Below are 55318 nucleotides of genomic sequence, written 5' to 3' on the forward strand. Positions count from 1 at the left end.
GATGACCCAGAAAATCAAAACCTTCCTGATGTTCGAGGGCAACTGCGAACAGGCGATGAACTTCTACGTCTCGCTGTTCCCGGACGGCGCGATCACCGGCATCACCCGTTACGGCAGCGAAGGGCCCGGTAAGGAAGGCACGGTGAAGCAGGCGACGTTCGCGCTCGCCGGCCAGACCTTCATGGGCATCGACAGCCCCGCCAGGCACGGCTTCACTTTCACGCCTTCGATGTCGCTGTTCGTCGATTGCGCTGACGAGGCGGAGATCGATGCGCTGTTCGCCAGCTCGGCGATGGCGGGCAGACGATGATGCCGCTTGGCCCATATCCGTTCGCGCGCAAGTTCGGCTGGGTGGCCGACAGGTTCGGCGTGTCGTGGCAGCTCAGGCTGTCCTGATCCTTCACTCGTAAGACGGCGTTACCAGCGTCGGCTGCCGCTCGGCGAGCATCCGCGCGCCAGCCATTCCAATCAGCATCGCGATCACGAACAGCACGGACGCGCTTGTGCCATAGCCGAGCGCGACGAAGGCCGGCCCCGGACAGAAGCCGGCAAGGCCCCAGCCGATGCCGAAGATCGCAGGGCCTGCGATGATGCGCTGGTCGAGATCGCTTTTGGTCGGCAGCTGAAAGCTCTCGGCCAGCAGTGGCCGCGGCCGCTTCAGCACCAGGCGATAGCCGATGAACGCGGTCGCGACGGCGCCCAGCATCACGAACATCAGGCTCGGATCCCAGCTGCCGGTGCGGATCGCGGCGAGGTCGAGGAAGTTCAAAACCTTGGCCGGATTCGACATGCCGGAGACCAGCAGCCCGCCGCCGAACACGAGGCCAATGGTGAACTGGAAGAGCATCGACATGGCGTGCCTCAGAGCAGGTGGCGGACGACGAAGGTGGTCGCAACGCCCGTGACCATGAAGGCGAGCGTGGCGACGATCGAGCGCACGGACAGCCGCGAGATGCCGCAGACGCCGTGGCCGGAGGTGCAGCCATTGCCCCAGACCGAGCCGAAGCCGACCAGCACGCCTGCGACGGCGAGCATTGTGCCGTCGGTGGCTATCGTCTGCGGCGGCCACTCGCCGTTCGCCAGCCGCCAAAGCAGGGGCGCGGCGACGAGACCGGCGAGGAAGGCGAGGCGGCCGGGCCAGTCGCGGTCGATCACCGGCGGCAACAGGCGCGCGGCGATGCCGCTGACGCCGGCGATCCGGCCGCTGATCGCCATCAGCATGACGGCGGAAAAGCCGATCAGGACGCCGCCGATCACCGCGGTGATCGGCTCGAAGGTGGTGGACATTGCTGTTGCTCCATCCTCGGCCGCGCCAGGCATGGCACGCGCCGCGGCGGCACTCTACCGTGCGAACCGTCCGAAGCCGCTAGAAAAATTCGCAACGCGGTGCGAACCGTGTCCGCAGCAAGGAAACAATCCAGAGCTATTCGCTCTGGATTGCTTCGGAAAGCCCATCGTCCGGCCGCTCGGCAGCAGTCGGTGCGGGCGACGTTTACTGAGCCGACAGACCCACTGTCGTCTGCGCTCGCTCGACCGGTGGGGGATTCCACTTTCCGGTCAGCGCCTCCGTTTTCGGGCCGTAGAGCCGCATGGTCAGGTTGAAGGCTCCCTTCGGTGCCGGAAGCCAGTTGGCTTCCTTGTCCGCGCCCGGACTCTCGTTCTGGAAGTAAATCTCGAGCGAGCCGTCGGGGTTGTGTTTGAACGGCATCCAGCTGCTCACCGCGAAGCGGTTCAGCGGGTTGCCGACCTGGAAGCCATCCTGGTCGTAGAGCGTGATCGACCAGAAGGCATTGACCGGCGGAGCGGCGCCCTTCTCGAACGTGATCGTGTATTTGTTGGCCCCGTCGAGCGGCTTGCCGGTGTTGTCGGCGAGATTGAGCGGATAGATCGCATCCTCCGGCAGGTTGGCGCCAAGCCCGACCTGCGCGACGATGGCACGCTTCAAATAGTAGTTGCCGTAAACACCCATCGTGTCGGTGTTCATCGACCAGCCGTTCACGACACGCGCCAGCGTCGGCACCTTCCATGCCATCAGCTTCTGGCCGTCCTGCGGCGCGGTATCCAGCGCCCGCTGCAGGACCGGATCGAGCTTGCCGATGTCGAAGCTCTTGCCGGGCTCGATGCCGATCCTCTTCATCTGCGCGATGATCGGCTCATCGGTGATATGCGGCGGATGAAGCTTGAGCAACTCGGCCGCGCGCGCGAAGTAGACGCCGGCCGACATCGTATCGACCTGCACTTTCGGCGCCGTCTTCATGTCGACGCTGGGATCGATCTTGACCTCGATCGGCTTCGGCGTCTTGCCGAACTCCGACAGCGGCGAGACCTTGTAGCCGGCCTGGATCTTGCGAACCACATCATAGTCCGGCGGGCCATCCGTCTTGGTACGCCCGATGATCCAGACATAGGGCGTCGGCGCGTCGATCCGCTGGGTGTCGGCCGGGAGCCTGAATTCCTCGGCAAACCGCTCGCGCAGATCGGGCCGCCAGCCAGGCGGCGTCACCAGGAACGTGCCCGCCTTGGTGCCGGTCGTGCGCCAGCCGGGTGACGCAAACACATCCGTCCACATGTCGAGCATCGGCATCAGGTAGAAGCGTCCGTTGGTGTCGGGGACCGAGATGACGACCGGCTCCCTGGTCATGTCCAGCCACGAAGAGGAATAGAGTGTGTCGAAGTTGGACCGCACCACGCCCTTGAAATCCGCCGGCGGGTATTCGGGCACATTGACGAATGTGTTCATCGGGCCCTTGAAGTTGTCCTTGCCGGGCTCGGCATTGGTGAACTGCTTTCGCGTGATGTCCATCGACAGGAGCGGATAGAAATAGACATAGGCGTCCACCGCGATGGCGTGCGCCTCTTGCTCGGTGATGGCCGGTGCCGTCTGGGCCAGGGCCGCAGGCGCGGCCGCTGCGGCGAGACAGAGAGATAATGTCAGCGTCGGAATTCCTCGAAGCATGTCGAATTCTCCTCTTCTGGTGTCCGTTGTGGTTGCTCGTGACCTTCACGTGGCTTGAAGATTCGCAGGCGTGCGGCAGTGGACGCGGAAAGCCTGTCTCACCCGGAGAGAGGAGCCCGCCTCTTGAACGCTGTCATCGGGGCGCAAAAAGCCGCGGCGCGCCCTGACATAGATCAAGGTTTTTTCGTGGCGATCGTGATTGGAGCCGAACGGTCAGCGGCGCTTCAACGGCCGTGGCAGGCCCACAGCACCGTGCGCGTTATCGGACGCCGGCCGTCCACAGCCGGACCAGCGGCCCGTTCGCGCCCATCACCGGATCGGTCCTGGGCACCGCAACCAGCGGGATCGTCTTCAGCGCCTTCGCGTGGGCCTCCGGCGTCGGCCGCACCAGATCCATCGGCGGGCCCGGCGGATAGGCGCCGACCACGCAGAAATCGTCGCTCGCCGCTATCAGTTGATGGCCGGTACCGGCCGGCAGGATCGCGACGTCGCCGGCCGAGATGTCCAGCGCGCGGCCGCGTTCGCCGCCGAACTGCACCCGCGCGCTGCCCCTGCTGACGCCGAGCACCTCATGCACCGTCGCGTGGTAGTGCAGGAAGTCATAGACGCCGTTCCGCCACATCGCGCCCCAGCCATTGCCGCCGAACAGGCGCTCGATGGTTTCCTCGGGGCGGCTGCTGATGTCGACCGCAGCCTTGTAGACCAGGAATGGCAGGGGATTGTTCGGCACGAGGCCGTCGTCTTCGAAGACGATGGCGATTGGTTCGGCGCCTGCTTTCACAACCGACATGGCTTCCTCCGCGCGCGCTGAATTTTACGCGTAGATCAACCCGAAGTCAGCGCCTCACGTTCCTAAGTTGTAGGGTGGGCAAAGGAGCGAAGCGACGTGCCCACCATCTTCGGCGTGCTCGTGATGGTGGGCACGCTGTCGCTTTGCCCACCCTGCAAATTCACAGAAATTTGCCGCGCCTCACGTTCCTTTCGGCAGCTCGAACACCAGGCACGTCGTCGTGGCATGCGCGACGAGCTTGCCCTTGTCGTCGGTGATGCGCGCTTCCGCGGTCGCGACGCGGCGGCCTGCGTTGAGCACTTTGCCTTCGGTGCGGACGGTGCCGGTGTCCTTGCTCATGCCGCGGACGAAGGAGATCTTGAACTCCAGCGTGGTGTAGCCAAAGCCCTTCGGCAGCGTGGTCTGCACCGCAAGGCCCATCGCGGAGTCGAGCAGGATCGCGGCGTAGCCGCCATGCACCGAGCCGATCGGGTTGTAATGCCGCAAGCCCGGCACGCTGTGGATGACCACGACACCCTGCTCGGCCGTGCAGTCGAACGGCGCGACGTTCTCCATGATCGGCGGCTCGGGCAGGGTGCGGGCGAAAATCGCGCGGACGAAGTCGAGCCCCGACATCGACGCCATCACCTCGATCGGCGTCACGCCATACTGGACCTGCGGGGCGGGGCTGTCGGTCATGTCGGCTGGTCCTGCGATGCAATGAACACAAGCATCTTGTCCCGGACGCGGTGCAGCGTGCAACGCTGCTCCGCAGAGCCGGGACCCATGTCAGCCAAAAAATCGGGAGCGGTGGATGGGCCCCGGATCAGCGGCGCACCACGCCGCATCCGGGGCACGAGGGTTACGCCGCGCTCTTTTTCTGCTGCCGCATCAAATCGGCAAAGCGCTGGAACAGATAATGCGAGTCGCGCGGACCCGGTGAGGCTTCGGGATGGTACTGCACCGAGAACACCGGCTTGCCGTCGAGCTGGATGCCGCAATTGGAGCCGTCGAACAGCGAGATGTGGGTCTGCGTCGCGCCATCAGGCAGCGTCTTTTCGTCCACCGCAAAGCCGTGGTTCATCGAGGTGATCTCGACCTTGCCGGTGGTCTCGTCCTTGACGGGGTGATTGGCGCCGTGATGACCCTGATGCATCTTCTTGGTTTTCGCACCGACCGCGAGGCCGAGCATCTGGTGGCCGAGGCAGATGCCGAAGGTCGGCGTGCCGGACTTGATCACCTGCTGGATCACAGGCACGGCGTATTTGCCGGTCGCAGCGGGATCGCCGGGGCCGTTCGACAGGAACACGCCATCGGGCTTCATCGCGAGAATGTCTTCGGCCGAGGTCGTCGCCGGCACAACGGTCACATTGCAGCCGACGCCGGCGAGCAGGCGCAGGATGTTGCGCTTGATGCCGTAGTCGATCGCGACCACGTTGAATTCAGGTTTGTCCTGCCGGCCAAAGCCCTGATTCCATTCCCAGGGCGTCTCGTCCCAGGTGAAACGCTGGCCGGAGGTGACCATCGGCACCAGGTCCATGCCTTCGAGGCCGGGCCATTCGCGCGCCTCTTCCTTCAGGCCATGCAGGTCGAACTCGCCGCTCTTCGAATGGGCGATCACCGCGTTCGGCATGCCCTTGCTGCGGATCAGCGCGGTGAGCGCGCGGGTGTCGATGCCCGAGAGGCCGATGATGCCGCGCGCCTTCAGCCACTGGTCGAGATGCTTGGTGGCGCGGTAGTTCGAGGGATCCGTGATCGCGGTGCGCAGGATCACGCCGCGCGCGCCCGGCGTCGCGGCCATGTTCACCGTCTCGATATCCTCGTCGTTGGTGCCGACGTTGCCGATATGCGGAAAGGTGAAGGTGATGAGCTGCCCGGCATAGGAGGGATCGGTGAGGATCTCCTCATAGCCGGTCATCGCGGTGTTGAAGCAGACTTCACCAACGGCGTGGCCTTCCGCGCCGAGGCCAAAGCCTTCCAGCACGGTGCCATCGGCGAGCACGAGGAGCGCGGTCGGTTTGTGGTCCGGCCAGGCCAAGGCGTTTTCAGGGGTTGTCATGAGCCCCTTCAATAGTGGCCGCGCCCTGCCGCGTCAAAGCGAAAGGGGGCGGATTCACACGGCATTTCCGCCTGGTCGGGCCTGCAGGTGCGGCCTTTTGTTCGAAAGTTCCCCGCTGGGGGCGGTTTGTTGCCAAAAATGACCCGTTGGCCCCGGGTCGTCCGGGCCGGGCGGCCGGGGAATCGGTTGTTCTGGCGGACCGAACCGCCTAGATGGTGGGTTCGTTCATTTGAGGGTGCAAGGCCATGCTGCGCGACGACATCAACACTGCGGTCAAGGAGGCGATGAAGGCGAAGGACGAGCGCAAGCTCTCCACGCTGCGCATGGTCAATTCGACCCTCAAGAACGCCGACATCGAGGCGCGCGGGCAGGGCAAGCCGCCGCTGTCCGATGCCGACGTGCTCGGCGTGCTGCAGAAGATGATCAAGCAGCGCCAGGAATCGGTCGAGCTCTACGACAAGGGCGGGCGCGCCGAGCTCGCAGCCCAGGAGCGCGAGGAGATCGCCGTGATCTCCGCCTATCTGCCGAAGCAGATGTCCGACGACGAGGTGAAGGCCGCGATCTCGGCGGCGATCGCCGAGACAGGTGCCGCCGGCATGAAGGACATGGGCAAGGTGATCGGCGTGCTGCGCGGCAAATATGCCGGCCAGATGGATTTCGGCAAGGCGAGCGGCCTGGTGAAGGCCGCGCTGTCGGGATAGTCGGAGCGGCCTTCCGATGTTTCGTGTCACTGCGGACAGTCTGGAGGCCTATCTCGCGTTCGATCCCGATCGCACGGCCGATCTCGGACAGCTGCATGCGCTGATGCGCCAGACCGCGCCGTCGCTGCAGCGGCATTTCCATGCGGGCACGCCGGCCGGTGAGGCCGGTATGCGCATGAGCATGATTGGCTACGGCCGGTTTCGCTACGCCATCAAGTCCGGCAAGACGGCGTCATGGCCGGTGATCGGCGTCGCGCTGCAGAAGAACTACATCAGCGTCTATGTCGCAGTGACGCGGGACGGCAAGCCGCTGGTTCCCTGCTATGCCGGCCGGCTCGGCGAGCTGCGGATGGGCGGCAACAATTTCAGCTTTGCAGCATTCGACGATTTGAAAACCGCAGCGGTGGCCGAGCTGTTTGCGGAGGCCGCCGCCATCGTCAGGGCGGACGGCGAGAATCCCGTCCGCTATATGCAAGGTAACTGATGATTGACATGAGCTGCGCCGCACGGCCGCAGAGCAGCTTGTCTATTTCGTGTAGAACAACCTTAAGTAAGGTGTTATCATCGCGCATATTTTGAAGGTATTTGGAGAATGCCATGGCCGCTTTTTCCGGCGCGGGACGGACCTATCGGGTCGACTTCGCCGCCTTCAAGGTCATCCTGAGCTTCACCTCCGACACCTCGCTCACCTATACGGTCGAGAATCCCGACGGTTCGCCGGGCGACAGTGAGACCGTGACGATCAGGACGGAGGAGATCGGGCTCGACCTGTTCCTGGTGACCTGGCAGGAATCCGACAAGACCACAGTCGTGCATGTCGAGGACTACGCCCGCGGCACCATCATCACCAACATCACCAATCCCGATCTCGGCTTTCAGCAGTTTCACGGTACCTTCAAGGAAGTATCGGCCCATGCGGCCTGAGGCGGCGCTTTTGTCGTCGCGCGCTTTTCGCTAACGTCCCTCACTGCACCCTTCGCAAGATGGGGTGGACGACGAGGGACGGAATGCTCACCGAAGCCAGTACCTACGACGAGCTCTATCGCAATTTCCGTTGGGACGTGCCTGCGCGGTTCAACATCGCGACCGCCTGCTGCGATCGCCATGCCGACGGCACGGGCCGGCTTGCGCTGGTCTATGTCGACGAGGACGGCGGCATCACGCGGACCTCGTTCGATGAGGTCGCCGAGCACTCGCGGCGTTTCGCCAATGTGCTGAAGGCCGATGGTCTGGCGCGCGGCGACCGTGTCGCGGTGTTCCTGTCGCAATCGCTGGAGCTGCCGATCGCGCATCTCGCCGCGTTCCGCTCGGCGATGATCTCGATCCCGCTGTTCGCGCTGTTCGGCGAGGACGCGCTGGAATTCCGCCTGTCGAATTCGGAGGCGAAAGCCATCATCACCGATGCGGCCGGCTGGGAGAAGCTGAGCAAGATCCGCGACCGGCTGCCGTCGCTCAGGAATGTCTATGTGATCGGTGAGCGCGTGCCCGCGGGCACGAAACCGTTCTGGGCTTCCCTCAAGGCGGCCTCGCCGGAGTTCGCGACCGTCGACACGTCAGCCGACGATCCCGGCCTGATCATCTACACCTCGGGCACGACGGGAAATCCCAAGGGCGCGCTGCATGCGCATCGTGTCGTGCTCGGCCATCTGCCCAATGTCGAGATGTGCCACAATTTTCTGCCGAAGCCCGGCGACCTGATGTGGACGCCGGCGGACTGGGCCTGGATCGGCGGCCTCATCAACGGCGTGTTCGCATTCTGGTACCACGGCATTCCCCTGGTCGGTCACCGCGCGCGAAAATTCGAGCCGCAGGCGGCGATGCAGATGATGGCGGATCTCTCCATCCGCAACGTGTTCCTGCCGCCGACCGCGCTGAAGCTGATGCGGCAGGCGGGCGTCAAGAATCCCGGCGTGAAGCTGCGCAGCATCTTCACCGGTGGCGAGTCGCTCGGCGGCGAACTTTTGGGCTGGGTGCGCGACACCTTCGGCATCGACGCCCATGAGGTGTTCGGCCAGACCGAATGCAATCTGGTGATCGGCAGCAACTCCAACCTGTTTCCGATCCGCCCGGGTTCGATGGGCCGCGCCACGCCGGGCTTCGACGTCCGAATCGTCAACGACAAGGGCGAGGAATTGCCGCGGGGCACGCGCGGCATCATTGGCGTGCGCCAGCCCTGTCCCTGCACCATGATCGAATACTGGCGCAATCCGGAGGCGACCGCGAAAAAATACGCCGGCGAATTCCTGCTCACCGGCGATCTCGGCGTGCAGGATGAGGACGGCTATTTCTGGTACGTCAGCCGCGAGGACGACGTCATCACCACCGCCGGCTACCGCGTCGGCCCTTCCGAGATCGAGCACACGTTGATGAAGCATCCGGCGGTCGCGATGTCGGCGGTGGTCGGCATTCCCGATCCGATCCGCACCGAATCGATCAAGGCCTGGATCGTGCTGCGCCCGGGCTTCACCGCAAGCGACACGCTGGCGCGCGAGATCCAGGAGTTCGTCAAGGTGCAGCTTGCCGCGCATGAATATCCGCGCTTCGTGCGATTCGCCGACAGCCTGCCGATGACCGCGACCGGCAAGGTGCTGCGTCGCGAATTGCGCGCGCTGGGCTAGGTTTTGGGGATAACATGAAGAAGACTGCCAAGCGCGCTGCGGGCCTGCATCGCGCCTCGCTCACCAAGCTGCACGATCTCGATGCGGCGCTCGAGCTGATGTATTACGGCTGGCGCGGCATGACGCTCGCGGCCGATGCGTATCTTGAATCGCTCGGCCTGTCGCGGCCGCATCACCGCATTCTCTATGTCGTCGCACGGCAGCCCGACATTTCGATCGGTGCGCTGATCGAGGTGCTCGGTATTTCCAAGCAGGCGCTGAACCGGCCGCTCAACCTGTTGCTGGAGCGCGGCCTCCTGACGTCGACGCGCTCGGCCGAGCAGCATCGCACCAAATTGCTGCGTCTGACGGCGGAGGGACAGCGGATCGAGGCGCGCGCGTCGGGTCATGAACGCAAGGTGTTGCGCGCGGCATTCGACCATGTTGGCGAGAGCAGTGCTGCATCATGGATGGCCGTCATGGGAGCCATCGCCGACAACAATTGATCTCTTAAAGTCAACTTTGTTGACGTTAGAGATTTGCCGTGCCATTGTCCCGGTCAATTCACGGGGAGAGACGCGGCGTGGACGGGCAGGTCATGGACAGGGCGGCAGCCGGCCGCTTCGTCGAGGCGTGGCGCGCGAGCTGGTGCAAGGTCGATATCGACGCCGTGGTCGCGCATTTTGCCGAGCAGGCCGAGATGCGCAGCCCGCTCGCGCTCACCTTGACCGGCTCGCCGGTCGTTGCGGGCGCCGGGAACATCCGCGCCTATTGGCGCAAGGCATACGGCCACATCCCGAGCGCGGATTTGAAGATCATCAACTGGAGCTGGGACGCCGCGATTGCGCGCCTGACGGTGTGGTGGCAGCTCGGCGATACCAGGGCGAGCGAATTCATGGATTTTGATGCTGCCGGCCGCGTCGTGCGCAGCGAAGCCTTCTACGGAAAATAACCATGCGCCTTGCGGACTTCATCCTGCTGCTCAATGCGCTCTGGTTCGGCGGCGCCTTCATCCAGTTCAGCATCGCGCAGGGCAATACGCTGAAGATCTTGGTGCCGCGCGAGGAGCGCGGCAATCCGATCGCGCCGACCTTGCAGGCGAGCGTTGCCTTTCTCGGCGGCATGAACCTGCCGATCGGCCTGCTGTCGCTCTATCTGCTGGCGGTGCGGCCGGCCTTCTTCGCTGCCGTCGAAGCGCAGCTCGCATTGTTCCTGTTCTTCGCCGCCTGTCACTTCAGCCAATTCGTCTACAACGTGCCGATCCTGCTGCGCGGAGGCCGCGTCGGCGTGGCCTATTGGCCGGTGCTGAAGGGGCCGATGCTGCGGATCTTCGTCATCGATGCGACGCTGTTCGTGGCCAATTTCGCCGTGGCGGTGCTGTTGACATTCTGATGGCGGAGCCGGTCAGCTCGGCTGCAGCACCGCGCGCAGCATCACCGCCATATCATGCCGGTGATAGGGCTTGTTCAGGATCCTGATCTCCCGGCCGAGCCCGTCGCGCGCCTCGACCGGTTGCTCGCTGTAGCCGGACGTCAGCAGTATCTTCAGCTCCGGCCGCAGCCGGGACGCTTCGCGCGCGAGCTCCGGGCCGAACATGCCGCCGGGCATCACGACGTCCGAAAACAGCAGATGCACGGTCTCGCCGCTGCGCAGGATTTCGAGTGCTGCGGGCGCGTTGCGCGCCGCGACGACGCGATAGCCGAGCGCCTTCAACTCGCCTTCGACATAGGCCCGCAGCATGTCGTCGTCTTCCACGACGAGGATGGTCTCAACGCCGGCCGGTGCGGCCGGCCGGCGCGGCGCGGGCGCTAGGGTCGCGTGGGGAAGGTCCGCGCGCGGGAAGAACAGCTTGATCGTCGTGCCTTGGCCGGGTTCGGACTGGATCTGGATCGATCCGCCCGATTGCTGGGCAAAGCCGTAGACCATGCTGAGGCCGAGGCCAGTGCCCTTGCCGACTTCCTTGGTGGTGAAGAACGGCTCGAAGGCGCGGCTTGCCGTCTCCGCGGTCATGCCGGTGCCGGTATCGGTCACGGTGATCACGACATAGTCGCCGCGCAGCGCCTCGCCATTGACGTCGAGATCGTGATCGCCGAGCGAGGCGTTCTTGACGTCGACCGTCAGCCTGCCGCCTTGCGGCATCGCATCGCGCGCATTCAGCACCAGGTTGAGCAGCGCCGCCGCCAACTGCCCGGGATCGACGCTCGCCGGCCACAGGCCCTGATCGAGGTCGAATTCGCACTCGATGTGCTCGCCGAGCGTCCGCCGCAGCAATGGCTCCATGCCGAGGATCTTGCGGCCGATGTCGATGTCCTGCGGCATCAGCGGCTGGCGGCGCGCGAAGGCGAGCAGGCTGCGCGTCAGATCCGAGCCGCGCTCGGCGGCGGTCGCGATGCTGTCGGCGATCTGGTGCAGCTCCTTGTTCGCCGTGAGCTTGTCGGCGAGATGCTCGGCATTGCCGAGGATCACGGTGAGCAGATTGTTGAAGTCATGCGCGACGCCGCCGGTGAGCTGGCCCATCGCCTCCATCTTCTGCGATTGCGTGAGCTTCTGGTTCAGCTCGTCGATCGCGGTGCGCTGTTGCTCCAGCGCTTCCGCAGTGCCGTTGAGCAGGGTCATCAGGCCGCCGAGCTCGCCGCGCGGGTGCGGCGGGGCGATCCGCGCGCCGAGATCGCCGCGGCCGAGGCTGGTCGCCATCGCGGCGAGGCGGCCGACCTGGCGGCCGACGCTCAGGGTCGCGAGCAGCCAGACGCCGGCAAACAGCAGCAGTGAGGCCACCGTGAGCATCGCCAGGTCCTCATAGAGCCGGCGGTTGGCGGCGGCCACGAGACCATCCTTGGAGCGGCCGACCATGATGATGAGCCCGGCGTCGTGGACCGCCGGCGCGCGCGCGACCGCCCACACATGGATGCGGCCGTCCTGGTCGATCACCTCGCGAGAGGGCTCGCTGCTCGCCGCGGCCGCAAAACGGAACAGGTCCGTATCGGCCATCGATCCACCGGCCGGGATGCTCCAGTCCTTGCGCTGGGGCGGGACCAGCACCATGCCCTTGCGGGCGACCAGCAGGATCTCGGTGCCGCTCAAGAGGCGCTTGTCGTGGTCCTCGACGAATTTCTTCAGATTGAGTGAGGCGAGCAGGATGAATTTCAGCGCGCCGGATTCCGCACGCACGGGATAGGCGATCTGCAGCACGGAGATGTTGGTCAGCCGGCCGAACACCGGCTCCAGCGCGACCGCGCCGGTCGTGACCAGCGCCTGCTTGAAATAGGCGCGATCGCGCAGATCGAGCGTGCGGTCGGTGCGCAGGGAATCGCAGAACAGGCTGCCGTCCGGATTGATGGTCAGGATGCCCGTGAACTGGCGGTATTCCTCGCGCACCGCGGACAGGAAGGCCGAGCAGGCCGCCTTGTCCGAGGTGTCGAGGTCACGGGCGCGGGCGAGGCCGTAATGCAGCTGCGCCGTGCCCTGGATCTTCTCGTCGAGCTCGCCGGCGAGATCGTTGGCGGTGGCCGACAAATTGGCCAGCGCCGCGTCGATATCGCTGGTGCGGTTCTGGACGAAGCGCAGTCCGACGAGGATGGCCGGCACCAGCATTGCGGCGATCACGAGAATCAATAGCCGGGTGCGCAGGCTCATCGGTTGGGCATTCTACGCCGGCAATCCAGCGCTCTGGTGTGGTGACCGCAATTTGCGTCAGCAGCCTACGATCAGTCCATAGGTTCGGGAAGAGAAGTCGGCGGTGAAAAGGCGAGGCGACGGTGCTGGCGGACTGGCGATCTGGCGTCACTGGCTCACGCGACGCTGTATTTCGGCTCGGCGGGAACGTGACCGTGCATCTTGGCGAGCAGCTCGAAGATCTGGTCGGCGCTGAGCGGCTTGGCGAGCAGGAAGCCCTGGACCTCGTTGCACTGATCGGCGGCCAACACCAGCAGCTGTTCGTTGGTCTCGACGCCCTCGGCCGTCACGGAGAGGCCGAGCGCCCGTCCGAGCGCCAGAATCGCCTGCACGATGGAGCGGGCGTTGGCCTGCGTGCCGAGATCGCTGATGAAGCTGCGGTCGATCTTGATGACGTCGAACGGGAAATTGCGCAGGTAGCTGAGCGAGGAATAACCGGTGCCGAAATCGTCCATTGCAAGCTTCACGCCGATGTCCTTGAGCTCGCTCAGCACCCGCGTCGCGCGCTCGGCGTCGTTCAGCAGCACCCCCTCGGTGATTTCGAGTTCGAGCAAGTGTGCCGGCAGTCCCGCGCTTCGCAGGCTGTCGCGCACCTTGTGGACCAACTGGGTGTCATGGAATTGGACCGGCGAGACGTTGACGGAGACGCCGATGCCGCCCCAGGCGGCTGCGCTATGGCATGCGGTGCTCAGGATCCAGTCGCCGAGCGGCACGATCAGGCCGTTCTGCTCGGCGAGCGGGATGAAGTCCGCCGGGCTGATGCGGCCCCGCTCGGGATGCGCCCAGCGCACCAGCGCTTCCACGCTGCGAATGCGCCGTGCCCTGGTGTCGAAGCGCGGCTGGTACTCCAGATAGAAGTCGCCGGCGGTCAGGCTGTGGCGCATGTCCTCGGCGAGCTTGCGCTGCGCCAGGATCTTGTCGTTCATCTCGGTGGCGAAGAAGCTGTAGTGGCCGCGGCCGTTCTGCTTGGAACGATAGAGTGCGGCGTCAGCAGCGCGCAGCAGGTCGTCGGGCGTCGTGCCGTCCGTCGGCGCCACCGCGATGCCGACGGAAATGCCGATGGCGATCTCGCCGCCGTCGTGGCGGATCGGCTGGGTCACGACGTCGTAGAGCCGCTTGCAGAAGCGCTCGATCCCTGCCATCGGCATGCCGGGCGCTGCGATCACGAATTCGTCGCCGCCGACGCGGGCGACCATCTGGTCCTCGCGCAGCACGCGACGCATGCGGTCGGCGACTTCGCCGAGCACGCGGTCGCCGACATGGTGTCCGAACGTGTCGTTGATCGGCTTGAAGCGGTCGAGATCGATATAGAATACGGCCATGCTGCCGGCGGGGGCTGCGAGGCAGCTGTCCATGAAGGCCGACAGTTTCACCCGGTTGGGCAGCGATGTCGCGGAGTCGTGGTGCGCCTGCCGCTTGGCATCCTCGAACGCCTCCGCCAGCGCGACATTGGCACTGACATCGGTCGCGTATTTGATGACCCGGCACGGCCGGCCGTTGAGATCGAGGATCGGATTGTAGGACGCCTGGATCCAGATCGCGCGCCCGTCCTTGCCGAGCCGCTTGTACATGCTGGCGTGATACTCGCCGCGGCGCAGCGTGTCCCAGAAGGCGGCATATTCGCGGCTGGCGGCGAACTGCTTCTCGACCAGCATGGAGTGATGCCGGCCTTTCAACTCGTCCAGGGAATAGCCGAGAGTCGCGAGAAAATTATCGTTGACGTCGAGAATGGTGCCGTCGAGCGCGAACGTCACGACGCCCTGCGACTTGTTGATCGCATCGATCTGGCCACGATAGTCCGCCTGCTGCAACTTCGCTGCCGTCACGTCGGTGGCGTATTTGACGATCTTGATCGGGCGTCCGCTCAGGTCGAAGATCGGATTGTAGGTCGATTGCAGCCAGATCTCGCGTCCATCCTTGCCGACCCGCTTGTATTCGCCGGAGCGATGCCGGCCCGCCGTCAGGTCGCGCCAGAAGTTGCGGTATTCCTCGCTGTCGGCCTGATCGGGCTCGACGAACATGCGGTGATGGCGGCCGCGCACCTCGGAGAAGCGATAGCCGGTGACCTTGAGGAAGTTCTCGTTGGCATCGATCACCGTGCCGTCCAGCTCGAACGAGATGACGCATTGGGCGTTATGGATGGCGGCGATCTGCCCCTGGTATTCGGCCTGCAGCCGCCGGTCGTCGGTGACGACCGAAGCAAATTTCACGACTTTGACCGGCCTGCCGCTGGCGTCGAAGATCGGATTGTAGGTCGCCTGCAGCCATATTTCGTGGCCCTGCTTGCCGAAGCGCTTGTACTGGCCCGCGCGGTGCTTGCCCCGCCGCAGATCATCCCAGAACGCAGCATAGTCGCCGCCATGGGCGTAGGACGCCTCGACGAACATGCGATGGTGATGTCCGCGGATTTCCTCGAGCGTGTAGCCGCTGGCTTCCAGAAACTGGTCGTTGGCGTCGAGGATCGTTCCGAACATGTCGAACGTGACGACGCAGCTCGATTTGTGGATCGCCGCGATCTGCCACTGATAGTCCGCCTGTCGGATCTTTTCCTCGGTGACGTCTGTGGCGTATTTGACGACCTTGATCGGGCGATTGGCGGGATCGACGATCGGCACATAGGTCGCCTGCAGCCAGACATCGCTGCCGTCCTTGCGACGGCGCCGATATTCGCCGGCGTGGTGTTCTCCGGCGCGCAGCGACCGCCAGAACTCGCCATAGGCCTCGCTGGCGCGATGGTCCTCGTCGACGAACATGGAATGATGCCGGCCGCGGACCTCCTCGAGCCGGTAACCGACGCTCGACAGGAAGAGCTCGTTGGCGTCGAGGATGGTGCCATCCAGCGCGAAGTGGACGACGGCATGGGTCTCGTTGATGGCGGCGACCTGGCCGCGCTCGTCGGCCTCGCGGACCTGCTGGGCGGACACGTCGGTTGCGATCTGGACGACTTCTGCGACCTCGCCGTCCTCGCGGGGCAGGGGCACGTAGCGGGAATGCAGCCAGCGTTCCTTGCCGGCCTTGGCGATCCACAGTCCCGTCAGTTCGCGGGACTCGCCCCGCCGCAACGCGTCCCAGAGCTCGAATTGCTCGCTGCGCTGGTGGCTGTTCGACAGGAAGCGCGATGCGTTCTGACCGACGATCTCGTCGAGGTCATATCCGATCAGCCGCAGGAATTGATAGTTGGCGCCGGTGATCTTGCCTTCCGGCGTGTATTGCACCGTTGCGAAGGTTTGATTGAGGGCGCGGATCTCGGCCGGAACACCGGAAACAGCATCGTTGCGCGCGGACATTTCTCGGCAGTCGGACCTGAGATCGGGAGGTTCCAAACTGGCCAAAACTAGCTAAGGAAGCTTTAAGGAGATGGAGCATTTTACCGTCAGGCGCTCGTGTCGGGAGGTGCGAGCGGCGAGCGGTGCTGCTCACGGCATCCCGATTCCCAACTCCTTCAGCGCCGCCAGCATGCGCGCCGGCGGCTGCATCGGGATGGTCATGGCCTTGCCGGTCTCGAGCAGGCTCTTCAGGCTGGAGAGGATCGCCGGCCAGCCGGTGCGGCCGCCGGACAGGATGTCGTCGCTGAGCGGACGGTCGTGCGATTGCAGGAGCGTCAGCTTCACGACGTCGCCGGCCGGCTCGATCTCATAGGTGACGAGCGTCGGCCCGAGCTTTTCGATCAGCGCCGGCCAGTTCACGTTGAAGGTGACGGTGAGCTTCTTCTCCGGCTCGCATTCGATCACCTCGCCGGAAATATGCAGCGCGCCATCGGGCGTCCGCACGATGAAGGCGCCACCGACCCGCAGATCGACCTCGACAGCATTGCCGGAAAAATACTGCCGGCTGAACTCCGCCGAGGTCAGCGCCTGCCACACCCTGGCGGGCGTCGAGGCGACATAGATCGTGTAGACGATCGCGGGCCTGAAGTTGCTGATATCCATGTCCGGTCTGCTCCTCCGGTACAGTTTCATTTTTATTCGAAGCCTCGATTACTCGAAACCCTCGATCTCGAGCGCGGCCGGCGGGATCGGCGACACCTTGCCGGTTTCAAGCAGGCTCTTGAGCCCGGACAGGATCGCGGGCCAGCCCTTGGAGATCGCGCCGAGCAGCTTGCCATCCTTGATGAAGCCTTCATGGGTCACGATCAGCTTCACCAGATTGCCGAACGGTTGCAGCGTGAACGTCACCTTCGTCACCGGCTCCTTGCGCATCTCCTCGAACAGCTCGTGCTTGAAGGTGTAGGCGAGGCGCCGCGGCGGATCGGCTTCGAGGATCTCGCCGGTGTCGGTGACCTTGCCGCTCATGACAAGCGCGAAGGGCGAGCCGACCTTCCAGTCGGAGCGGACCTCGGTGTCGAACCAGTACTGCCGGGTGAAGGCGCTTGATGTCAGCGCCTCCCACAATTTCTCCGGCGTGGTCTCGATATAGGTGACGTAGACGAATTCCGGCTTGCTCATTGCGCGGCCTCCGTCGTTGCCGCGTCATCGTACCAGGGCGCATACAGCACCTTGCCGCATTCAACATAGCTCTTCAGGCTCGACAGGATCAGCGGCCAGCCCATGCTGATCTTTTCGAGCACCGGGCTGCCAGGCTCGAAGCGGTCGTGAACCATGGTGAGCCGCACCTGGTCCCGCTGGCGCTCCAGGTCGAAGGTGACGCGCGAGGCCTTGCCGCCGTCGGAACCGTCATGGGCGAGGAACGAATAAGCGAGCCGCCGCGGCGGATCGTATTCGAGCACCTCGCCGGTGATCTCCTTGTCCTGCCGCGCCAGCTTCAGTCTGAAGGGCGAGCCGATCGTCCAGTCGGAGACGATCGCGGCGCCGTGCCAGTAATGCACCGATGCCTCGGGATCGGTCAGTGCCGCGAACACCTTCTCCGGCGTCGAGGCGATGTAGATCGTGTAGACGAATTCCGGCCTACTCATCACGCGTCTCCAATCGTCGTTTCAACTCGCTGAGCGCTACAAGTTTCCCGCGCTCGAATTTGCTGATCCAGCGCTCGCCGATCTGATGGATCGGCACCGGATTGAGATAGTGCAGCTTCTCGCGGCCGTGCTTGTGGGTGGTGACGAGATTGGCCGCTTCGAGAATGCCAAGGTGCTTGGTCACGGCCTGACGCGTCATGTCGAGGCCGTCGCAGAGTTCGGTGAGCGTCTGTCCGTTGTTGGCGTGAAGCCTGTCGAGCAGCGTTCGCCGTGAGGCGTCCGCGAGTGCTTTGAAGACTTCATCCATGAAGGGGATAATAGGCAACCAAATGGTTGCATGTCAAGAGCGTGTGTTTCGGGCGTGCCGTCACGCGTGTTACGGTTCGGTCAGCCAACGAAGATTGGTCGGGGAACAAAAGGGTGGTTCGCATGGGTGGTCTGATCACAGCCGTTCGCTGCGCGGTCTTGCTTGTCCTGACGACGTGGGGAGCCAGCGCACAGCAGCAAACCATCGGCGCGCCGCCCGAAGCCTCCAACATGCGACTGGTCGGCAGCAACGATCTGCAGGCGCGCAGCGCCTATCAGCCGACCATCCATCATCAGGGCAACAGGTGGATCGCCTATATCGGCCATCACGGCGGCACTGACGATATCCCCGCGCCGGTCAATCCGATGACCGGCAAGGCCGAGCCCAACGGCACCTCGATCGTCGACGTCACCGATCCCGCACACCCCAGATATCTGCGGCACATTCCCGGGCAGGAGGGCAAATACGAATCCGGCGGCGCGCAGATGGTGCGGATCTGCGACGGCGCGCAACTGCCGAAGGGCGACAAGAGCGCGGTCTACATGCTGCGCACGTTCGGCAGCGAGGCCCATGAGATCTGGAACGTCACCGATCCCCAGAATCCCGTGCTGGTCACGCGGATCGGCGGGCTGAAGGACACGCACAAGAATTTCTGGGAGTGCGACACCGGCATCGCCTTCCTGGTGTCGGGCGCGCCGGACTGGCGCACGCGGCGGATGACGCAGGTCTACGACCTCTCTGATCCCGCGCATCCCCAGAAGATCAGGGATTTCGGTCTGCCCGGCCAGGAGCCCGGATCGACCGGCGCGGTGCCGACCGAATTGCACGGGCCGATCTCGACCGGGCCGGAGGGCAACCGCGTCTATTTCGGCTATGGCACCAACAAGGGTGGCTTCCTGCAGATCGTCGATCGCGACAAGCTGTTGAACGGGCCGAAGGAGCCGACGCCGGAGAATCTGAGATTGCCGGAGATCGCGCGGATGCCGCTGTCGGCGCTGAACGGCGCGCATACGGTGTTTCCGATGCCTGACATGCCGATCGCGGAATTCGCCCATGACAAGGACGGCAAGAGCCGCGACATCGTGATGATCGTGGACGAGGCGATCCTCAACGAATGCGGCGAGGCGCGGCAGATGGTGTGGTTCGCCGACATCACGACCGAGACGCGGCCGATGATGATCTCGAGCTACACGGTGCCGGAGGCGACCGGATCGTTCTGCGAACGCGGCGGCCGCTTCGGCTCGCATTCCTCGAACGAGAGCATGGCACCGGTCTTCTACAAGAAGATGGCGTTCATCGCCTTCTTCAATGCCGGCGTCCGCGCGCTCGACATCCGCGACCCCTATCACCCCAAAGAGGTCGGCTATTTCATTCCGTCGATCACATCGGCGACCGACAAGCGCTGCGTCACCATCGACGGCAAGGAGCGCTGCAAGGTCGCGATCCAGACCAACAATGTCGAGACCGATGAGCGCGGCTATATCTACGCCGTCGATCGCGCCAACACCGGGTTGCACATCCTCGAACTGACCGGCGAGGCGCGTGCCGTCGCCGGCCTGCCGTGAGGACGTGATGCGCGTGCGGCTCGCCGCGATCGCTGCTGTTGTGGTGCTCGGCGGCCTCTCCGCCGTGGCGGCCTACGAGGCTGCGACGCCGCGCGCGAGCGCGTGGCGCGAGATCGCCTGGCCATTCCCGCGCGACGGCTGGCCCGCCGGCCGCGCCTTCCGCTGCGATGCGGCCTCCTGTGGCGATGAGGTCGAAGTGTACGTCCGGCCGAAGCTCGGCTTTTGCAATTGCACCACCGGCGTCGCCGATGACGACGAGGTCGACCGCGTCGCGGATGTCGATCTGATCAGCGAGCGGTTTGTGCCGGTGAAAGAAGGCGAGGCGGTGCATGTCGGCGACATGGCAGGCCGGGCAAGGCTCTACGATCTCGGAACGTCCGCGGGTGTGCAGCGCACCGCGATTGGCATCGCGGTCTCGCACCGCTGCGATCTCCTCGTCGCGGCCGCGCAGGGCCGCGGAAGCATGGCTGGTCTGCAGCAATCAGCGATGAACTTCCTGGCGCTTTCGATGACTCAACACTGGCTGAAGCTTGCCATGGAAGGGCGGTGAGGCACTTTCTTCACCTTCCATCTTCGTCCCTCGCATGCATAATGAGGCAAACCAAAGAGAACGCATCATGTCCCTGCAAGCCTATCTCGCCTTCGTCGCCGCCTGCGTTGCGCTGGCGCTGCTGCCCGGTCCGATCGTCACGCTTGTCATCGCCAACGGGCTGCGCCACGGCACGCGCGCGGCGCTCACCAACGTGCTCGGCGCGCAGGCGGGGCTGGCGATCGTGATCGGCATCGTCGCGGTCGGCCTGACCTCGCTGATGGCGACGATGGGCTACTGGTTCGACTGGGTGCGCTTTGCCGGCGCCGCCTATCTGGTCTGGCTCGGCATCAAGCTGATCCGCTCGCCGGTCGAGGGCGTCGGCACCGACGAGCCGCCTCCGCCGCCGCGCGGCGGCTTTTTCCTGCAGGGCTTTCTGGTGCTGCTGTCGAACCCCAAGGTGCTGGTGTTCTTCGGCGCCTTCATTCCGCAGTTCATGGACATGGACAAGCCGCACTTCCCGCAGGTGGCCTTGCTCGGCGCGACCTTCATGGTCACCGCCGTGATGAGCGACGCGATCTACGCGATCCTGGCGGGGCGCGCGCGAAAATTCTTCTCCAAGGAGCGGACCCGGCTGATGTCGCGCATCTCCGGCGGCTTCATGATCGGCGGCGGCATCTGGCTGGCGCTGACCCGGGCCCGGTAAGCCAACGGTTCGGTTGAACCCTTCGCAGGGGCGGCCCACGGGCTCGCCCCGGTCTCATGAATTGTGTATCTGGATGAACCGACGCCGAGGTTGATCCAGGGTCCGGTCGCGGGAATGCGATGATCGACGAGAAGAAGCTCGAAGACCGCCTGGTCGCGCTCGAAGCGGTCAAGGCCTGGAGTCCGCGGGTCGTCTCGCGGTTGGAGATGCTGCTGCGCGCGGGCACGGACGAGGCGCTCTATCGCATCAATCCGATCCAGTTCGCCGCGGAGAAGTCGATTGCCGAGGCTGAGGCGATCGATCTCTTCCTCCATGCCTGTGTGGTGGGGCTGTTCGACATGGACTGGCAGCTCGTCTGTCCGATGTGCTCCGATGTCGTCGAGAGCTTCCGGACGCTCCGCAAGCTGCATACGCATTTCCACTGCCATCTCTGCCAAACCGATTACGACGCCGCGCTCGATGATTTCATCACCGTGACGTTCACGGTGTCGCCCGCCGTGCGCAGCATCCGCTTCCATCAGCCGGATGCGCTTTCGGCCTGGGATTACGTCTTCCATTACAAGCTGACGCCGGGCGGCATCTTGCCCGACGGCGTGCCATGGCGGGAGGCGGCCAAGGGACTGGTGAGGGTGCTGACCCGGATAGCGCCAGGTGCGACCGCCAGTCTCGAGATCGATGCCGTCGAAGGCGCGCTGCTGGGGCAGGATTTCGACAGCGACGCCCAGTTCTTCTTTCCGGTCGCAAGCGGGGCGGGCGTAACGGAGCCCCACGTGCCGGTCGCGCTCGACAAGGGCAAGTGCGTGGCTGCTCAAGTCGACATCGGGCCAGGCAAGGTCGTGTTCGACATTCGCAACGCCGGCGAGCTGCCGGTGGTGTTCGGCATCCTGCAGCTCCCGTCGGCGACGGCGCAGCGCCCGGGGCTGCGGTTCGGGCCGTCCTTGTCCGGCAAGCGCGTGCTGATGACGCAAACCTTTCGCGACGTCTTCCGCTCGGAGGTGATCAGTGCGACGGAAGGCATTGCGGTTCTCGACGTCACCCTCGTCTTCACCGACCTCAAGGGCTCGACGGCGCTCTATGAGCGGATCGGCGACCTCAACGCCTACATTCAGGTGCAGCGGCACTTCCAGCATCTGCTCGACGTCACCATCAGGCACAATGGCGCGGTCACCAAGACGATCGGCGATGCCGTGATGGCGGCGTTCCTGACGTCGGCCGATGCGGTGCAGGCGGCGCTCGAGATGCGCGAGGCCGTGGACCAGCTCAATAGGGACCGCCCGCAGCGCGACTTCATCCTGAAGATCGGCGTGCATCGGGGCGCCTCGATCGCGGTCACGCTCAACGAGCGGCTCGATTATTTTGGTCAGACCGTCAATATCGCCGCGCGGGTGCAAAACCTCGCCGATGGCGACGAGATCTGCATCACCGAAGACGTCCACCGTGCGCCTGATGTGGCGGATATCATTGCGCCATATCCGGTGACGACGAGCCAGGCGGAGCTCAAGGGCGTCAGCAAGGCCGTGTCGGTCTATCGTCTGGCCCGACTGGCATCGTAGAGCATGATCCGGAAAAGTGTGAAGCGGTTTTCCGAAAAGATCATGCGCAAACAAAGAGCTAAAGCGCGATGACGATTCAACCTAATCTCATCGCGCTTTAGCGGGTGCAGCAGAACGCCGCCTCCTGGAAATTGCTGGAGAGGATCGGCTTTCGTGCTGACGGGACCGATGGTGCGGCGCTCGGGCGAAGGACGCTCGTCCTCGCTCGGTAGCAGCTTCGAGCCGCTATTTCTGCTGCGCCACCGCCATCGTCTGTCGCCCGCATGAACGAAGCGACAACGATAACCGGCAGGAATATCGGCGCCCCAATCCGGCATCAACGCGCTGTAGTTGCATCCGAACGGATGTAGCCGATGTCATGTCTCCCACACGAAGCGTTACACCCGAACTGGCGACTGGGCTTTTGACCTCACTGGATGACATTCTTTCAGGAGTCCATGACCCGTCCGGTTGCGCGAAGCGATTGCGACGAGGGAGGCGACGATGGATTTTTCGCGGGTGTCGGATGGAATCCGGCTGCATCATCTGTCCCATCGTCACGATGGGTACGATGATGATGGGCCGGGTTTGGCATCGAGCGGCCGCGAGTTTCATTTCGTGTCTGATGCGGACCCCGATGGCCTCCTGGCTCATGGCATGGGCCGGAGCGCGGGCGCCGCGCCCTTCGCGCGCGCACACTCCTCTTCTCATGACTCCGGATCGGTTCAATCCGATCATTCCACAAAAGGCGCTCCGGGCAGCCTCGACGCGGCTGTGATCGAGAGCGGGGCAAACACGGCCGGCAACGGTGGCGATGGCTATTCTTACGGAGGCATCATCCATGCCTCCCTGCTGATCTATCAACCGATCAACATCGCGGTCTCGCTGGGATACGGTTCGGTCGCGGTGGCCGGCCAGACCAACGATGTGAATATCGATCAATCCGCGGTTCAGATCGCAGGCGTCGGCGGCAACGGCGGCAGCGGCAATATCGCAGCGGGAGGAGGCGTCACGACGTCGTCCGGCACCGGTGTGATCGACACCGGTGACAACAGCGCCGGCAACGGCGGCGACGGCTATTTCTCCGGCGCGTTGGTGCACGCTCCCATCGTGATCTACCATCCGATCAATATCGCGATCGCGGGCCCCGGCGGCACCGCGATTGCAAATCAGTCGAACACGCTCGAGATCGATCAATCGGCCACGCAGATCGCAGGCGTTGGCGGCAATGGCGGACACGGCAATGTCGCGGCCGGCGGCAGCGTCATCACGCTTGACCCCGGTTGGGGATCAAGCAACGGCGCGGACGTGGTCCAGACCGGCGGCAACCAGGCCGGCAATGGCGGCGACGGTGCCTTCTATGGAGAGCTCGTCCATACCTCTGTCCTGGTCTACGACCCCGTCAATATTGTCGTCGCGGGCTACAATTCCACGAGCTACGCGATCCAGATCAACGACCTGTATGTGGATCAATCCGTCCATCAGATCGCAGGTCTTGGCGGCTATGGCGGAAACGGAAACGTCGCGGCGGGCGGCAGCGCAAGCCTCGTTGCCCACGGGCTGTGGGGCTCCGACGCGATTGCGACTGGATCAAACGGCGCAGGCAATGGCGGCGGCGGCCAATTTGCGGGCAGCATGGTCGATGTCAGCGTCGTGATCTATGCGCCCGTCAATATCGCAATCGCCGCGCCTTACGGGACGGCCGAGGCGGATCAGATCAACAACGTTCACATCGATCAAAGCGCCGTCCAGATCGCCGGCATCGGCGGGAATGGCGGTCACGGCAATCTCGCGCTCGGTGGCGATCTCGCCACGCATCTCTTGTCCGATCTTCACTTGATCGGATAGGCGCGAGTCTCGTCTGCGTTGCTTGCGGACCTACGCCCAACCGAATGACATCCGATTTGGCAGCTATCGCGCGCGAGCGGCCGAAGGCACCCTCCGCGCGCATCCGGCTCGGACGAAGATGGATGCGCGAAGCAAACAACGTACGGAGGCTGACATGTTGAAGGGATTCACCCACGTATCCGACGTCATCGCATTCAAGACGTTGAACACCGGCGGCAACAGCGCCGGAAATGGCGGTGACGGCAATTTCTCGGGAGCCGTCATCAACAAGCCGATCATCAACTTTGATCCCACCAACAAGGCGGTCGGCTCGAGCGTGGACGTCAGTACCGGCGATCACGTCAAGCAGACGGCGGACTGGGATGCCGGCGGCGCGAACGCGAAGGCCTCGTGGTTTGCGAAGGCCCATGGCGGAAAAGCCGAATCGAACGGAAGCCAGAAGTCGTACAGCGGCCACGACACCTCCAAGGTCTACGCCAATACGGATGCCACCCAGATCAACAAGCTCTCGGCGGACTTGCACCAGGACGTGGTGGCCGGGATCGGCGGCAATGGCGGAAACGGCAATGTCGCGTTCGGTGGGGACGCAACGTTCCACGTCGACATCTGACCTGCGGCGCGTTGCGGGGGCCGGCGGCTAGCGCCGCCGGTCCTGGACCTGCCGCCGGTGACCCGTCGAACCTCGCTCTCAGGCGGTGACGACCATGCTGATGCCGCCCATCCGGTTTCCCATCCTGCCGGTACGGACGCCACTGAACGTGGCGCTGTGGGCCTGCGCCGGCCCGATCGCGCTCGTATTCGCCTATAGCTGCAGCTACAACCTGCTGCTATTCGCCCCCTCCATCTACCTGCTCCAGATCTACGATCGGGTCCTGTCGAGCCGGAGTGGCGACACGCTGCTGATGCTCACGCTCATCGTCGCGATCGCGGTCGCGGTCGGCGGCGTGCTGGACGCCTTGCGGCGCGCCGTGCTGGGCCGCCTTGGTGCATGGCTCGACGATCGGCTGCGTCCTTGCGTGCTTTCGGCCAGCCTCGAATCCGCGTTTCGCAGCGACTCGACGCGGGGAACGGAGGCCTATCGGGATCTCACCGTCCTGCGCCAGTTCGTCGAGTCCGGTGCAGGCCCGATGCTGTTCGATGCACTCTGGGCGCTGCCGTTCCTCGGAGTGCTGTTTCTCATCCATCCGCTGCTCGGCGTGATGGGCGGCTGCAGCGTGGGCCTGCTGTTCGCGCTCACGCTCGCCGGAGACCTGCTCACGGAAGATCCCCTGCTCAAGTCCGGCGCCGCGCTGTCCAGAAGTTACGGCCGCCTCGCGATCGCAGCAGGCAACGTCCACCTGATCCGCGCGATGGGGATGTTCGATGGCGCTGCACGCATGATCCATCATGACGCGCAGGACGCACGCAGAGAGCACGAGTTGGCGCTCCGGCGCAGCGAGATCATCATGCTGGCCGCCAAGCCGCTTCGCGCGCTGTCGCAGGTCCTGATCATGGGGGCCGCAGCGTGGCTGGTCCTCGATTCCGGGAAGAACCCGGCGATCATCTTTGCCGCGATGCTGATGTTCAGCCGCGCGCTTGCGCCGGTTGAAGGTGCGATCGCTGGCTGGAAATCGCTCGTGACCGCCGTGAGCGCCTGTCAGCGGCTCGGCGCACTCCTCGCCGCATTCCCGGCGCCGGAAGAGGATGCGAAAACATCGGCGCAACAGGTGCATAGCGGTCTCGTCGTCGAGAATATCGGCGTAAGGCTGCCGGGGACCGACCATCTCCTGCTGAAGGGCGCATCGTTCCGGTTAGCGCCCGGAGAATGCCTTGGCGTGATCGGTCCCTCCGGATCCGGCAAATCCCTGCTTGGCCAGGTGATCGCCGGGCTTTCCGTGCCGGCGCATGGCCGTGTCGTGCTCGACAATGTCGACGTCACGCTGCTTCGCGAGGGACGAGGCAGTCGCCATCTCGGATATCTCCCTGAAGACATCAGCCTGGTTGGTGAAACGGTCAACGACGTCATCGGGCGGCTCGACGATGCCGATCGACGCAAGGTCGTCGAAGCGGCCAGGCTCGCCGGTATCCACGAGACGATCATGCGGCTGCCGCTGGGGTATGACACCGTAGTTCCCGGCGGCGAAAAAGGTTTCTCGCGCGGATATCGGCAGCGCCTTGGCCTTGCGCGGGCTTTCTTCGGCAGCCCGCGTCTGGTCGTCCTCGACGAACCGAACGCGAGCCTCGATTATGCGGGGGAGCGAATGCTGCTGGATGCCATCGAGCAATTGAAGCGCGCCGACGTCATCGTGGTCGTCGTCACGCACCGAATGGGCATCCTGGCCGCCACGGACAAGATCGCCATCTTGGACGGCGGCGCGGTGATCGCGTTCGGCGAAAGCGAGGCGATCTTTGAGCAGCATCTGAGCCGGCCCCAGGTGGCGTCGCAAATCGCGCCCGCGGCCGCCGCAGCACCAGCGCGACCGGGGCCGCCATGATCTGGAGATTTCCTGTCATCCGGGGACTTCCTGCGATCCCGAAACTTCCCATGATCTGGGTCCAGGTCATGCGCACGCAGGCGAGCGTCTCGGTCGCCGCGCGTCGTTTTGGCGTAGTCACTGCAATCGACGATTTCGTGCCGCTCGAGTTTCCGTGGTGCTCGGCTCCCACGCAGGCCTCGCCACGCGCGAGGCTCCGCGGCGTCACGCTTGCCGGCAATCTGCTGGTGCTCTGCTTCGTGCTGGGATTTGGCACCTGGGCGAGCCTCGCGCCGCTGGAGAGCGCCGCGATCGCTTCCGGCGCCGTGGAGCCGGAATCGAGCCGCAAGACGATCCAGCATCTGGAAGGTGGCATCGTCAGCAGGATCCTGGTTTCGGACGGCGATGCCGTGCGCAGCGGGCAGACGTTGATCGCACTGGATGACACCCGAGCGCGCGCGGAGGTGCAAAGCCTGCAGGGCCAGTTATGGGACGCGATGGCGCGTGCGGCGCGGCTTCAGGCCGAGCAGCAGGGCTATGCGACGATCACCTTCTCAAGCGCGCTGGAGCAGGACAGCAAGGAGAATGCAACGGCTGCCGCTGCGCTGTCGGCGCAGCAGACCATCTTTCAGGCGCGGCGGCAGGTCCATCAGTCGCAGCTCGCGGTCGTTCGGGAACGCGCCCTTCAGGTCGAGAAGGAAATCGAAGGTCTCAAGGCGCAAGGAAACGCCACCGGGCAGCGCAGCGACATCGTCCGGGAGGAATTGGATATGGTGGCGAGCCTCGTCAGCAAAGGGCTCGAGCGGCGGCCGCGCCTGTTGAACCTGCAGCGTGAACTGGCCGAGGTCGAGGGGCGCCGCGGCGAGATCGCCGCGCAGATCTCTCGCGCCGGGCAAGTCATCAGCGAGCAGCAGGCCACCTTGTTCAAGCTCGAGAGCGACAGGCAGAACGAGATCGCACAGTCGTTGCGCGAGGCGCAGAACCAGATATTCCTGCTCCGCGAGCGGCTGCTTGCGGCCAGGGATCAGCTATCCCGAACCGAGATCAAGGCGCCGGAGGACGGCGTGATCACCGAGCTGCGGATTCATACGCCCGGCGGCGTCGTTGGCGCCGGGGCTCCGCTGTTGGACCTGGTGCCCCGGCAGGACCGCCTCATCGTAACCGCGCGCCTGAGGCCCGAGGATATCGATGTGGTTCATCCCGGCCTCAATGCCGAGGTGCACTTGCTGCCGTACAATCAGCGTCGCGTGCCACGCCTCAAGGGAACCGTCGTGCAGATATCCGCCGACCGGCTCCTCGACAGGCGCACCGACCAGCCATACTACGCGACACGGATACGTATCGACGACGCGCCGCTCGCCGCAAACGACATCCAGATCGTGCCGGGCATGCCGGTCCAGGTGTTCATCACGACAGGGCGCAGCACCGTCGCGCTTTATGCACTGCGACCGCTGCTCGACAGCTTCCGCGGTGCGTTCCGCGAAGATTGATCTGCGATGGTGACTTAACCATCGGAAATTGATGTTGCGCCCGTGTCGATGTCGCGATGATGCCCTGACAGTCGGTCCCGCCACCGGAGGACGGCTTCGGTGCGGTTGTGAGCGGCACATTTGCGCATGATGTGCTGGATGTGCATTTTCACGGTGTTTTCCGAGAGGCCCAGCCTGGCGGCAATCAGCTTGTTGGGCAGGCCGAGCTCCAGTTCTGCCAGCACCTGCTGCTCGCGACGGGTCAAATCGGGAATGTCCTTGTCGGCGGCAGCTCTGGCGCCGGCATTCGTCGGATACGCGGATGCAAGACCGCGCGTGTCCGGCGATTCGATGCCTGCCATCTTGCTCCATCCGACGACCGGCAACGGCCTGTAGACGCCGCCGACAAGAACAAGACGCAGACCGGCCACCGCGACCTCAATCGGGAGCGAGGTGGGAAGGAAGCCGCGTACACCCCGCTGCAGCGCGGCCAGCGCGGTCGACTCGTCATCGCGGTTTGACAGGATTGCGATCGACGCGTTGGGACAGCACTCCGCAATGACGGCAAGGTCGTTCTCGACGGAGGGGTCATCGACGGGCTTGTCGGCGATGCTCAGGACCACTAGGCGAACATCCTGCGAAGACACGGAGTCCAGGCCCTGGACCGTTGCCATGTCGAGGATGTCGAACTCGGCCAATTCCCGCCTGAGGATGTCCACAATACACGTGCGAGACAATACGAGCGGCTCGACGATCACCAGGGCAGGTAAATGGATCGACCCGTTGAGACGTTTTGTTGAATGGGTTATGTCGTCCATGGTTTCCTCGAAAATACAAAGGAATTCTCCGGCAGTTTCCATTTCATGGTAGCGCGGCGCGTCACGCGCGTTTTGGCCCTCATCCTGGACGCCACCGCACGCGGCGCGGCGCCAGCATTCCGACCTATTCCGTTGCGGGACGAACCAACGCCTGGGTGGAAATTCTTTCCGCAGAAATCGTTCGGGTGGGCCTGCGTTTGCTCCGCAGCCGCCGCACGCGACGCACTCTTTATTTGCAGATGTTTCGATACGCGATCGACGCGGCCGAATTCGGCTTGCCGTCGACGACGTACGCATCATCCTCCTTTACGAGATATAGAAACGGTCTCTCTCCGATCTCTCCGTTTGACGCGTTCTTTGCCTTGACGTGCCCGCAAATCGTGTCCACGGGACGCCCAAACACGTTGTTTCTGATCGCACGCTTGATGTCGCTGAATTCGACATATCCGGGATCGTCCATCTGTGCTGCGATCGAGGCACGTGCCTTGTTCATGAGGGCATCTGATGTCTCTGCGGCGCGATCGGATGGCGGGACGGCGAGCTTCGTCCGTGGCGGCGCCAATTTGGCGAGACGGACCGGTGCGCGCTGCTTCGCGGATGAACTCTTGCCGGGCCTCGGCGGCATCGCCTTGGCAATCGCCGGAGCCGGTCTCAATGCTGCGGGCTTCGCCTCCAACGATCCGTCGATCACTGCCCTGTCGAAACACGGCTGCGAGGCGCAGCTCGCCACGTAACCCTGTGCAAGGTAACCCTGCGATGGTGCGAGCCAGCCAAAGCTGAACAGGATACCGGCAAGCGCGCCGATGAAAAGCAGTCCCATTCCGATTCCCTTTCTTCGGGGGCGGAGCTGATACCTAGAACTAAGGACGTACTTTCGCGCTGGTGATCCATATCTTGCGCAAAAGCATTAAGCGCTCATTAAGTGCGAGGCCTATGTCGAGCATGCTCTCGGACAGATTGCCGCAATCGACTCGTGGCGATCCGCGCAGACGAGATCAAGCTGAAATTGCTTGATGTGGACCGCTCCGATCTAGGATTGCACGCCCTGGATCACCGCCTCCTTGCGCAGCGTCGTCTCGATCTCGGCGAGAATGCGCGCGAGGCGGTCCGCCCAGACTTTTTCGCCGGCCTGGTCGGAGATCAGGTCCTGGCGGATCTCGATGCCGGAGTTCATCAGCCCGCGCCGCTCGCCATGGACGGGAATGGTGTAGTCGGTCTCGTCGCCGACCGCGTAGGGCTCGTTGTCGCCGACCACGAGGTCGCCTTCGCTGCGCAGATGTTTCAAGAGCTGCGGCGGCAGCACCGTGTCGCGGTGATAGAGCGTGCCGATGTGCCAGGGCCGCGCAATGCCGGCGTAGACGGGCGTGAAGCTGTGCAGCGCGACCAGGATGGTCGGCTGTCCCGCGCGCAGCCGCGCGTCGATGATCTCCTCGATCCGCTGGTGATAGGGATCGAAGATCTCGCTGCGGCGCGTCTCGGCGTCTTCGCGCGACAATCCTTCATTGCCTGAGATCGTCGTCGCTTCGCTGATCAGCGGGATCGAGCTTGCGACATGCGGCGGGCGGTTGCAGTCGATCACGAGCCGCGAGTAGCGCTGCGCGATCAGATGCGCATCGAGTTGCGCAGAGAGGGATTCGGCGACGCCGGCGATGCCGATGTCCCAGGCGATGTGACGCACGAGTTCGCTCTCGGGCAGGCCGAGATCGCCGAGCGGGGCGGGAATCAGCCGGCCGTAGTGATCGCAGGTGAAGAGGAACGGCGAGCGGCCGGCGGGATTGACTTCATGAACCGGGGCGATGTCGGTCTTGGCGAGCAGAAATGACGAAGAACCGACGTGATTCAAGGGCCTTTTCCTCAACTTTGCCTATTCAGGCGGCATGCCGGTCTGGAAATGAGCAGCATTCTCTATAGATTATGCGGCTCAAAATCACGATGATTGTCTGAAGATGCCGCTGCTGACGATTCACCACAAGACCGTTTATCGCTACGCGCGCCCCGTCGCGTTCGGCGAACATCGCATCATGCTGCGTCCGCGCGACAGCCATGATCTGCGCGTGCTCGGTAGCGATCTCGTGATTGATCCGCAGCCGATGTCGCTGCGCTGGATCCACGACGTGTTCGGCAACAGCGTCGCGATCGCGACCTTCGACGAGCGCGCCGATACGCTGACCTTTGTCTCGACCGCTACCGTGGAGCACAATCCGGCGGACGAGTTCGCGCTGACGCCCGACGATCCCGCCTACTTCTATCCGTTCCTCTATGACGACGAGGAATTCCCGGACCTGCAGCAGTTCATCACGCCGCAATATGGCGATCCCAACGGCGAGCTGTCTGCCTGGGCGCGGCGCTTCCTCGATATCGAGGCGCCGACGCCGACGTTCAACATCCTGAGCGACATGACGCATGGCATCCGCCAGGCGTTCCGCTATCGCAAGCGCCATGAACATGGCACCCAGCATCCGCTCGACACGCTGCAGACGAAGTCCGGCACTTGCCGCGACTACACGCTGTTCATGATCGAGGCGCTGCGCCGGCTCGGCATCGCCGCGCGCTTCGTCTCGGGCTATCTCGCCATGCCCTCGGACCGCGCGCATGGCTATGTCGGCGGCGGCTCGACGCATGCCTGGGTGCAGGTCTATCTGCCGAGCGCGGGCTGGATCGAGTTTGACCCGACCAACGGCATCGTCGGCACGCGCGACCTGATCCGCGTCGCGGTGGCGCGCGATCCGCGGCAGGCGATCCCGCTGCATGGCGTCTATCTCGGCGCTGCCGACGCCTTCCAGCGCATGGATGTCGACATCAATGTCGTCTCGGTCGGCGAGAGCGTGGAGACGGAGACCGCCTGACGATGGAGATCAAGGTCGGCTTCGAGATCACCTACACCGCCGCGCAGGCAACGCCGATGGTGATCATGCTGTCGATCCATCCGTCGCGCTTCTCCGACATCGTCGGCACCGAGCGCATCGTGACCAAGCCCGACGTCCCGATCGGCTTCTATCGCGACAGCTTTGGCAATGTCTGCGGCCGCCTCGTCGCGCCCGCCGGCGGTGTCACCTTCCACGGCAGCGCGCTGGTGCGCGATTCCGGGTTGGCAGACGTGGTCAATCCCACGGCGCAGCAGGTTGCGATCGAGCAACTGCCGGACGACGTCCTGCTCTATCTGATGCCGAGCCGCTATTGCGAGACCGACAAGCTCACGGACGTGGCGTGGTCGCTGTTCGGCAACACACCGACCGGCTGGGCGCGGGTGCAGGCGATCGTCGATTTCGTGCACAAGCACGTCACTTTCGGTTACAAGCACGCCCATCACATGAAGTCGGCGCATGACGTCTACGAGCAGCGCGCCGGCGTCTGCCGCGACTTCGCCCATCTGGCGCTGACCTTCTGCCGCTGCATGGGCATCCCGGCGCGCTACTGCACCGGCTATCTCGGCGACATCGGCGTGCCGGCGGAGCCTGACCCGATGGATTTCTCCGGCTGGTTCGAGGTCTATCTGTCCGGCCAGTGGTACACCTTCGACGCGCGCCACAACACGCCCCGCATCGGCCGCATTCTGATGGGCACCGGCCGCGACGCCGCCGACGTCGCGCTCACCACGAGCTTCGGGCGGATGACGCTGACGAAGTTCGTGGTCGTGACGGAAGAAGTGGCGGCGGCCTAGGAATTTGTCATGATCTCCGATCGTCTCTTCGTCTACGGCACGCTGATGCGCGGCTTCGACCATCCGATGGCCAAGCTGTTGTCAGCGAATGCCGAGTTTCTCGGCGACGCGCATTGCCGCGGCCGGCTCTATCTGGTGAAGCATTATCCGGGGCTGGTGCTGTCGGACGATCCCGCCGACATCGTCCACGGCGAATTGTTCCGCCTGCGCGAGCGCGACGCCATGCTTGGCGAGTTCGACATGTACGAAGCCTGCGGCGAAGGATTTCCGCAGCCGACCGAGTACATCAGGCAGATGCTGCCGTTGACGCTTGCCGACGGTAGCAGCAGTGAGGCGTGGACGTATGTCTACAACTGGCCGGTGACGAAGCTGCCGCGGATTGTGTCGGGAAAGTTTCTCGAACAGTAACTCTCGTGTCCCGGGCGCACTGCGGCGCGAAGTGCCGCTGTGCAGAACCGGGACCCACGCCGCGATGTGCCCCCCGCTTCGCGCTGCGCTGCGTCCGGGGCACGAGTGTGGGTCACTCTTCCCTGATCACGCGCACATCGACCTCGCGCTCGACGTAGGTCCATTCCTCCGTCCCGCGCAGCATGCCGACCAGTTCCTCGAACATCGCCGCATGCTCGGGCGCGAATTCGAACCAGGTCAGGAAATCGAAGGGCACGCCGAGATCGCGCGCATGATAAAGCTGCCGCGCGATCGCCGGCAGGTACTTCATGCTGCCGGCGATATGCTGCGACTTGTCCTCGAAGATCTTGCGCCGCTCTTCCTGGGTCAGGTCCCACCAGGCCTGCGATTTCCTGATCGGGATCAGCGCCGCATGCGTCGCCTCGGGCCGGCCGAGCCCGGCCTGGACGGCGACCAGCTTGTCCTTCTCGGCGCGCTCGGTGTAGCGGAGCGTGCTGGCGACGCCGGCGAGCCGCCAGGAGGTCTGCGACGGCAACAGCGGCAGCGCGATCGCCTCGCTCGAAATGACCGTCAGCGCCGCCACCTTCGGCAGCGCCTCGCCCTTCACCTTCGCGACCGAGGTCACCCTCCAGCCGCCGCTCTGTCCGCCCCGGAATGTCGTAAACATGGCCCCATCCAAGCCCGGAACCGGGCAGGGGGCAAGCCGCGCCTGTGAATAGCCCGGAAAAGCCCGATATTCTTCGAAATCGCGGGCTCTGCCCCTATATGGCTAACCACTTGGTCCGCGACTCAGGGACATCAGCTAGACTCCGCCCATGCGCTTCACGCCCGAATTCCTCGACGAGCTGCGTGCCCGGCTTCCGGTCTCGGAAGTCGTGGGCCGGCGCGTCAAGCTGAAAAAGGCGGGCCGCGAGTGGAAGGGCCTGTCGCCGTTCCAGCAGGAGAAGACACCCTCATTCTTCGTCAACGACCAGAAGCAGGCGTGGTTCGACTTCTCGTCCGGGCTGAACGGCAACATCTTCGACTTCATCATGAAGACCGATGGCGTCAGCTTCATCGAGGCGGTCGAGCGGCTCGCCGGCATGGCCGGTGTGGCGATCCCGGCGGCGACGCCCGATGCGGCGCGCCACGAGCAGCGCCGCCGCACGCTGCATGACGTGATGGAGCTTGCGACCAAATTCTTCATCGACACGCTGGCCTCGCGCAACGGCGCGAAAGCGCGCGGCTATCTCGGCGATCGCGGCATCACGCCGGCGACGCAGCTGCAGTTCCGCATGGGCTACGCGCCGCCAGATCGCTTCGGGCTGAAGGAGTATCTCGGCGGGCAGGGCATCTCGACCGAGGACATGGTCGAGGCCGGGCTGCTCGTCACCGGCGAGAACGCGCCGGTGCCATACGACCGTTTCCGTGATCGCGTGATGTTTCCGATCACCGATGGCCGTGGCCGTGTCATCGCCTTCGGCGGCCGCGCGCTGGAGAAGGACGTTCCGGCGAAGTATCTGAACTCGCCGGAAACCCCGCTGTTTCACAAGGGCGACAATCTCTACAATTTGTTCACCGCGCGGCAGGCCACGCATAACGGCGCGCAGCTGATCGTGGTCGAAGGTTACGTCGACGTCATCGCCATGGTTACCGCGGGCTTTGCCGGCAGCGTTGCGCCGCTCGGCACCGCGCTGACCGAAAACCAGCTCACGCTGCTCTGGAAGATGGCGGATGAGCCGATCCTCTGCTTCGACGGCGACCGCGCCGGCAAGAAGGCGGCTTATCGTGCGGCGGACCTTGCCCTCCCGCAGCTCAAGCCGGGAAAGAGTCTCCGCATCGCGCTGCTGCCGGAAGGGCAGGACCCCGACGATCTCGCCCGCTCCGGCGGCCGCGCCGCGATCGAGGAAGTGATCGGTGCTGCGCGACCGCTCGCCGAGATGATCTGGGCGCGCGAGATCGAGGGCGGCATGTTCGACACGCCCGAGCGGCGCGCCGCGCTGGAGGCCCGGATTGGCGAGCTCACCAATGGCATCCGCGACGAGGTGATCCGCCGCTATTACCGCCAGGACCTGCAGGAGCGCCTGCAGCGCACGTTTGCGCCCGAGGGCGGGCGCGGCGGCTATGGCCGCGGCCAGTATGGCGGCCGGCGCGGCGAATCACCCCGTCCGTTCACCCCCCGCGGCCCCGCCCAGAACGGCCGTTTCGGCCAGAAGGGTGCCACCCCTAGCCTCGCCCGCGGTCCCTACCAGGCTGCGAGCCCTCAGTTGGCCAACAGCCCGATCATGCGCGGCCAGCGCAGCGCGATCTCGCGCCGGGAGGCGCTGATCCTGCAGTCCCTGATCAACCACCCCTGGCTGCTGCACGACCATCTGGAGGAGGTCGCCGCCCTCGAACTGGCCCACCCCGAGGCCCATAAGCTGCGCGCCGGCATCATCGCGGCCTTCGCCAACGACCATCACCATTCTCCCGACGCAGAGGAGCAGGCCGAGAAAATGCGGTCCGACCTCGAGGCTGGTGGATTTTCTCAAATTCTTCAAAGGGTTGAACGCGCGCTCACCACCCAGGCCGTGTGGGGCACCCAGGCTGGCGCTGCGCGGGAAGATGTTTTATCAACCTGGCGGCAACTCGTTGCCTTGCATCAGAAAACCCACGCCCTACTTAGGGAAAAGAAGGATGCCGAGCAGGCATTGGCCGAGGATTCCAGCGAGGCCAATCTGGCGTGGCTGCAGGATATCCAGGCCCGGATGGCAGAAGCCGACGGGACCGAAGCCCTGATCGAGGGCTTTGGGGAATTATCGGGCCGGTTCCAGCGTAGCGTCTGATGAAAAAATGATGCGGACGGCTGCGGCCAAATCTGCAAAAAGACTCGCCAAACCCATGGTTTGGCTGCAAAAACAGGGTTAAGCGAAACTTAATAGCCTCGCGGCTATTGCAAAGGACACATCGAAGCGGATCACAGGGGTGGCGAGGTTTTGCGCCGCCCTTTGCGCGTCGAGAGTAACTCTTCAGATCTGTGCGAGATGCGCGTGCACGCCATCTCGCATGAGCGCGTTTCGGGAGCTTAGTGAATGGCCACCAAGGCAAAGACGCTGCAGGTTAAGGACAAGGAAAAAGACGACAAGGCAGCGGATGCTCCTGAGAAGGATTCCGCCGACGCGCCGTCGCCGTTGCTCGACCTGTCGGATGCCGCGGTGAAGAAGATGATCAAGCAGGCCAAGAAGCGCGGCTTCGTGACCTTTGATCAGCTCAACGAAGTGCTGCCTTCGGATACGACCTCGCCCGAGCAGATCGAGGACATCATGTCGATGCTCTCGGACATGGGCATCAACGTCACCGAGGCCGACGATAGCGAAGGCGAGGACGACAAGGACGACGGCGAGGACGAGACCGACAACGAGCTCGTCGAGGTCACGCAGAAGGCCGTCACCGAGGTCAAGAAGAGCGAGCCCGGCGAGCGTACCGACGATCCCGTGCGCATGTATCTGCGCGAGATGGGCACCGTCGAGCTGCTGTCGCGCGAAGGCGAAATCGCGATTGCCAAGCGCATCGAGGCCGGCCGCGAGGCGATGATCGCGGGCCTCTGCGAGAGCCCGCTGACCTTCCAGGCCATCATCATCTGGCGCGACGAGCTCAACGAAGGAAAGATCTTCCTCCGCGACATCATCGACCTCGAAGCGACCTATGCCGGCCCGGAATCCAAGGGCGGCATCAATCCGAACATGATCGCCAACAACGGCGCCGAAGGCGCAGCCAATGCCGAGGGCGGCAATGGCGAGGCCAGCGCTGCCGCGCCCGCGCATGTCGCGCCGCCCGCCGCGCCGCCGTCGCCGACCCCGTTCCGCGCGCAGCCTGCGGCCGCTCCCGCCGCTGACGGCGAGGAGAAGGATCCCGGCGAGGCCGCGGCCGAAGCCGACATGGACGACGACGAGTTCGAGAACCAGATGTCGCTCGCCGCCATCGAAGCCGAGCTGAAGCCGAAGGTGGTCGAGACCTTCGACAAGATCGCCAACGAGTACAAGAAGCTGCGCCGCCTGCAGGAGCAGGACATCGCCAACCAGCTGCAGAGCGAGTCGCTGTCGCCCTCGCAGGAGCGCAAGTACAAGAAGCTGAAGGACGAGATCATCGTCGAGGTGAAGTCGCTGCGCCTCAACCAGGCCCGTATCGATTCACTGGTCGAGCAGCTCTACGACATCAACAAGAAGCTGGTGTCCTTCGAAGGCCGCTTGCTGCGCCTCGGCGACAGCCACGGCGTCGCCCGCGACGACTTCCTGCGCAACTACCAGGGCTCGGAGCTCGATCCGCGCTGGCTCAACCGTGTCTCGAAGCTCTCCGCCAAGGGTTGGAAGAACTTCGTCCATCACGAGAAGGACCGCATCAAGGATCTGCGCCACGAGATCCAGTCGCTCGCCGCGCTGACCGGTCTTGAGATCGGCGAATTCCGCAAGATCGTGCACGGCGTCCAGAAGGGCGAGCGCGAGGCCCGTCAGGCCAAGAAGGAGATGGTGGAAGCCAACCTCCGTCTCGTGATCTCGATCGCCAAGAAGTACACCAACCGCGGCCTGCAGTTCCTCGACCTGATCCAGGAAGGCAACATCGGCCTGATGAAGGCGGTCGACAAGTTCGAGTACCGCCGCGGTTACAAGTTCTCGACCTACGCCACCTGGTGGATCCGGCAGGCGATCACCCGCTCGATCGCCGACCAGGCCCGCACCATCCGCATCCCCGTGCACATGATCGAGACGATCAACAAGATCGTGCGCACCTCTAGGCAGATGCTGAACGAGATCGGCCGCGAGCCCACGCCTGAGGAGCTCGCCGAAAAGCTCGGCATGCCCCTGGAGAAGGTGCGCAAGGTCCTCAAGATCGCCAAGGAGCCGCTGTCGCTCGAGACCCCGGTCGGTGACGAAGAGGATTCGCATCTCGGCGATTTCATCGAGGACAAGAACGCGATCCTGCCGATCGACGCGGCGATCCAGTCGAACCTCCGCGAGACCACCACGCGCGTGCTGGCCTCGCTCACCCCGCGCGAAGAGCGCGTGCTCCGCATGCGCTTCGGCATCGGCATGAACACCGACCACACGCTTGAAGAAGTCGGCCAGCAGTTCAGCGTCACCCGCGAACGCATCCGCCAGATCGAGGCGAAGGCGCTGCGCAAGCTGAAGCATCCGAGCCGGTCAAGGAAGCTGCGGAGCTTCCTCGACAACTGATTGCGGAGGACGATCCAAAGCAAAACGGCGGGCCGAAAGCCCGCCGTTTTTTGTTTTGTGAGGGCACTGCCCACGTCTCACGCCAGCGCCCGTGGCCACCCCTCTCCCCCAACCCTCCCCCGCAAGGGGGGAGGGAGCCGGACATGCGTGCTCACCTTGCGTCGTGACGCGACAACATTTGTCGTGTCGACGAATGTTTCGAATGCTTGAAGCGATCGTAGTAATGGACGCACCGGCGGAAGGGCTCCCTCCCCCCTTGCGGGGGAGGGTTGGGGAGAGGGGTGCCGCTTGCTCCGTGGCCGATTGCGCAGAAGGATGATCCGTGGCCTCGTGGATGCACGAAAGCGTCGCGCAAGCGCTACTTCTTCTTCACCCCAACCCGCTCGATCCGCTTGATCTCCAGCACCGGCTTGCCCGACTTCTCCGCGATCTCGCGGTCCTGCTCCATGATGTAGCCGCGCGCGGGCTCGTCGCCGTCGAGGCCGCCGAGCAACTCGGTGGGCACGCGGCGGTTGGAGCGCTGGCTGTCGTCTTCATAGACGACGTTGAAGAAGGCGAATTCGCCTTTGGGATTGGTTCCGGGCTTCTTGGGCATGCGCGGCTTGTCCTCGATCGGGGGCCGCAAGTCAAAGCAAATCGCGCGCGATTTTGGGCTGACCAGCGTTGCAGGCGAAAGCCCTTGCGCAACCCTCGCCTCCAGTTTGGAGCGCGCTCTCGACGCCGCGCGCACCTGCACCTAAGCTTCCAGCCGCATGCCCGTTCCCCAACTCACCGTCTGGTACAACACGCGCTGCCCGGTCTGCGATGCCGGCATCGACTGGCAGCGCAACAAACTGCTCGCCGCCGTCCGCGCCGGCAGCATCGCCTTCAAGGACATCAATGAGCAGCCCGACGCGCTCACAGCCCATGGCGCGACGCTCGACGACATCCGCCGCCGCCTGCATGCCACCGACGAGGCCGGCCGGCTGATCGTCGGCGCCGATGTCGCGATCGCGATCTGGCGGCGCACGCCCGGCGAAGGCTGGATTGCCGCCTTGCTCGGCAATCGCCTGGTCCTTCCGCTGACCCGCTTTGTGTACGATCGTTTCGCCGATGTTCTTTTCGCCTGGAACAAACGAAACAATCGCTGGTGAAACGCGCGCGCAATAACGAAGCCTTATGCGGACGTCGCGTGCGCGCAAACATTTTTCATCGCATCGTCACGTTGTCGCTTGCGCGAGCGCGCGCAACTCGCGTATGAGGCGCTTCCCGCTATTTTACAACCTGCCATTTCGAGCCGCCGTTGATGTCCGACACCACTCCCGAGGCCAACAAGGCCCTCGTGCTCGCGCACTACGACGCCGTCACCAACGGCCACGATCCCGATGCGATCCGCGCGCAGCTCGCACCGAATTTCTTCGATCACGCGGCGGAAAAGAAGATGAGCGCCGACGAGGTGATCGCGCATTCGGCCGCGATGCACGCGACCTTCGCCAACCTCTCGGCGGTCGCCGAATGCCTGGTCGCCGAACGCGACATCGTCTCCGGCCGCTTCATCTGGCGAGGCCTGCACAAGGGTCCGTGGAACGGCATTGCGCCGACCGGCAAGCATGTCGAGTTCCGCGGCATGACGTTCTGGCGCATCCAGGACGGCAAGATCGCGGAGAGGTGGGCCGAGATCGATTTTGCGGGGCTAGAGCGGCAGCTCAAGGGGTAGCGATGCTCAAGGTCGCGAAAATCAATCATCTCGGCGGGCACCGCGTGCATGCGGTGTTCAGCGACGGCATGGCGGGTGACTACGATTTTGCAGCGACCATCAGTCAAGGCGGCCCCATGGCTGAGCCGCTGCGAGATCCTGCTTTTTTTGCCCGCGTCTTCCTTGAGGACGGTGCGCCGACTTGGCCCAATGGTTATGATGCGGCACCCGGCTGGCTGCGGCGCGAGATCGAAGCCAGCGGGACATTGCAGCGTGAGGCCGCGGCCTGACGGCAGGCCGGGCTTTGCGGCGAAGCTCTCATCAAAATCTGCACATCCGCGCCCGTATTCGACCGTGATCCGCCGGCATCCTTCGCCGCGTGCATCACCCTCTCGACCGCCTACCCAACAGCTCCAGGTCCATCCCCAGCGCCGCCGCGAACTGGGCGCCGCTGCGCCGCTTCATCGCCGGCGAGGCGCGGCTTGGCCGCCTCATGGCGCAGCGCGGCTGGACCGCGGCGCCATACGAGTTCTTCCGCTTCGGCGTGAAGCAGGCCTGGGCCTGCCTGTTCGCTGCTGTTGCGATCGGCCTGATGATCGCGACATGGCAGTTCTATCCAAAGGGAGCGCCGCTGGCGCGCTACGACTTCCTGCTGCTCGGCATGGTCGCCGTGCAGGTCGCGATGCTCGCGGGCAAGCTCGAGACATGGGAGGAAGCAAAGGTCATCCTGATCTACCACATCGTCGGCACCGCGATGGAGATCTTCAAGACCTCGGTCGGCTCCTGGATCTATCCCGAGCCGAACTTTTTCCGGATCGCCGGTGTGCCGCTGTTCTCCGGCTTCATGTATTCCTGCATCGGCAGCTACATCGCGCGCTGCTGGCGGCTGTTCGATTTCGAGTTCACCGGGCACCCGCGCCGCCTCGGCCTGATCGCGCTCAGCGTCGCGATCTACATCAATTTCTTCAGCCACCATTACATCTGGGATTTGCGCTGGCTGCTGTTCGCCTGGGCCGGCTGGCTGTTCCTGCGCGCCCGCGTCCATTTCCGCGTCTGGCACCGCCACCGCACGATGCCGCTGCTGCTCGGCCTCGTGCTGGTGTCGCTGTTCATCTGGTTCACCGAGAACATCGGCACGTTCACAAAAACCTGGCTCTATCCGTCGCAGAAGCTCGGCTGGTCGCTGGTCTCGATCGACAAGCTCGGCTCGTGGTTTCTGCTGCTGATCATCAGTTACACGCTGGTGAGCCTGGTCAATGCGCCACGGGTGAGGGAGCTACGAGAGCGGCAGACTGACACACGGAGGGCCAGCGGGCCGCTCGCGAAGGTCACATCCCCGGCGTCATCAACGTTTTGACTGTTCCGTTTTCGCCATGGCATGATCCCCGCGTCACGCAACGCGAAAGGGAATCACGCATGCTCAGGTGTCGGTTGGCGGTCTTCATCGGCGCCTTGCTGCTGTCCACTCCCTCCCACGCCGCCCGCTGCGGCGGCAATTTCAACTCCTTCGTCCAGAACATCTCTGCCGAGGCCGCCGCTTCCGGCATTTCGCAGGATGTGATCTCGCAGGCGCTCGGTGGCGTGCAGCAGGATGCGGGCGTGCTGGCGTTCGACCGGCGGCAGCGCGGCACGTTCACCAAGACGTTCGAGCAATATGTCTCGACCCGCGTCGGGCCCGGGCGGATCAATGCGGGCCGCGCGATGCTGCAGCGGCATGCGGCGCTGCTGTCGCAGGTCGAGGCGAAGTATGGCGTGCCCCGGCAGATCCTGGTCGCGATCTGGGGGCTGGAGACCGATTTCGGCAAGGGCGACATGGGCAAGCTGCCGGTGTTTCGCGTGCTCGTCACCATGGCGCATGATTGCCGCCGCACCGACCTGTTCCAGGGCGAGCTGCTCGCGGCGCTGAAGATCGTGCAGCGCGGCGATCTGCGGCTGAGCGACATGATCGGCGCCTATGCCGGCGAGATCGGCCAGACGCAATTTTTGCCGTCGTCCTACATCAAGTATGGCGTCGATTTTGACGGCAACGGCCATGTCGATCTGCGCCACTCCGTGCCCGACGTGCTGGCTTCGACCGCGAACCTGCTGCACACCAACGGCTTCAAGATGGGGGCTCCTTACGGCGAGGGCACCGCCAATTTCGAGGCGATGCGCGAGTGGAACAGAGCGGTGATCTACCGCAAGACGATCGGGTATTTTGCGGATCAGTTGATGGGGCGGTGACGGATGCGTAGGGCGGATTAGCGCAACGGGCGTAATCCGCCGTTCTTTGCCGCGACACACGATCGGCGGATTACGCTTCGCTAATCCGCCCTACGCGTTTGCGATTGGGGGTGTCCATGGAAACCATCGGCAGCCAGAAGATCTGGTCGTATTTCGATCGCAGGCGAACCTGCCGGATCGCGACCAATACGGAGGTGCGCAAGGCGGCCGGCCACGAGGTCGGCTCCTATGTCGATCTCGCCCGGAAGATCGCCGAGCTGCAGTTTCGCAACCGCGATTACGTGCTGCTGTTTCGTGGCCAGACCAACGACTATCGCAACATCAAGCGCAACACCTCGATCAAGCCGAGCCTGTTCCGGCCGAGGGGCACGGGCAATCCCAATCAGAGCACCCTGATCAATCGATTCCTGCGATTGCAGGCGGCCGAAGACATCCTGCTCCGGCGCTACCAGAAACCGCTGCTCGGGATCGACCGGATGCAGCGCCATCGCATCCTGCGCTGGTCGATCCTGCAGCACTACGAGGTCTGTCTGACCCCGCTGCTCGACGTCACGCATTCGATCCGTATTGCGGCCTCCTTCGCCTCGCTGAAGAAGGGCGACCAGCTGGCTGACAAGGCCTACATCTATGTGCTGGGCGTCCCGAACATCAGCGGCGCGGTCACCGCCAGCGCGGAGGCGGGGCTGCAGATCGTCCGCCTCTCCAGCGTCTGTCCGCCCTCGGCGATGCGGCCGCACATCCAGGAAGGATATCTCCTGGGCGAGTATCCGGAGATCGCGGCCTATGCGCAGAAGGCGAACTACTACCCCTACGAGATCGATTTCGGCTTGCGGTTGATCGCGAAATTTTCCTTCGAGCCGAAACGCTTCTGGACCGATCCCAACTTTCCGCGCGTTCCGCACGATGCCCTCTATCCCGGCGACAAGAAGGACGTGCTGAACGAGCTGATGCTCAAGGTGACGCAGGAGCTCGGCGGCAGCTCGGTCTAGGGCCGGCGGGCGCAACCATACCCGCGCGCATCTCCCCATCGTCGTCTTGGCGAAAGCCAGGACCCATTACCCCAACTGTGCGTTGTTGCGCGACGCTGGGGCCCCAGCCCCTCACCAATTGAATTCGGTGGTAATGGGTCCTGGCTTTCGCCAGGACGACGGAGGTTAGCTGCCAGGACGAGGGCAGCTATTTAGCGATCGCCCCCACCTTCGCCGTTGCCTTGTCGATCTGCCGCTGCAGCACCTTCCAATAGGTCCCCGGGCGAAACCGCTGCAGGAGATCCATGAACCGCGCATCGTTGCCGATCAGGACGCGCGGCGCGTTGTTCTCGATTGCAGCGATGATGCGCTCTGCGGCCGCCGCCGGCGTGGTCTTCGCCAGCGCGTCGAACCGTTCGATCGATTGCGCCCGGCGGGCATTGTCGGTGACACCTGTGCCGGTGCGCGAGTTGCGGGCGATGCTGGTGGCGACGCCGCCGGGATGCACGACCGTCAGCTTGACTGGACTGCCGGCGACCGCGAGCTCATGGCGCAGGCTTTCGGAGAAGCCGCGCACCGCGAACTTCGCCGCGCAATAGGCGGTCTGGCCGGGCGGGGCGACGATGCCGAAGATCGAGGAGATGTTGACGATATGCGCCGCGCGCTGCCGCGAAAGGATCGGCAGGAAGGCGCGGGTGCCGTGCACCGTGCCCCAGAAATTGATGTTGAACAGCCACTCCATCTGCGCCTGCTCGATCTCGCCGAACTGGCCGAGCAGGGCGACGCCGGCATTGTTGATGACGATGTTGAGCGCGGGATGCGCGCTGCCTGCCGCTTGCGCAAACGCTTCGATCTGCTCGGGCGCGCCGACGTCGAGGCGATGCACGGTGACCTTGCGCCGATGGGCCCTGGCGATGTCAGCGGCGACCGCCTGCAGCCCGGCTTCGTCGCGGTCGGCCAGCGCCAGATCGCAGCCGCGCGCGGCAAGCTCGAGCGCGAGCGCGCGGCCGATGCCGCTGGCCGCGCCGGTCAGGGCAGCGGCGGATCCAGAGATGGCGGTCATGTCGGTTCAGCTCCTCGAATGATTGTGCAGGACGGGACGGAAAGTCGTGCGGTTCCCCATTTTTCTCAAATTGGAACCGAACCATCCAGCGATTTTAGGCATTTTATCCGCGTGACTTTTTGCAACCCCGAACCATCGATTGAAGGGAGGCACACAAATGGGCCAGTCAAAACCCTATCGTGCGAAGGCGTTGGTGGTGGAAGACGATCCGATGCAGCGTGAGATGATCGGTTTGTTGCTTGAAGAGAGTGATTTCGACGTGATCGAGTGCGAGAGCGCGGAGGCGGCCGAACTCGTATTGCAGGATGCCGGCGGCAGCGTCGTGCTGATGATGACCGACGTCGAGCTCGCCGGCCACATGACCGGCGTCGAGCTCGCCCATGTCGCGCGGAAGTACAATCCCGATCTCGACGTCATCGTCACCTCGGGCAAGCCGCTGCGCGAGAGACTGCCGGATGGCACCGTGTTCTGGCCCAAGCCATGGGCGCCGCTGGACGTGATCCGGGTCGCAGAGACCAAGGTGTCGGCGATGCATGAGGGAGGCCGGCGGCTCTCATAACGAAGTTGTCAGCACGTGCGCTGCTTCCGCCGGTTGGGCCGCCATGATATTTCCGGGCGATGTCCCGCCTGCGGCTCTCCATCGCGCTGGTCTCGGTGATGCTGTCGTTCGTGGCCCCTGCCGCGACCGCGGAGACGATCCATTTCCCGTCGCTCGATGGCGCGACCAATCTGGCCGCGCACCTGGTCCGCCCCGAAGGTGACGCGCCGCGGCCGGCCGTGGTCATGCTGCACGGCTGCTCCGGCCTGGTGAACAGCAGGGGTCACGTGCTGGCGTTGTACCGGATGTGGGCGCGGGCGCTGGAGGTGCAGGGCTATGTCGCGCTGATGGTCGACAGCGCGACCTCGCGCGGCTTTGGCCAGACCTGCTCGGCCAGTCCCGACCGCACCGTGATGTGGCGCGACCGTCCGAAGGACGCCTATGCCGCCCTGCAATATCTGCAGGCGCAGCCCTATGTGCGGCCCGACCGCGTCGCGCTGATGGGCTGGTCGCAGGGTGGCGGCGTGGTGCTGCTGACGATCAACGACAAGAGCATCGGCCGGCCCGCGGGGCTGACAAGCGATTTTCGTGCCGCGGTGTCGTTCTATCCCGGCGCCTGCAGCGACCGCCTGCAGTCAAAGCCCTTCACCCAGGTCGAGCCGAACGGCTGGAGCAGCAAGACGCCGCTGCTGACGCTGTTCGGCGAGGCCGACACCTGGACGCCGTTCGCGCCCTGTGACGCCTTCCTCACGGCTGCGAAAGCGCGCGGCAATCCGGTCGAGCTGAAGAGCTATCCGGATGCCGTCCATGCCTTCGATGCGCCGGACCTGCCGCGCCGTGAGCTGCCGGCCTATCAGGTCGGCCATGGCCCGATGCCCGTCATCGGTACCGATCGCGCCGCGCGGGCCGATGCCTTTGTCCGGGTGCTCGACTATCTGAAGCGTAACCTGGAATGATTGGGGATCCGCGATGACGCTGTCTTTCCTGCTGACGACGCTGATCGTGGTCGCTTCCCCCGGCACGGGCGTGCTCTACACCCTGGCGGTGGCGCTGACGCGGGGCTCGCGGGCGAGCATTGCCGCCGCCTTCGGCTGCACGCTCGGGATCGTCCCGCAGATGTTGGCGGCGATGCTCGGGCTCGCCGCCGTACTGCACACCAGCGCGCTGGCGTTCGCGGCGCTGAAATGGTGCGGCGTGGTCTATCTGCTCTATATGTCCTGGCAGGCGCTGCGCGAGCGGGGGGCACTGGCGGTCGACACCGAGGTCAAACCGACATCGAGCGGGCGGGTGATCATAACAGCCGTGCTGATCAACATCCTCAATCCCAAACTGTCGATTTTCTTCCTCGCCTTCCTGCCGCAGTTCATTGACGCCACCGACCCGCATCCGCTGGCGCGGATGGTGGAACGCAGCGGAGTCTTCATGGCGATGACATTCGCGGTGTTCGCGGTCTACGGCCTGTGCGCCGCCTCGGTCCGTGACCGCGTCATCACCCGGCCGAAGGTTCTGGCCTGGCTGCGGCGGAGCTTTGCCGCCGGCTTCGCCGCGCTCGGCGCCAAGCTCGCCTTTGCGGAGCGCTGACGGCGTCCGATCCGATCGGCGGTGGTGACAACAAAAAAGCGGGCCACTGGCCCGCTGTCTTTTCATTCGTCTGGTTGGGTGCCCGGGCAGGGCAGAGCCGCTACCCGGGCGAGATCATCGAGTTACTTCTTGGCCTTCTTCTTCTTGGTGGCCTTCTTCGCCTTCTTCGCCTTCTTCGCTTTCTTAGCCATAGTATCCTCTCAAGGTTTAATGGATTGAACGCGACTCCGAGGCATGCTTGGCGGAGGGCCAACCTCGCAACATCCTCAAGGATAAACTCAGCAGATTCGCAGCCTGCTGCCGCCTGCTGTCACCGCGCTGTCATCACGTTATCCACAGCGATTGTGGGTTTTGGACGCGGTTTCGCACAATTCGTCGCGTCGTGCGCCGCCACCGCGTCGCGCCCGCTCATGCTTAACGATGCGCAAACGCGGCAGATAGGTTTGTTCATCAATTCAAAACCACGGCATTGATTTGCTGTTCCCGGTCAGAGTCCGTTAAGCGCCGCGGCTGCATCCTGCTCCGTAAGACAACGGGGATTGTCGCTGGAGGAAGCCCGGGGGCGGGCGGTTTGAGAACAGGGGAGACGGGACAATTTCAGTCCCGGATAGAGCGATGCTGAGCGTTCCGACGCTTTGGACGGTATTCATCATCAATTTTCTCGCGCTTGGCCTGATCTGGGCCTACGTGATGAAGAGCTATCCCTCGTTCGCTGCTGCCCGGTTCTGGACCGGCTCGGCCTTCGCCGCGGCGGCGGGAGCTGCCTGCGCGATGGTGCGCGTGCTGCTGACGGACTCGCTGGTGCCGCTGATGTTGGCCGGCACCACGCTGGTCTTTGCCGCCTGCCTCGCCGCGATGGGCATCCGCCGCTTCTACGGCCGCGACGTCAGCTGGCGCAGCACCGTGCTGATCACGGGCCTCGCCTTCGTCTCGATCGGCACCTTCATCTTCGGCTATGACAGCATGCAGCTGCGGATGCTCAGTTACACCACGGCGCAGATCCTGCCGATGGCGCTGTCGATCAGGCTGCTGCTGTCGTCCGAGCACGGCCGCGTCAGCCCCGGTGCCCGGCTTGCCGGCATCGTCTCCGGCATCATCGTCGCCATCTATCTGGCCCGCCTCACCGGCGCGCTGCTGCATCCCGGCGGGGAGTTCTCCTTTGTCCAGTTCAACCAGGTGCAGTCGGCGCTGGTCCTGGTGCTGGTGTTCCTGTCGATGGCGCTGAATTTCGGCTTCCTCTTGATGGCGATGGACCGCCTGCGCAGCGAGGTCGCGGATCTTGCGCTGCTCGACGACCTCACCGGCGTCGGCAACCGCCGCCATCTGGTGCAGCGGCTGACCGAGGAATGCGCGCGCTCGGACCGCAGCGGTGAGCCGTTCTCGCTGCTCGTGATCGATCTCGACGGCTTCAAGGGCATCAACGACACCCACGGCCATGCCGCGGGCGACGCCTGCCTGCAGCATTTCACCCTGATGGCGCAGACGCGCCTGCGGCCCGGCGACATGCTGGCGCGCACCGGCGGCGACGAGTTCTGCATCGTGCTGCCGTCCTCGACCTTGCGCGAAGGCGCGATGATCGCCCGCCGCGTGCTCGAGGTCTGCCGCGCCGATGCCGAGCAGTGCATGGGCAACGAGATCCCGATCGCGGTCTCGATCGGCGTCGCGCAATGGAGCCGCGACATCGGCAACCATCCCGACCGCCTGATCGCGGCCGCCGACCACGCGCTCTACGACGCCAAGAAGGGCGGCAAGAACGGCTTTGCGACCTACGAGCCCGCGGCGCCTGCGCTCGCGCCCGACATGGCCGAGCTGGTCGAGGCAGCGCTGCGCAAGCGGGCCTGACGTGCTATGGCGGGTTGTCACCGGACCCGCCCGTATGATCCTCCGCCTGCTCGCTATCCTCCTCGCCCTTGCATTTGCCTGCCCCGCGATCGCGGGAGCGCCCGACCTCGCCACGATCGCGCGCGCCCAGGGCACGCCTGATATTCCCGGGCTGAAGATGGTCTGGCTGTCGCCCTGGGGCGACGTCGAAAAATCCCACCCCTGGCGCAACATCATCGTGCACCAGACCGAAGGCCCGGCCGGCTCGGCGCGCGGCGGCGCGATGGAGCAGCACAAGAACCCGACCCGGCGCGGCGTCATGGTCTGGGTCGAGACCGACGGCACGGTCTATTGGTCGGTCGCGGAAAATCTCGTCCCCACCCATGGCGACGGTGGCAACCGCAACGACAACAAATACATCGACAACGGTCCGACCTATCGTCAGGTGGTCGGCAACAACTCGATCGGTGTCGAGTTCGCCGGCAATTATCCCGACGTCACCCGCGGCCCGACGGAAGCGCAGATCGAGGCCTGGCGGGTGCTGGTGAAGGTGTTGCGCGCCCGTTACGGCATCCCGCTCGACCGCGTCTATGCGCACAACTGGATCGACTTCAAGGACGCCCGCTATTGCGAGGGCTGCGCGCTGGCGACGATGGCGCGGGAGTGGGGGGAGTAGGGCGCACTCATGAGAACCCGGGGCGCCCGCTTTCGGGGGCGAAGCGGAAGCCGCCACGCCCTTGGGATATCGCCTTCTGACCCAAAGCGGAGGTCCGGCAGAACTCAGATCACAGGCTGGCTCGGCTTCGCCAGAGGAGGCGCGCGTCTGACGTAGGCGCGTCCGGGAAACGCGCGCTGAGCGTGAGCAAACAACTCGTCCACGAACATTTCAGCATAGGAAGGCAGGGCACGTCGTGGATTCCAGCAGACGCCCACCCATCGGCCGACTGATGTGCCGCGGTGGACAATTGGGATCGCACGCAAGTCTCCACGAACAGCGGAAGTAGAGGGGACGACCGCGATTCCGTGGCCGACTGCTGCCAGTTCGATAAGAGTGTGCGCCGTGGTGCTTTCCATGAGCGCCGGCGGCCTTACATTTGCGCCCTCGCACTCTGCATCGAACCAGGCCCGTGAACCGTACCCGCGTTGAAGCAACAACAGAGGATGCGCCGACAGCTCCTCCACCTCGACGACCTTGCGACGAGACAGCGGATGCGTCTTGAGCAACACCGCCAGTGCATGGACGGGAGCCAGCAGCCGGTAGGAAATCGCCCCACCGAGCACGGGCATGATTGTCAGATGAACCTCGCCCCGTTCAAGACGGGCCCTTTGCTGGGAGTCACCGCCCTCCACCAGTTGTATGTCAACTCCAGGATGACGGAGCCGATGGCCTGGCAGAAAAGGAGCGATCAGGTTCGCGATGACTTGAGGGGTCGCGCCAACCTTGAGCGTACCGGTCCGCCCGCCGCGCAACGCCCGCGCGTGTTCGATCAGAAGCTCGGAATGGGCCAGCAGTTGCCGGCTGCGCTGCAGCAGGTCTTCTCCGTGTGACGTCAGCCGAAGGCGACGACCAACCTGCTCGAACAGGGCAACGCCGAGCTCGACTTCCAGCGCATCGATCTGCCGCGAGGCGGCAGGCTGACTCAGATTCAAACGCGCACAGGCCCGGCCGAGCCCGCCCATTTCGGCAGTCATCACGAAAGTGCGCAGTGCGCGAAGATGTACCATTGTTGTGCTTTCTGCATGATATTTCACCCGATATTTGCATTCGACACAACGGAATTCGGCGGCGCATGATGCCGGGCATCGCGAAATGGCGGAATCGGATCATGGGCTGTTCAAAAAGCCTTGCCGGCATGACAATCGCAGCTGCGGCGCTTGCTCTATCTGCCGGGCTCATTGCGGCGCAAACTGACCAGCAGGATGACAAGTTGGGCAAGCTCAGCTTTTCGACGTCCTGCGATCCCAAGGTGCAGGCTGAGTTCGAGCGCGGCGTCGCGATGATCCACTCTTATTGGTTCCTGATCGCCCGCCGCACGTTCGAGGACGTGTTGAAGCAGGATCCAGACTGCGCGATCGCGTATTGGGGTATCGCCATTGATCTCCTCAACAATGTCTTTGTCGCGCCGCCGCCGCGCGCAGACGCGGACGCCGCCTGGGCGGCGCTCGAGAAGGCGCGTGAGGTCGGCGCAAAAACGCAGCGTGAACGCGACTGGATCGAGGCTTTGAGCGCCTACTACCGCGACCACGAAAAGACGCCGGTCAACCTCCGCCTATCCAACTACAACAGGGCGATGGGGCAACTGGCCCAGCGCTATCCCGATGACTACGAGGCGCAAGTCTTCTATGCTCTCACCTTGCAGGCGTCGGCATCACCTTCTGATACGACCTATGCCAACCAGCTCAAGTCAGCGGCCATTCTGGAAAAGCTTTATCGGCAGAACCCACAGCATCCGGGCGTGACGCATTTCACCATCCACGCCTATGACTTCGCCCCGATTGCCGAGAAGGGCCTTCCCGCGGCGCGGCGTTACGCCGATGTCGCGCCAGCCGTGCCGCACGCGCGACATATGCCCTCGCACATCTATTCGATGCTGGGACTGTGGGAAGATTCGATCGCGTCGAACGCTTCGGCAATCTCGATCCAACCCGACTATTACCACGCGGCGGATTTCTCGGTTTACGCGTACCTGCAGCTCGGACAGGATGAAAAAGCGAAAGCACTAACCGAGAAGTCGATTGCGACCGCGGATCGCGGCGACCGACCAATCGTCTTCGCCAACTTCACCGCAAAGAACGCAATGCCGGCGCGCTACGTCCTGGAGCGCGCCGACTGGGCGGGCGCTGCGGCGCTGCCGCTCAAGCCAAGCCAGTATCCGGCGGCGGATTCGGTGACCCGGTTCACGCGCGGGCTCGGCATGGTGCGCAACGGCGATCTCGCCGGTGCGAAAGCCGAGATCGAGGCGATCAAGGCACTCCGAGCGACACTGGAGCAAGCCAACCAGTCCTATTGGGCAGACCGTTCGGAAGAACAGATCCTGGCGATCTCGGCTTGGATTGCACTGCGTGAGGGGGCCCGCGATCAGGCGATCAAGTTCATGCGCACTGCTGCCGACAGCGAGGACGCGAGCATCAAGAGCGTGGCGATGGAAAATCGCCTCTATCCGTTCCGCGAGTTGCTCGGCGAGTTCCTCCTCGAAACGGGTCAGCCGGCTGCCGCGCTGAAGGAATTCGAGACCGCGCTGCGGCAGACGCCCAATCGCTATCGCGCCCTTCTTGGAATCGCACGCGCCGCGAACGGAGCGAGCGACCGTCAGAAGGCCGTCGAGTACTACGGCAAGGTCGTCGAGCTCGCCAGGACTGCCGACAATGAGCGGCCCGAGACTCGCGAGGCCAAGACGTATCTCGCCGGCCAAAAGGCGGGCAGCCGATGATGCGCCGGATCGCCTCGGCCACCTTCCTCGGCGTATTGATCGCGGGGAGCTCGCTCTATGTCGCGAACGGTGCAGCTTGGCAAAAGGCGATCACCGGTTGGCTCGGCACCTCAGCCGAGACGACGTTGGCGGCGGAAACGTGGCCGATCTGTACCTCGATGACCGAGTTGGGAAGCGAGTCCGACTGGGCGCAACTCGATCCCGATTTCGCGGCCGGCAAGCGAGCCCTCGCGGCGGAAAACTGGGATGAGGCGATCAGGGCACTCAGTCTCGCTGTTCTGCGCGATCCCTTCAACGCAGACATACAGAACTACATTGGCTATGCTCATTATCGGCTTCGACAGCTCGGTCCCGCCATGGGGCACTATCAGCAGGCGCTGACGTTCAATCCTCGTCATCGTGGTGCTCGCACACATCTGGGCGAGCTTTTCCTGGCACTTGGCGAGCCCCGCAAGGCGCAGGATCAGCTCGCTGCGCTGAAGGAGATTTGCCTTATCTCATGTGATGAGATCGCCTATCTCGAGCACGCGATCGATACGGGAACGTGGCGCCCGGCCTTGCCTGAATAAAGATCACACGCCTGTCGCCAGACTGCAGATCGAGTTCGGTCGAAACGTCCGTTTATGGCCCTTAGCCGACATGGCGGCCTGGCGGGTGCTGGTGAAGGTGTTGCGCGCCCGTTACGGCATCCCGCTCGACCGTGTCTATGCGCACAACTGGATCGACGTCAAGGACGCGCGTTATTGCGAAGGCTGCGCGCTGGCGAAGATGGCGCGGGAGTGGGGGGAATAGGGCGGCGCTTCGTAGGATGGGTGGAGCGCAGCGATACCCATCATCTCACCGGGCGGCACGAAGGTGATGGGTATCGCTTCGCTCCACCCATCCTACAAACTTCAAGGACGGCCCGCTTTTGGGACGAAGCGGAAGCCCGATCCGACCTCAGGGATATGGCCATCTGATCCATATGCGACATGGCCGGATTGGTCAGCAGGACGTGTTGCCACTGTGTTATGATTTGGCCGGCCCGGCGGCTGATAGCCTGAATGGCCGGCGAAGCTGATAGATTGTTACCGTCAGGAGCTGGCGATGACATCCATTGATGAACGGCTTCTTGAAGCCAAGATGACCCAGATCGAGCAGGCCCGTGCCTGGAGCCCGCGCGTCATCTCCAAGTTCGAAACGCTGATCCGCAGCGGCGACGAGGTCAGTGTTTACCGCGCCAACCCCCTGGCCTTTGCGCGTGATCGCGGTGTGGCCGAGCCGGAGTCGATCGACCTGTTCCTCCACGCCGCTCGTGCCGGGCTGGTCGACCTGCATTGGGACATTCTATGCCCCCATTCGGGCCTGGTGCTGGAAAGCTTCGGCAAGCTACGCGCGCTCCGAAGCCATTTTGTCTGCGGCCTGTGCGATATCGAGGGGCAGACGGAGCTCGACGACTTTATCCAGGTTTCTTTCTCCGTCGCGGCGCAAGTCAGGCGCCTCGCGCTGCACGACGTCGACAACCTCTCGATCGAAGACCTGCACTGGAAGCTGAAGTTCGCCGACACCGGGCGGCTGCCTGGCGGACAAGCCCGGTTTGTCGATGTCCTGCGCACCCTCGTGCGCGGCATGACATATCTGCCATCCGGCGTGACGACGACGCTGCATGCCGAGATTGGGCCCGGCGCCCTCTCCGGCGTCAACGTCCAGACCCAGGCTGGCTTCACGCTACCGGTCGTGGACTCATCCGCTGCTGCCGGCCCGGCGCCCAACACGCCGACGATTGTTCGTGTCACCTACGATGGGCAGCGTTTCACGTCCGCGCTTTCGGCCGTGCCGTCGGGGCCTGCGGTCTTCGAGATCAGCAACACCGGCCCCAAGCGCGGCTCGCTACTCCTGATCAACTGGCCGCCAGAGATCGTGACCATGCCGGAGAAACCGACGCTCGAGTTCGACCCCTACGTGTCCGGCGGCATGCTGTTGACGCGGCAGACCTTCCGCAAGCTGTTTCGCTCCGAGCGTGTGGACGAGGAGGAAGGCCTTGGCATCCGGCAGGTAACCCTCCTGTTCACCGATTTGAAAGGCTCGACCGCGCTCTACGAGCATCTCGGGGATCTCAATGCCTATGCGCTGGTACGGGAACACTTCGCCCTGCTCGACGCAGTTGCGCATCAGCATGCCGGTGCAATCGTGAAGACCATCGGCGATGCCGTCATGGCAGCGTTCTCCCGGCCGGCGGACGCTGTGGCGGCGGCGCTCCACATGTTGCAGGACATCGGCCGGTTCAACCGCGAGCACGGCCAGCCAGCGATCATTCTCAAGATGGGCGCGCACTGCGGGCCATCCATTGCCGTAACTCTCAACGAGAATCTCGACTACTTCGGCCAGACCGTGAACATAGCCGCGCGGGTGCAATCATTCGCCGATGCCGGCGAAATCTGTCTGACGGAAGCACTCTACACGGCGTCCGGCGTTCGTGAGCTGTTGACGGGCCGGGATGTCGAGGGGTTCGAGGCGCCGCTGCGCGGCGTCGAGGGGAGCGCACGAGTCTATCGCGTTACTGGTCGATCGTAGCGTCGGGTCCGCAAAAATTCGCTCAACCAGGCGTTTCGATCGAATTGTGCTTTACATGCAGTGAGGTCATCCGCCCGGCCCCGGAATGAAGCAGCGCCACTTGGGACTCATTCCTCCATCGGGGGTGTAAATCGGCGACCACCAAACCATCGCCATGCCGCTGAGGTTCTGACGGTTCAGTACGACGGAGTCTGGCACGTCAAACCATTGCCCGGGTTCGCTTGGTCGATGCGGATGCTTCAGCAGGACTCTGTAGCCATTATTTGCCATATCCCACTCGGCCTCCGCGCGTTGGCCATCTCCGCTGTCACAGCACGGCTCCCCTGCCTTGTTCTTGAGACTTTTGAACCAGGCGTTCAGCTCTGGTCGCATCAGGTCATGCGGATAGGCTGTGTTGATCCCGACAAGCGTGACCGCACACACTCCAACCGCGCGAGCGATCAAACGATAAAGATGCACGGGGCGTCCACTGGAACTGGTCATCAAAACCTCCGTTCCCAACCCGTTTGCGTGGGCCGTTGGGACTACGATAAGGTTCAACCGGAGTGCACGCGTTAGACCTACCCCATCTGACTTACCTACGCGGACGAGCAGCTAGGGTATGTATCCACCCGCTGCTTCCCCACTTCCGTCAATTTTGATCGCCATGTCAAACGTGGGAATTTTCGCCGAAGCGTGGCTGCAGGAGTCACGCGATCAATGTTTTGTCTCAGTGATTGCAGGACGGCAAATGAAAACCGCAACGCTTGCCCTTGCTTTGTTGGCGGCGGGAGTTTGGCCACACGACAGCGCGAGATGTCAGACGTCGCTGTCCCCACCGCTTTCGCTTGCGCCGCCGCCATCGAATGAGGTGGTGGCATCTCCGGCTGCTACCAACAGCGTTTGGCCGCCGATGGCGGCCCCCAGCGTGTCGCCGCCGCGAGCGGCTGCCGCAAGTCCCACGCCTTCGACCAAGAGCAATGTTGGTTCGTCACAGGCAACGGATGATGTTCCGCCGCCGACGGCGACCGCCAAGGGTTCGGTACGGCCCCGAGCCGCCAAGGATGTGCCGCCACACACGACCGCCCCACGATCTGCCATTGTCGAGCACACGCCGTTGGAGTCCGGCAGCGTACCGCCTCCGCATGTGATCGAGGGGGCGCCGTCGTCGGTGAGGCCGGCCACCGATCACGATGGCTTCAGCGTCGGCATCAGCGATGATGATGACACGTCAAGCCGGCCGGCGCGGCCCGTCAAGTCGCGCCGGGCAAAGCAGCCAATCAATCAAGAAGCAGATCGTGCCTCTGGGCAGCAGTCGGTCGATCCCGGGGAGGA

The 55318-nt window shown here is 64.1% G+C and carries 57 protein-coding genes and 1 pseudogene (1 of these 58 only partly in view); 38 read left to right on the top strand and 20 right to left on the bottom strand.

Features of this window, described 5'->3' with window-relative positions; genetic code table 11:
- Position 1: 1 nt before the first annotated feature.
- Positions 2 to 310, top strand: a complete 309-nt coding sequence (locus tag JQ604_RS12470; RefSeq protein WP_249158212.1) for a VOC family protein — start codon at positions 2 to 4, stop codon at positions 308 to 310.
- Positions 310 to 396 (top strand): VOC family protein, encoded by an 87-nt coding sequence (locus JQ604_RS41860; protein ID WP_283817984.1) that lies wholly within the window; start codon positions 310 to 312, stop codon positions 394 to 396. Before JQ604_RS12470 ends, JQ604_RS41860 begins: the two co-directional genes overlap by 1 nt.
- Before the next feature lie 4 nt (positions 397 to 400).
- Here the strand turns inward: JQ604_RS41860 and JQ604_RS12475 are convergent, their stop codons facing one another.
- The 6 genes from JQ604_RS12475 to carA all read right to left on the bottom strand — a co-directional run bounded on the left by JQ604_RS12475 (position 401) and on the right by carA (position 5784).
- Positions 401 to 853: a YeeE/YedE family protein gene (locus JQ604_RS12475; RefSeq protein WP_212357603.1), complete on the bottom strand. Its 453-nt coding sequence runs from the start codon at positions 851 to 853 to the stop codon at positions 401 to 403.
- A gap of 8 nt (positions 854 to 861) precedes the next feature.
- Complete coding sequence (locus tag JQ604_RS12480) at positions 862 to 1287, bottom strand: YeeE/YedE family protein (protein WP_212357606.1); 426 nt, start codon at positions 1285 to 1287, stop codon at positions 862 to 864.
- Between the two features lie 205 nt (positions 1288 to 1492).
- Positions 1493 to 2956, bottom strand: a complete 1464-nt coding sequence (locus JQ604_RS12485; protein WP_212357609.1) for a DUF1254 domain-containing protein — start codon at positions 2954 to 2956, stop codon at positions 1493 to 1495.
- 259 nt (positions 2957 to 3215) lie between these two features.
- A complete protein-coding gene (locus tag JQ604_RS12490) occupies positions 3216 to 3746 on the bottom strand; it encodes a cupin domain-containing protein (RefSeq protein WP_212357612.1) in 531 nt (176 codons plus the stop codon).
- Positions 3747 to 3926: 180 nt separating this feature from the next.
- Positions 3927 to 4424, bottom strand: a complete 498-nt coding sequence (locus JQ604_RS12495; protein ID WP_212357615.1) for a PaaI family thioesterase — start codon at positions 4422 to 4424, stop codon at positions 3927 to 3929.
- 163 nt (positions 4425 to 4587) lie between these two features.
- The gene (carA, locus tag JQ604_RS12500) at positions 4588 to 5784 is read right to left on the bottom strand and encodes a glutamine-hydrolyzing carbamoyl-phosphate synthase small subunit (protein ID WP_212357617.1); all 1197 of its coding nucleotides are present in this window, start codon (positions 5782 to 5784) and stop codon (positions 4588 to 4590) included.
- A 245-nt stretch (positions 5785 to 6029) separates the two neighbouring features.
- Here carA and JQ604_RS12505 point away from each other — a divergent pair, with 245 nt between their 5' ends.
- From JQ604_RS12505 to JQ604_RS12535, 7 genes are all read left to right on the top strand, one after another.
- Complete coding sequence (locus JQ604_RS12505; protein ID WP_212357620.1) at positions 6030 to 6485, top strand: GatB/YqeY domain-containing protein; 456 nt, start codon at positions 6030 to 6032, stop codon at positions 6483 to 6485.
- Positions 6486 to 6501: 16 nt separating this feature from the next.
- Positions 6502 to 6969 carry a hypothetical protein gene (locus JQ604_RS12510; protein WP_212357623.1) on the top strand — a complete coding sequence of 156 codons (468 nt, stop codon included), beginning with the start codon at positions 6502 to 6504 and terminating at the stop codon, positions 6967 to 6969.
- A 113-nt stretch (positions 6970 to 7082) separates the two neighbouring features.
- Positions 7083 to 7409 carry a MoaF-related domain-containing protein gene (locus tag JQ604_RS12515; protein WP_212357626.1) on the top strand — a complete coding sequence of 109 codons (327 nt, stop codon included), beginning with the start codon at positions 7083 to 7085 and terminating at the stop codon, positions 7407 to 7409.
- An 83-nt stretch (positions 7410 to 7492) separates the two neighbouring features.
- Positions 7493 to 9103, top strand: coding sequence for an acyl-CoA synthetase (locus JQ604_RS12520; protein WP_212357628.1), 1611 nt, complete (start codon positions 7493 to 7495; stop codon positions 9101 to 9103).
- Between the two features lie 14 nt (positions 9104 to 9117).
- A complete protein-coding gene (locus JQ604_RS12525; protein ID WP_212357631.1) occupies positions 9118 to 9588 on the top strand; it encodes a MarR family winged helix-turn-helix transcriptional regulator in 471 nt (156 codons plus the stop codon).
- Between the two features lie 92 nt (positions 9589 to 9680).
- On the top strand, positions 9681 to 10034 hold the full coding sequence (locus JQ604_RS12530; protein ID WP_212357781.1) for a hypothetical protein: 354 nt from the start codon (positions 9681 to 9683) through the stop codon (positions 10032 to 10034).
- Between the two features lie 2 nt (positions 10035 to 10036).
- A complete protein-coding gene (locus tag JQ604_RS12535) occupies positions 10037 to 10474 on the top strand; it encodes a hypothetical protein (protein WP_212357634.1) in 438 nt (145 codons plus the stop codon).
- Between the two features lie 12 nt (positions 10475 to 10486).
- Here the strand turns inward: JQ604_RS12535 and JQ604_RS12540 are convergent, their stop codons facing one another.
- From JQ604_RS12540 to JQ604_RS12565, 6 genes are all read right to left on the bottom strand, one after another.
- Positions 10487 to 12715, bottom strand: coding sequence for an ATP-binding protein (locus JQ604_RS12540; RefSeq protein WP_212357637.1), 2229 nt, complete (start codon positions 12713 to 12715; stop codon positions 10487 to 10489).
- A gap of 155 nt (positions 12716 to 12870) precedes the next feature.
- Complete coding sequence (locus JQ604_RS12545; RefSeq protein ID WP_212357640.1) at positions 12871 to 16041, bottom strand: bifunctional diguanylate cyclase/phosphodiesterase; 3171 nt, start codon at positions 16039 to 16041, stop codon at positions 12871 to 12873.
- A 129-nt stretch (positions 16042 to 16170) separates the two neighbouring features.
- The gene (locus JQ604_RS12550; protein ID WP_212357643.1) at positions 16171 to 16683 is read right to left on the bottom strand and encodes an SRPBCC family protein; all 513 of its coding nucleotides are present in this window, start codon (positions 16681 to 16683) and stop codon (positions 16171 to 16173) included.
- 48 nt (positions 16684 to 16731) lie between these two features.
- Positions 16732 to 17199: an SRPBCC family protein gene (locus JQ604_RS12555; RefSeq protein WP_212357646.1), complete on the bottom strand. Its 468-nt coding sequence runs from the start codon at positions 17197 to 17199 to the stop codon at positions 16732 to 16734.
- On the bottom strand, positions 17196 to 17666 hold the full coding sequence (locus JQ604_RS12560; RefSeq protein ID WP_212357649.1) for an SRPBCC family protein: 471 nt from the start codon (positions 17664 to 17666) through the stop codon (positions 17196 to 17198). Before JQ604_RS12560 ends, JQ604_RS12555 begins: the two co-directional genes overlap by 4 nt.
- Positions 17659 to 17973 (bottom strand): ArsR/SmtB family transcription factor, encoded by a 315-nt coding sequence (locus JQ604_RS12565; protein ID WP_212357652.1) that lies wholly within the window; start codon positions 17971 to 17973, stop codon positions 17659 to 17661. The genes JQ604_RS12560 and JQ604_RS12565 overlap by 8 nt, the downstream gene beginning before the upstream one ends.
- A gap of 122 nt (positions 17974 to 18095) precedes the next feature.
- Between JQ604_RS12565 and JQ604_RS12570 the strand changes: the two genes are divergently transcribed.
- The 8 genes from JQ604_RS12570 to JQ604_RS12605 all read left to right on the top strand — a co-directional run bounded on the left by JQ604_RS12570 (position 18096) and on the right by JQ604_RS12605 (position 28096).
- Positions 18096 to 19538, top strand: coding sequence for an LVIVD repeat-containing protein (locus JQ604_RS12570; protein WP_212357655.1), 1443 nt, complete (start codon positions 18096 to 18098; stop codon positions 19536 to 19538).
- A 7-nt stretch (positions 19539 to 19545) separates the two neighbouring features.
- A complete protein-coding gene (locus JQ604_RS12575) occupies positions 19546 to 20088 on the top strand; it encodes a hypothetical protein (RefSeq protein ID WP_212357657.1) in 543 nt (180 codons plus the stop codon).
- A 67-nt stretch (positions 20089 to 20155) separates the two neighbouring features.
- Entirely contained in the window at positions 20156 to 20773 is a 618-nt protein-coding gene (locus JQ604_RS12580) for a LysE family translocator (protein WP_212357660.1), read from the top strand.
- A gap of 119 nt (positions 20774 to 20892) precedes the next feature.
- Complete coding sequence (locus JQ604_RS12585; RefSeq protein ID WP_212357663.1) at positions 20893 to 22326, top strand: adenylate/guanylate cyclase domain-containing protein; 1434 nt, start codon at positions 20893 to 20895, stop codon at positions 22324 to 22326.
- Positions 22327 to 23079: 753 nt separating this feature from the next.
- Positions 23080 to 24153, top strand: a complete 1074-nt coding sequence (locus JQ604_RS12590) for a hypothetical protein (protein ID WP_249158213.1) — start codon at positions 23080 to 23082, stop codon at positions 24151 to 24153.
- Positions 24154 to 24307: 154 nt separating this feature from the next.
- Positions 24308 to 24763, top strand: coding sequence for a hypothetical protein (locus JQ604_RS12595; RefSeq protein ID WP_212357669.1), 456 nt, complete (start codon positions 24308 to 24310; stop codon positions 24761 to 24763).
- Between the two features lie 85 nt (positions 24764 to 24848).
- Positions 24849 to 26627 carry a type I secretion system permease/ATPase gene (locus JQ604_RS12600; RefSeq protein WP_433996244.1) on the top strand — a complete coding sequence of 593 codons (1779 nt, stop codon included), beginning with the start codon at positions 24849 to 24851 and terminating at the stop codon, positions 26625 to 26627.
- Between the two features lie 227 nt (positions 26628 to 26854).
- Positions 26855 to 28096 carry an HlyD family type I secretion periplasmic adaptor subunit gene (locus tag JQ604_RS12605; protein WP_349631093.1) on the top strand — a complete coding sequence of 414 codons (1242 nt, stop codon included), beginning with the start codon at positions 26855 to 26857 and terminating at the stop codon, positions 28094 to 28096.
- A gap of 14 nt (positions 28097 to 28110) precedes the next feature.
- On the opposite strand, the gene JQ604_RS12610 is transcribed toward JQ604_RS12605, so the two are convergent.
- The 3 genes from JQ604_RS12610 to JQ604_RS12620 all read right to left on the bottom strand — a co-directional run bounded on the left by JQ604_RS12610 (position 28111) and on the right by JQ604_RS12620 (position 30736).
- Positions 28111 to 28893 (bottom strand): response regulator transcription factor, encoded by a 783-nt coding sequence (locus JQ604_RS12610; protein ID WP_212357678.1) that lies wholly within the window; start codon positions 28891 to 28893, stop codon positions 28111 to 28113.
- Positions 28894 to 29122: 229 nt separating this feature from the next.
- On the bottom strand, positions 29123 to 29713 hold the full coding sequence (locus JQ604_RS41525; RefSeq protein ID WP_249158214.1) for a hypothetical protein: 591 nt from the start codon (positions 29711 to 29713) through the stop codon (positions 29123 to 29125).
- A gap of 210 nt (positions 29714 to 29923) precedes the next feature.
- Positions 29924 to 30736, bottom strand: a complete 813-nt coding sequence (locus JQ604_RS12620; protein WP_212357681.1) for an N-formylglutamate amidohydrolase — start codon at positions 30734 to 30736, stop codon at positions 29924 to 29926.
- A 103-nt stretch (positions 30737 to 30839) separates the two neighbouring features.
- Here JQ604_RS12620 and JQ604_RS12625 point away from each other — a divergent pair, with 103 nt between their 5' ends.
- Genes JQ604_RS12625 through JQ604_RS12635 form a run of 3 tightly spaced genes read left to right on the top strand, consistent with a single transcriptional unit; the run spans position 30840 to position 32962 of the window.
- Positions 30840 to 31739, top strand: coding sequence for a transglutaminase family protein (locus JQ604_RS12625; protein ID WP_212357684.1), 900 nt, complete (start codon positions 30840 to 30842; stop codon positions 31737 to 31739).
- 2 nt (positions 31740 to 31741) lie between these two features.
- Complete coding sequence (locus tag JQ604_RS12630; RefSeq protein ID WP_212357687.1) at positions 31742 to 32554, top strand: transglutaminase-like domain-containing protein; 813 nt, start codon at positions 31742 to 31744, stop codon at positions 32552 to 32554.
- Positions 32555 to 32563: 9 nt separating this feature from the next.
- Positions 32564 to 32962: a gamma-glutamylcyclotransferase family protein gene (locus JQ604_RS12635; protein ID WP_212357690.1), complete on the top strand. Its 399-nt coding sequence runs from the start codon at positions 32564 to 32566 to the stop codon at positions 32960 to 32962.
- A gap of 112 nt (positions 32963 to 33074) precedes the next feature.
- On the opposite strand, the gene JQ604_RS12640 is transcribed toward JQ604_RS12635, so the two are convergent.
- Positions 33075 to 33629: a chlorite dismutase family protein gene (locus JQ604_RS12640; protein WP_212357694.1), complete on the bottom strand. Its 555-nt coding sequence runs from the start codon at positions 33627 to 33629 to the stop codon at positions 33075 to 33077.
- Between the two features lie 148 nt (positions 33630 to 33777).
- On the opposite strand from JQ604_RS12640, the gene dnaG reads away from it, so the two are divergent.
- Together dnaG and rpoD are read left to right on the top strand one after the other, a co-directional pair.
- Positions 33778 to 35766, top strand: a complete 1989-nt coding sequence (dnaG, locus tag JQ604_RS12645; RefSeq protein ID WP_212357697.1) for a DNA primase — start codon at positions 33778 to 33780, stop codon at positions 35764 to 35766.
- A 246-nt stretch (positions 35767 to 36012) separates the two neighbouring features.
- Positions 36013 to 38151: an RNA polymerase sigma factor RpoD gene (gene rpoD, locus JQ604_RS12650; protein WP_212357699.1), complete on the top strand. Its 2139-nt coding sequence runs from the start codon at positions 36013 to 36015 to the stop codon at positions 38149 to 38151.
- Between the two features lie 358 nt (positions 38152 to 38509).
- Here rpoD and JQ604_RS12655 read toward each other — a convergent pair whose 3' ends face one another.
- Positions 38510 to 38746 (bottom strand): hypothetical protein, encoded by a 237-nt coding sequence (locus JQ604_RS12655; RefSeq protein ID WP_212357701.1) that lies wholly within the window; start codon positions 38744 to 38746, stop codon positions 38510 to 38512.
- Between the two features lie 157 nt (positions 38747 to 38903).
- On the opposite strand from JQ604_RS12655, the gene JQ604_RS12660 reads away from it, so the two are divergent.
- The 6 genes from JQ604_RS12660 to JQ604_RS12685 all read left to right on the top strand — a co-directional run bounded on the left by JQ604_RS12660 (position 38904) and on the right by JQ604_RS12685 (position 43038).
- Positions 38904 to 39284, top strand: coding sequence for a thiol-disulfide oxidoreductase DCC family protein (locus JQ604_RS12660; RefSeq protein ID WP_212357704.1), 381 nt, complete (start codon positions 38904 to 38906; stop codon positions 39282 to 39284).
- Between the two features lie 152 nt (positions 39285 to 39436).
- The gene (locus JQ604_RS12665; protein WP_212357706.1) at positions 39437 to 39847 is read left to right on the top strand and encodes an ester cyclase; all 411 of its coding nucleotides are present in this window, start codon (positions 39437 to 39439) and stop codon (positions 39845 to 39847) included.
- A gap of 2 nt (positions 39848 to 39849) precedes the next feature.
- Entirely contained in the window at positions 39850 to 40116 is a 267-nt protein-coding gene (locus tag JQ604_RS12670) for a DUF2442 domain-containing protein (RefSeq protein ID WP_212357709.1), read from the top strand.
- Positions 40117 to 40205: 89 nt separating this feature from the next.
- Positions 40206 to 41183 carry a DUF817 domain-containing protein gene (locus JQ604_RS12675; RefSeq protein WP_349631094.1) on the top strand — a complete coding sequence of 326 codons (978 nt, stop codon included), beginning with the start codon at positions 40206 to 40208 and terminating at the stop codon, positions 41181 to 41183.
- Positions 41184 to 41242: 59 nt separating this feature from the next.
- The gene (locus JQ604_RS12680) at positions 41243 to 42049 is read left to right on the top strand and encodes a lytic murein transglycosylase (protein ID WP_212357712.1); all 807 of its coding nucleotides are present in this window, start codon (positions 41243 to 41245) and stop codon (positions 42047 to 42049) included.
- 116 nt (positions 42050 to 42165) lie between these two features.
- Entirely contained in the window at positions 42166 to 43038 is an 873-nt protein-coding gene (locus tag JQ604_RS12685; protein WP_212357713.1) for an FRG domain-containing protein, read from the top strand.
- Positions 43039 to 43225: 187 nt separating this feature from the next.
- Here JQ604_RS12685 and JQ604_RS12690 read toward each other — a convergent pair whose 3' ends face one another.
- On the bottom strand, positions 43226 to 44080 hold the full coding sequence (locus JQ604_RS12690; RefSeq protein ID WP_212357716.1) for an SDR family NAD(P)-dependent oxidoreductase: 855 nt from the start codon (positions 44078 to 44080) through the stop codon (positions 43226 to 43228).
- A 157-nt stretch (positions 44081 to 44237) separates the two neighbouring features.
- Between JQ604_RS12690 and JQ604_RS12695 the strand changes: the two genes are divergently transcribed.
- From JQ604_RS12695 to JQ604_RS12715, 5 genes are all read left to right on the top strand, one after another.
- Positions 44238 to 44639 (top strand): response regulator, encoded by a 402-nt coding sequence (locus JQ604_RS12695; protein ID WP_212357718.1) that lies wholly within the window; start codon positions 44238 to 44240, stop codon positions 44637 to 44639.
- Between the two features lie 59 nt (positions 44640 to 44698).
- A complete protein-coding gene (locus JQ604_RS12700) occupies positions 44699 to 45574 on the top strand; it encodes a dienelactone hydrolase family protein (protein WP_212357721.1) in 876 nt (291 codons plus the stop codon).
- A 13-nt stretch (positions 45575 to 45587) separates the two neighbouring features.
- Complete coding sequence (locus JQ604_RS12705; protein WP_212357723.1) at positions 45588 to 46199, top strand: LysE family translocator; 612 nt, start codon at positions 45588 to 45590, stop codon at positions 46197 to 46199.
- Between the two features lie 615 nt (positions 46200 to 46814).
- Positions 46815 to 48041, top strand: a complete 1227-nt coding sequence (locus JQ604_RS12710; RefSeq protein ID WP_212357725.1) for a GGDEF domain-containing protein — start codon at positions 46815 to 46817, stop codon at positions 48039 to 48041.
- A gap of 34 nt (positions 48042 to 48075) precedes the next feature.
- Positions 48076 to 48696: a peptidoglycan recognition protein family protein gene (locus JQ604_RS12715; protein WP_212357728.1), complete on the top strand. Its 621-nt coding sequence runs from the start codon at positions 48076 to 48078 to the stop codon at positions 48694 to 48696.
- A 104-nt stretch (positions 48697 to 48800) separates the two neighbouring features.
- On the opposite strand, the gene JQ604_RS12720 is transcribed toward JQ604_RS12715, so the two are convergent.
- Positions 48801 to 49772 carry a LysR family transcriptional regulator gene (locus tag JQ604_RS12720; protein WP_212357731.1) on the bottom strand — a complete coding sequence of 324 codons (972 nt, stop codon included), beginning with the start codon at positions 49770 to 49772 and terminating at the stop codon, positions 48801 to 48803.
- Positions 49773 to 49810: 38 nt separating this feature from the next.
- Here JQ604_RS12720 and JQ604_RS12725 point away from each other — a divergent pair, with 38 nt between their 5' ends.
- The 4 genes and pseudogenes from JQ604_RS12725 (at position 49811) to JQ604_RS12740 (ending at position 54004) form a co-directional block, all read left to right on the top strand.
- Complete coding sequence (locus JQ604_RS12725; protein ID WP_212357733.1) at positions 49811 to 51451, top strand: tetratricopeptide repeat protein; 1641 nt, start codon at positions 49811 to 49813, stop codon at positions 51449 to 51451.
- Entirely contained in the window at positions 51448 to 52020 is a 573-nt protein-coding gene (locus tag JQ604_RS12730; protein ID WP_212357736.1) for a tetratricopeptide repeat protein, read from the top strand. Before JQ604_RS12725 ends, JQ604_RS12730 begins: the two co-directional genes overlap by 4 nt.
- Positions 52021 to 52084: 64 nt before the next feature.
- Positions 52085 to 52243 (top strand): annotated as a pseudogene (locus tag JQ604_RS12735) (peptidoglycan recognition protein family protein); the annotation flags it as partial.
- A gap of 294 nt (positions 52244 to 52537) precedes the next feature.
- Complete coding sequence (locus tag JQ604_RS12740; RefSeq protein WP_212357739.1) at positions 52538 to 54004, top strand: adenylate/guanylate cyclase domain-containing protein; 1467 nt, start codon at positions 52538 to 52540, stop codon at positions 54002 to 54004.
- A gap of 66 nt (positions 54005 to 54070) precedes the next feature.
- Here the strand turns inward: JQ604_RS12740 and JQ604_RS12745 are convergent, their stop codons facing one another.
- The gene (locus JQ604_RS12745; protein WP_212357741.1) at positions 54071 to 54487 is read right to left on the bottom strand and encodes a hypothetical protein; all 417 of its coding nucleotides are present in this window, start codon (positions 54485 to 54487) and stop codon (positions 54071 to 54073) included.
- A gap of 613 nt (positions 54488 to 55100) precedes the next feature.
- Between JQ604_RS12745 and JQ604_RS12750 the strand changes: the two genes are divergently transcribed.
- On the top strand, positions 55101 to 55318 hold the 5' portion of the coding sequence (locus tag JQ604_RS12750) for a hypothetical protein (RefSeq protein WP_212357743.1). Its footprint extends 46 nt past the window's final position; only the first 218 of its 264 coding nucleotides appear in the window; its start codon is at positions 55101 to 55103; its stop codon lies off the right edge, out of view.

The sequence above is a fragment of the Bradyrhizobium jicamae genome (assembly GCF_018130695.1).
Lineage (GTDB): Bacteria > Pseudomonadota > Alphaproteobacteria > Rhizobiales > Xanthobacteraceae > Bradyrhizobium > Bradyrhizobium jicamae_B.

Excerpts from the sequence above, each read along its gene's own strand:
- dnaG (WP_212357697.1), top strand. The coding sequence starts at position 33,778 with ATGCGCTTCACGCCCGAATTCCTCGACGAGCTGCGTGCCCGGCTTCCG.
- JQ604_RS12575 (WP_212357657.1), top strand. The coding sequence starts at position 19,546 with ATGCGCGTGCGGCTCGCCGCGATCGCTGCTGTTGTGGTGCTCGGCGGC.
- JQ604_RS12710 (WP_212357725.1), top strand. The coding sequence starts at position 46,815 with ATGCTGAGCGTTCCGACGCTTTGGACGGTATTCATCATCAATTTTCTC.
- JQ604_RS12685 (WP_212357713.1), top strand. The coding sequence starts at position 42,166 with ATGGAAACCATCGGCAGCCAGAAGATCTGGTCGTATTTCGATCGCAGG.
- JQ604_RS12550 (WP_212357643.1), bottom strand. The coding sequence starts at position 16,683 with ATGGATATCAGCAACTTCAGGCCCGCGATCGTCTACACGATCTATGTC.
- JQ604_RS12700 (WP_212357721.1), top strand. The coding sequence starts at position 44,699 with ATGTCCCGCCTGCGGCTCTCCATCGCGCTGGTCTCGGTGATGCTGTCG.
- JQ604_RS12520 (WP_212357628.1), top strand. The coding sequence starts at position 7,493 with ATGCTCACCGAAGCCAGTACCTACGACGAGCTCTATCGCAATTTCCGT.
- JQ604_RS12725 (WP_212357733.1), top strand. The coding sequence starts at position 49,811 with ATGATGCCGGGCATCGCGAAATGGCGGAATCGGATCATGGGCTGTTCA.
- JQ604_RS12740 (WP_212357739.1), top strand. The coding sequence starts at position 52,538 with ATGACATCCATTGATGAACGGCTTCTTGAAGCCAAGATGACCCAGATC.
- JQ604_RS12610 (WP_212357678.1), bottom strand. The coding sequence starts at position 28,893 with ATGGACGACATAACCCATTCAACAAAACGTCTCAACGGGTCGATCCAT.
- JQ604_RS12565 (WP_212357652.1), bottom strand. The coding sequence starts at position 17,973 with ATGGATGAAGTCTTCAAAGCACTCGCGGACGCCTCACGGCGAACGCTG.
- JQ604_RS12560 (WP_212357649.1), bottom strand. The coding sequence starts at position 17,666 with ATGAGTAGGCCGGAATTCGTCTACACGATCTACATCGCCTCGACGCCG.
- JQ604_RS12530 (WP_212357781.1), top strand. The coding sequence starts at position 9,681 with ATGGACAGGGCGGCAGCCGGCCGCTTCGTCGAGGCGTGGCGCGCGAGC.
- JQ604_RS12470 (WP_249158212.1), top strand. The coding sequence starts at position 2 with ATGACCCAGAAAATCAAAACCTTCCTGATGTTCGAGGGCAACTGCGAA.
- JQ604_RS12660 (WP_212357704.1), top strand. The coding sequence starts at position 38,904 with ATGCCCGTTCCCCAACTCACCGTCTGGTACAACACGCGCTGCCCGGTC.
- JQ604_RS12510 (WP_212357623.1), top strand. The coding sequence starts at position 6,502 with ATGTTTCGTGTCACTGCGGACAGTCTGGAGGCCTATCTCGCGTTCGAT.
- JQ604_RS12730 (WP_212357736.1), top strand. The coding sequence starts at position 51,448 with ATGATGCGCCGGATCGCCTCGGCCACCTTCCTCGGCGTATTGATCGCG.
- JQ604_RS12715 (WP_212357728.1), top strand. The coding sequence starts at position 48,076 with ATGATCCTCCGCCTGCTCGCTATCCTCCTCGCCCTTGCATTTGCCTGC.
- JQ604_RS12665 (WP_212357706.1), top strand. The coding sequence starts at position 39,437 with ATGTCCGACACCACTCCCGAGGCCAACAAGGCCCTCGTGCTCGCGCAC.
- JQ604_RS12490 (WP_212357612.1), bottom strand. The coding sequence starts at position 3,746 with ATGTCGGTTGTGAAAGCAGGCGCCGAACCAATCGCCATCGTCTTCGAA.
- JQ604_RS12745 (WP_212357741.1), bottom strand. The coding sequence starts at position 54,487 with ATGACCAGTTCCAGTGGACGCCCCGTGCATCTTTATCGTTTGATCGCT.
- JQ604_RS12625 (WP_212357684.1), top strand. The coding sequence starts at position 30,840 with ATGCCGCTGCTGACGATTCACCACAAGACCGTTTATCGCTACGCGCGC.
- JQ604_RS41525 (WP_249158214.1), bottom strand. The coding sequence starts at position 29,713 with ATGGGACTGCTTTTCATCGGCGCGCTTGCCGGTATCCTGTTCAGCTTT.
- JQ604_RS12670 (WP_212357709.1), top strand. The coding sequence starts at position 39,850 with ATGCTCAAGGTCGCGAAAATCAATCATCTCGGCGGGCACCGCGTGCAT.
- JQ604_RS12580 (WP_212357660.1), top strand. The coding sequence starts at position 20,156 with ATGTCCCTGCAAGCCTATCTCGCCTTCGTCGCCGCCTGCGTTGCGCTG.
- JQ604_RS12535 (WP_212357634.1), top strand. The coding sequence starts at position 10,037 with ATGCGCCTTGCGGACTTCATCCTGCTGCTCAATGCGCTCTGGTTCGGC.
- carA (WP_212357617.1), bottom strand. The coding sequence starts at position 5,784 with ATGACAACCCCTGAAAACGCCTTGGCCTGGCCGGACCACAAACCGACC.
- JQ604_RS12640 (WP_212357694.1), bottom strand. The coding sequence starts at position 33,629 with ATGTTTACGACATTCCGGGGCGGACAGAGCGGCGGCTGGAGGGTGACC.
- JQ604_RS12495 (WP_212357615.1), bottom strand. The coding sequence starts at position 4,424 with ATGACCGACAGCCCCGCCCCGCAGGTCCAGTATGGCGTGACGCCGATC.
- JQ604_RS12695 (WP_212357718.1), top strand. The coding sequence starts at position 44,238 with ATGGGCCAGTCAAAACCCTATCGTGCGAAGGCGTTGGTGGTGGAAGAC.
- JQ604_RS12485 (WP_212357609.1), bottom strand. The coding sequence starts at position 2,956 with ATGCTTCGAGGAATTCCGACGCTGACATTATCTCTCTGTCTCGCCGCA.
- JQ604_RS12545 (WP_212357640.1), bottom strand. The coding sequence starts at position 16,041 with ATGTCCGCGCGCAACGATGCTGTTTCCGGTGTTCCGGCCGAGATCCGC.
- JQ604_RS12655 (WP_212357701.1), bottom strand. The coding sequence starts at position 38,746 with ATGCCCAAGAAGCCCGGAACCAATCCCAAAGGCGAATTCGCCTTCTTC.
- rpoD (WP_212357699.1), top strand. The coding sequence starts at position 36,013 with ATGGCCACCAAGGCAAAGACGCTGCAGGTTAAGGACAAGGAAAAAGAC.
- JQ604_RS12475 (WP_212357603.1), bottom strand. The coding sequence starts at position 853 with ATGTCGATGCTCTTCCAGTTCACCATTGGCCTCGTGTTCGGCGGCGGG.
- JQ604_RS12555 (WP_212357646.1), bottom strand. The coding sequence starts at position 17,199 with ATGAGCAAGCCGGAATTCGTCTACGTCACCTATATCGAGACCACGCCG.
- JQ604_RS41860 (WP_283817984.1), top strand. The coding sequence starts at position 310 with ATGCCGCTTGGCCCATATCCGTTCGCGCGCAAGTTCGGCTGGGTGGCC.
- JQ604_RS12480 (WP_212357606.1), bottom strand. The coding sequence starts at position 1,287 with ATGTCCACCACCTTCGAGCCGATCACCGCGGTGATCGGCGGCGTCCTG.
- JQ604_RS12585 (WP_212357663.1), top strand. The coding sequence starts at position 20,893 with ATGATCGACGAGAAGAAGCTCGAAGACCGCCTGGTCGCGCTCGAAGCG.
- JQ604_RS12705 (WP_212357723.1), top strand. The coding sequence starts at position 45,588 with ATGACGCTGTCTTTCCTGCTGACGACGCTGATCGTGGTCGCTTCCCCC.
- JQ604_RS12540 (WP_212357637.1), bottom strand. The coding sequence starts at position 12,715 with ATGAGCCTGCGCACCCGGCTATTGATTCTCGTGATCGCCGCAATGCTG.
- JQ604_RS12690 (WP_212357716.1), bottom strand. The coding sequence starts at position 44,080 with ATGACCGCCATCTCTGGATCCGCCGCTGCCCTGACCGGCGCGGCCAGC.
- JQ604_RS12505 (WP_212357620.1), top strand. The coding sequence starts at position 6,030 with ATGCTGCGCGACGACATCAACACTGCGGTCAAGGAGGCGATGAAGGCG.
- JQ604_RS12515 (WP_212357626.1), top strand. The coding sequence starts at position 7,083 with ATGGCCGCTTTTTCCGGCGCGGGACGGACCTATCGGGTCGACTTCGCC.
- JQ604_RS12595 (WP_212357669.1), top strand. The coding sequence starts at position 24,308 with ATGTTGAAGGGATTCACCCACGTATCCGACGTCATCGCATTCAAGACG.
- JQ604_RS12525 (WP_212357631.1), top strand. The coding sequence starts at position 9,118 with ATGAAGAAGACTGCCAAGCGCGCTGCGGGCCTGCATCGCGCCTCGCTC.
- JQ604_RS12630 (WP_212357687.1), top strand. The coding sequence starts at position 31,742 with ATGGAGATCAAGGTCGGCTTCGAGATCACCTACACCGCCGCGCAGGCA.
- JQ604_RS12570 (WP_212357655.1), top strand. The coding sequence starts at position 18,096 with ATGGGTGGTCTGATCACAGCCGTTCGCTGCGCGGTCTTGCTTGTCCTG.
- JQ604_RS12680 (WP_212357712.1), top strand. The coding sequence starts at position 41,243 with ATGCTCAGGTGTCGGTTGGCGGTCTTCATCGGCGCCTTGCTGCTGTCC.
- JQ604_RS12635 (WP_212357690.1), top strand. The coding sequence starts at position 32,564 with ATGATCTCCGATCGTCTCTTCGTCTACGGCACGCTGATGCGCGGCTTC.